General features: G+C 70.8%; 51 protein-coding genes and 1 tRNA gene (1 of these 52 cut by a window edge). 27 read left to right on the top strand and 25 right to left on the bottom strand.

Translation table 11 applies throughout. The features are described from left to right. Positions 1–1,383: the 3' portion of an NADP-dependent malic enzyme gene (locus ACFFGE_RS12805; RefSeq protein WP_376836824.1), read on the top strand. 999 nt of this gene lie to the left of the window's left edge; 1,383 of the gene's 2,382 nt are visible here — the last part of the coding sequence; its start codon lies beyond the left edge, outside the window; it ends in the stop codon at positions 1,381–1,383. 4 nt (positions 1,384–1,387) lie between these two features. Here the strand turns inward: ACFFGE_RS12805 and ACFFGE_RS12800 are convergent, their stop codons facing one another. The 5 genes from ACFFGE_RS12800 to ACFFGE_RS12780 form a co-directional block, all read right to left on the bottom strand. Continuing rightward, on the bottom strand, positions 1,388–3,088 hold the full coding sequence (locus tag ACFFGE_RS12800) for an AmpG family muropeptide MFS transporter (RefSeq protein ID WP_376836823.1): 1,701 nt from the start codon (positions 3,086–3,088) through the stop codon (positions 1,388–1,390). Positions 3,089–3,118: 30 nt separating this feature from the next. Further along, positions 3,119–4,672 (bottom strand): response regulator, encoded by a 1,554-nt coding sequence (locus ACFFGE_RS12795; RefSeq protein ID WP_376836822.1) that lies wholly within the window; start codon positions 4,670–4,672, stop codon positions 3,119–3,121. A gap of 63 nt (positions 4,673–4,735) precedes the next feature. Next, the gene (locus ACFFGE_RS12790) at positions 4,736–5,017 is read right to left on the bottom strand and encodes a DUF427 domain-containing protein (protein ID WP_376836821.1); all 282 of its coding nucleotides are present in this window, start codon (positions 5,015–5,017) and stop codon (positions 4,736–4,738) included. A 20-nt stretch (positions 5,018–5,037) separates the two neighbouring features. Beyond that, positions 5,038–5,805: an ABC transporter permease gene (locus tag ACFFGE_RS12785; RefSeq protein ID WP_376836819.1), complete on the bottom strand. Its 768-nt coding sequence runs from the start codon at positions 5,803–5,805 to the stop codon at positions 5,038–5,040. Then, the gene (locus tag ACFFGE_RS12780) at positions 5,805–6,740 is read right to left on the bottom strand and encodes an ABC transporter ATP-binding protein (RefSeq protein WP_376836818.1); all 936 of its coding nucleotides are present in this window, start codon (positions 6,738–6,740) and stop codon (positions 5,805–5,807) included. Before ACFFGE_RS12780 ends, ACFFGE_RS12785 begins: the two co-directional genes overlap by 1 nt. A gap of 105 nt (positions 6,741–6,845) precedes the next feature. Here ACFFGE_RS12780 and ACFFGE_RS12775 point away from each other — a divergent pair, with 105 nt between their 5' ends. Beyond that, on the top strand, positions 6,846–7,742 hold the full coding sequence (locus tag ACFFGE_RS12775; protein ID WP_376836817.1) for a DUF1206 domain-containing protein: 897 nt from the start codon (positions 6,846–6,848) through the stop codon (positions 7,740–7,742). A 59-nt stretch (positions 7,743–7,801) separates the two neighbouring features. Further along, on the top strand, positions 7,802–9,106 hold the full coding sequence (locus tag ACFFGE_RS12770) for a PQQ-dependent sugar dehydrogenase (protein WP_376836816.1): 1,305 nt from the start codon (positions 7,802–7,804) through the stop codon (positions 9,104–9,106). Positions 9,107–9,163: 57 nt separating this feature from the next. On the opposite strand, the gene ACFFGE_RS12765 is transcribed toward ACFFGE_RS12770, so the two are convergent. From ACFFGE_RS12765 to argH, 4 genes are all read right to left on the bottom strand, one after another. Beyond that, positions 9,164–9,679, bottom strand: coding sequence for a hypothetical protein (locus tag ACFFGE_RS12765; protein WP_376836815.1), 516 nt, complete (start codon positions 9,677–9,679; stop codon positions 9,164–9,166). 93 nt (positions 9,680–9,772) lie between these two features. After that, the gene (gene lysA, locus ACFFGE_RS12760; protein WP_376836814.1) at positions 9,773–11,050 is read right to left on the bottom strand and encodes a diaminopimelate decarboxylase; all 1,278 of its coding nucleotides are present in this window, start codon (positions 11,048–11,050) and stop codon (positions 9,773–9,775) included. A 3-nt stretch (positions 11,051–11,053) separates the two neighbouring features. Then, positions 11,054–11,248, bottom strand: a complete 195-nt coding sequence (locus ACFFGE_RS12755; RefSeq protein WP_376836813.1) for a hypothetical protein — start codon at positions 11,246–11,248, stop codon at positions 11,054–11,056. Then, the gene (argH, locus tag ACFFGE_RS12750; protein WP_376836812.1) at positions 11,245–12,681 is read right to left on the bottom strand and encodes an argininosuccinate lyase; all 1,437 of its coding nucleotides are present in this window, start codon (positions 12,679–12,681) and stop codon (positions 11,245–11,247) included. The genes ACFFGE_RS12755 and argH overlap by 4 nt, the downstream gene beginning before the upstream one ends. Here argH and ACFFGE_RS12745 point away from each other — a divergent pair. Beyond that, a complete protein-coding gene (locus ACFFGE_RS12745) occupies positions 12,680–13,315 on the top strand; it encodes a TlpA family protein disulfide reductase (RefSeq protein WP_376836810.1) in 636 nt (211 codons plus the stop codon). The two genes, argH and ACFFGE_RS12745, sit on opposite strands and share 2 nt — an antisense overlap. Positions 13,316–13,319: 4 nt before the next feature. On the opposite strand, the gene ACFFGE_RS12740 is transcribed toward ACFFGE_RS12745, so the two are convergent. Together ACFFGE_RS12740 and ACFFGE_RS12735 are read right to left on the bottom strand one after the other, a co-directional pair. Continuing rightward, positions 13,320–13,634 (bottom strand): hypothetical protein, encoded by a 315-nt coding sequence (locus ACFFGE_RS12740; protein ID WP_376836809.1) that lies wholly within the window; start codon positions 13,632–13,634, stop codon positions 13,320–13,322. Positions 13,635–13,715: 81 nt separating this feature from the next. Next, positions 13,716–13,792, bottom strand: a tRNA-Met gene (locus ACFFGE_RS12735). 137 nt (positions 13,793–13,929) lie between these two features. Here ACFFGE_RS12735 and ACFFGE_RS12730 point away from each other — a divergent pair. Beyond that, complete coding sequence (locus ACFFGE_RS12730; protein WP_376836807.1) at positions 13,930–15,156, top strand: PQQ-dependent sugar dehydrogenase; 1,227 nt, start codon at positions 13,930–13,932, stop codon at positions 15,154–15,156. Here ACFFGE_RS12730 and ACFFGE_RS12725 read toward each other — a convergent pair whose 3' ends face one another. From ACFFGE_RS12725 to ACFFGE_RS12715, 3 genes are all read right to left on the bottom strand, one after another. Next, positions 15,157–15,957, bottom strand: a complete 801-nt coding sequence (locus ACFFGE_RS12725) for a TIGR02186 family protein (protein ID WP_376836806.1) — start codon at positions 15,955–15,957, stop codon at positions 15,157–15,159. Further along, positions 15,954–16,877: a sulfite exporter TauE/SafE family protein gene (locus tag ACFFGE_RS12720; protein WP_376836805.1), complete on the bottom strand. Its 924-nt coding sequence runs from the start codon at positions 16,875–16,877 to the stop codon at positions 15,954–15,956. Before ACFFGE_RS12720 ends, ACFFGE_RS12725 begins: the two co-directional genes overlap by 4 nt. 111 nt (positions 16,878–16,988) lie before the next feature. Continuing rightward, on the bottom strand, positions 16,989–19,628 hold the full coding sequence (locus tag ACFFGE_RS12715; protein ID WP_376836804.1) for an SEL1-like repeat protein: 2,640 nt from the start codon (positions 19,626–19,628) through the stop codon (positions 16,989–16,991). Between the two features lie 217 nt (positions 19,629–19,845). Between ACFFGE_RS12715 and ACFFGE_RS12710 the strand changes: the two genes are divergently transcribed. The 8 genes from ACFFGE_RS12710 (at position 19,846) to ACFFGE_RS12675 (ending at position 26,405) form a co-directional block, all read left to right on the top strand. Then, positions 19,846–20,046 carry a hypothetical protein gene (locus tag ACFFGE_RS12710; RefSeq protein ID WP_376836803.1) on the top strand — a complete coding sequence of 67 codons (201 nt, stop codon included), beginning with the start codon at positions 19,846–19,848 and terminating at the stop codon, positions 20,044–20,046. A gap of 60 nt (positions 20,047–20,106) precedes the next feature. Then, a complete protein-coding gene (locus tag ACFFGE_RS12705) occupies positions 20,107–20,610 on the top strand; it encodes a pyridoxamine 5'-phosphate oxidase family protein (RefSeq protein WP_376836802.1) in 504 nt (167 codons plus the stop codon). A gap of 58 nt (positions 20,611–20,668) precedes the next feature. Continuing rightward, positions 20,669–21,541 carry a 16S rRNA (cytidine(1402)-2'-O)-methyltransferase gene (gene rsmI / locus ACFFGE_RS12700; RefSeq protein ID WP_376836852.1) on the top strand — a complete coding sequence of 291 codons (873 nt, stop codon included), beginning with the start codon at positions 20,669–20,671 and terminating at the stop codon, positions 21,539–21,541. Next, positions 21,538–21,927 carry a YraN family protein gene (locus ACFFGE_RS12695; protein WP_376836800.1) on the top strand — a complete coding sequence of 130 codons (390 nt, stop codon included), beginning with the start codon at positions 21,538–21,540 and terminating at the stop codon, positions 21,925–21,927. Before rsmI ends, ACFFGE_RS12695 begins: the two co-directional genes overlap by 4 nt. A 16-nt stretch (positions 21,928–21,943) precedes the next feature. Then, positions 21,944–22,756: a transglutaminase family protein gene (locus ACFFGE_RS12690; RefSeq protein WP_376836799.1), complete on the top strand. Its 813-nt coding sequence runs from the start codon at positions 21,944–21,946 to the stop codon at positions 22,754–22,756. A gap of 63 nt (positions 22,757–22,819) precedes the next feature. Next, positions 22,820–23,770 carry a glutathione synthase gene (gene gshB / locus ACFFGE_RS12685; protein WP_376836798.1) on the top strand — a complete coding sequence of 317 codons (951 nt, stop codon included), beginning with the start codon at positions 22,820–22,822 and terminating at the stop codon, positions 23,768–23,770. 58 nt (positions 23,771–23,828) lie between these two features. After that, entirely contained in the window at positions 23,829–25,400 is a 1,572-nt protein-coding gene (locus tag ACFFGE_RS12680) for a YifB family Mg chelatase-like AAA ATPase (RefSeq protein WP_376836797.1), read from the top strand. Positions 25,401–25,955: 555 nt separating this feature from the next. Continuing rightward, positions 25,956–26,405: a hypothetical protein gene (locus tag ACFFGE_RS12675; RefSeq protein WP_376836796.1), complete on the top strand. Its 450-nt coding sequence runs from the start codon at positions 25,956–25,958 to the stop codon at positions 26,403–26,405. Position 26,406: 1 nt separating this feature from the next. On the opposite strand, the gene ACFFGE_RS12670 is transcribed toward ACFFGE_RS12675, so the two are convergent. Together ACFFGE_RS12670 and putP are read right to left on the bottom strand one after the other, a co-directional pair. Beyond that, entirely contained in the window at positions 26,407–26,805 is a 399-nt protein-coding gene (locus tag ACFFGE_RS12670) for a hypothetical protein (RefSeq protein WP_376836793.1), read from the bottom strand. A gap of 45 nt (positions 26,806–26,850) precedes the next feature. Beyond that, the gene (putP, locus tag ACFFGE_RS12665; protein ID WP_376836791.1) at positions 26,851–28,389 is read right to left on the bottom strand and encodes a sodium/proline symporter PutP; all 1,539 of its coding nucleotides are present in this window, start codon (positions 28,387–28,389) and stop codon (positions 26,851–26,853) included. 48 nt (positions 28,390–28,437) lie between these two features. Here putP and ACFFGE_RS12660 point away from each other — a divergent pair, with 48 nt between their 5' ends. Both ACFFGE_RS12660 and scpA read left to right on the top strand, forming a co-directional pair. Beyond that, on the top strand, positions 28,438–29,829 hold the full coding sequence (locus ACFFGE_RS12660) for a methylmalonyl-CoA mutase family protein (RefSeq protein WP_376836789.1): 1,392 nt from the start codon (positions 28,438–28,440) through the stop codon (positions 29,827–29,829). Next, positions 29,826–31,970 carry a methylmalonyl-CoA mutase gene (gene scpA / locus ACFFGE_RS12655; RefSeq protein ID WP_376836788.1) on the top strand — a complete coding sequence of 715 codons (2,145 nt, stop codon included), beginning with the start codon at positions 29,826–29,828 and terminating at the stop codon, positions 31,968–31,970. The genes ACFFGE_RS12660 and scpA overlap by 4 nt, the downstream gene beginning before the upstream one ends. A 122-nt stretch (positions 31,971–32,092) precedes the next feature. Here the strand turns inward: scpA and ACFFGE_RS12650 are convergent, their stop codons facing one another. The 7 genes from ACFFGE_RS12650 to ACFFGE_RS12620 all read right to left on the bottom strand — a co-directional run bounded on the left by ACFFGE_RS12650 (position 32,093) and on the right by ACFFGE_RS12620 (position 40,555). Beyond that, positions 32,093–32,506: a DUF6491 family protein gene (locus ACFFGE_RS12650; RefSeq protein WP_376836787.1), complete on the bottom strand. Its 414-nt coding sequence runs from the start codon at positions 32,504–32,506 to the stop codon at positions 32,093–32,095. A 28-nt stretch (positions 32,507–32,534) separates the two neighbouring features. Next, the gene (gene mnmC2 / locus ACFFGE_RS12645; protein WP_376836786.1) at positions 32,535–34,340 is read right to left on the bottom strand and encodes a tRNA (5-methylaminomethyl-2-thiouridine)(34)-methyltransferase MnmC2; all 1,806 of its coding nucleotides are present in this window, start codon (positions 34,338–34,340) and stop codon (positions 32,535–32,537) included. Between the two features lie 100 nt (positions 34,341–34,440). Next, on the bottom strand, positions 34,441–34,701 hold the full coding sequence (locus ACFFGE_RS12640; protein ID WP_376836785.1) for a hypothetical protein: 261 nt from the start codon (positions 34,699–34,701) through the stop codon (positions 34,441–34,443). A gap of 119 nt (positions 34,702–34,820) precedes the next feature. Beyond that, positions 34,821–35,108: a hypothetical protein gene (locus tag ACFFGE_RS12635; protein ID WP_376836784.1), complete on the bottom strand. Its 288-nt coding sequence runs from the start codon at positions 35,106–35,108 to the stop codon at positions 34,821–34,823. A gap of 146 nt (positions 35,109–35,254) precedes the next feature. Beyond that, on the bottom strand, positions 35,255–36,127 hold the full coding sequence (gene motA / locus ACFFGE_RS12630; RefSeq protein ID WP_376836782.1) for a flagellar motor stator protein MotA: 873 nt from the start codon (positions 36,125–36,127) through the stop codon (positions 35,255–35,257). Positions 36,128–36,213: 86 nt separating this feature from the next. After that, a complete protein-coding gene (locus ACFFGE_RS12625; protein ID WP_376836780.1) occupies positions 36,214–39,396 on the bottom strand; it encodes an efflux RND transporter permease subunit in 3,183 nt (1,060 codons plus the stop codon). Positions 39,397–39,412: 16 nt separating this feature from the next. Further along, entirely contained in the window at positions 39,413–40,555 is a 1,143-nt protein-coding gene (locus tag ACFFGE_RS12620) for an efflux RND transporter periplasmic adaptor subunit (RefSeq protein WP_376836778.1), read from the bottom strand. Between the two features lie 164 nt (positions 40,556–40,719). Here ACFFGE_RS12620 and lepA point away from each other — a divergent pair, with 164 nt between their 5' ends. From lepA to ACFFGE_RS12595, 5 genes are all read left to right on the top strand, one after another. Then, complete coding sequence (gene lepA / locus ACFFGE_RS12615) at positions 40,720–42,528, top strand: translation elongation factor 4 (RefSeq protein WP_376836776.1); 1,809 nt, start codon at positions 40,720–40,722, stop codon at positions 42,526–42,528. Positions 42,529–42,565: 37 nt separating this feature from the next. Continuing rightward, positions 42,566–45,754: an N-6 DNA methylase gene (locus ACFFGE_RS12610; protein WP_376836774.1), complete on the top strand. Its 3,189-nt coding sequence runs from the start codon at positions 42,566–42,568 to the stop codon at positions 45,752–45,754. Next, positions 45,751–46,089 (top strand): type II toxin-antitoxin system PemK/MazF family toxin, encoded by a 339-nt coding sequence (locus ACFFGE_RS12605; RefSeq protein WP_376836773.1) that lies wholly within the window; start codon positions 45,751–45,753, stop codon positions 46,087–46,089. The genes ACFFGE_RS12610 and ACFFGE_RS12605 overlap by 4 nt, the downstream gene beginning before the upstream one ends. Positions 46,090–46,221: 132 nt before the next feature. Further along, positions 46,222–46,815 (top strand): hypothetical protein, encoded by a 594-nt coding sequence (locus ACFFGE_RS12600; protein ID WP_376836772.1) that lies wholly within the window; start codon positions 46,222–46,224, stop codon positions 46,813–46,815. A gap of 84 nt (positions 46,816–46,899) precedes the next feature. Continuing rightward, complete coding sequence (locus tag ACFFGE_RS12595) at positions 46,900–48,063, top strand: aminotransferase class V-fold PLP-dependent enzyme (RefSeq protein WP_376836771.1); 1,164 nt, start codon at positions 46,900–46,902, stop codon at positions 48,061–48,063. A 3-nt stretch (positions 48,064–48,066) separates the two neighbouring features. On the opposite strand, the gene ACFFGE_RS12590 is transcribed toward ACFFGE_RS12595, so the two are convergent. Continuing rightward, the gene (locus ACFFGE_RS12590) at positions 48,067–48,915 is read right to left on the bottom strand and encodes a hypothetical protein (RefSeq protein ID WP_376836770.1); all 849 of its coding nucleotides are present in this window, start codon (positions 48,913–48,915) and stop codon (positions 48,067–48,069) included. 96 nt (positions 48,916–49,011) lie between these two features. Further along, on the bottom strand, positions 49,012–49,998 hold the full coding sequence (locus ACFFGE_RS12585; protein WP_376836769.1) for a 2-hydroxyacid dehydrogenase: 987 nt from the start codon (positions 49,996–49,998) through the stop codon (positions 49,012–49,014). Positions 49,999–50,077: 79 nt separating this feature from the next. Between ACFFGE_RS12585 and ACFFGE_RS12580 the strand changes: the two genes are divergently transcribed. From ACFFGE_RS12580 to ACFFGE_RS12550, 7 genes are all read left to right on the top strand, one after another. Continuing rightward, positions 50,078–50,608: an SH3 domain-containing protein gene (locus ACFFGE_RS12580; RefSeq protein ID WP_376836768.1), complete on the top strand. Its 531-nt coding sequence runs from the start codon at positions 50,078–50,080 to the stop codon at positions 50,606–50,608. A gap of 78 nt (positions 50,609–50,686) precedes the next feature. Then, positions 50,687–51,232, top strand: a complete 546-nt coding sequence (gene fabA, locus ACFFGE_RS12575; RefSeq protein WP_376836766.1) for a 3-hydroxyacyl-[acyl-carrier-protein] dehydratase FabA — start codon at positions 50,687–50,689, stop codon at positions 51,230–51,232. A gap of 67 nt (positions 51,233–51,299) precedes the next feature. Next, a complete protein-coding gene (fabB, locus tag ACFFGE_RS12570; RefSeq protein WP_376836765.1) occupies positions 51,300–52,529 on the top strand; it encodes a beta-ketoacyl-ACP synthase I in 1,230 nt (409 codons plus the stop codon). 32 nt (positions 52,530–52,561) lie between these two features. Next, positions 52,562–53,173 carry a DUF3800 domain-containing protein gene (locus ACFFGE_RS12565; protein ID WP_376836764.1) on the top strand — a complete coding sequence of 204 codons (612 nt, stop codon included), beginning with the start codon at positions 52,562–52,564 and terminating at the stop codon, positions 53,171–53,173. Positions 53,174–53,433: 260 nt separating this feature from the next. Further along, positions 53,434–54,684: a cation:proton antiporter gene (locus tag ACFFGE_RS12560; RefSeq protein ID WP_376836763.1), complete on the top strand. Its 1,251-nt coding sequence runs from the start codon at positions 53,434–53,436 to the stop codon at positions 54,682–54,684. Between the two features lie 59 nt (positions 54,685–54,743). Beyond that, positions 54,744–55,541, top strand: a complete 798-nt coding sequence (locus ACFFGE_RS12555) for an enoyl-ACP reductase FabI (RefSeq protein WP_376836851.1) — start codon at positions 54,744–54,746, stop codon at positions 55,539–55,541. A gap of 85 nt (positions 55,542–55,626) precedes the next feature. Beyond that, the gene (locus ACFFGE_RS12550) at positions 55,627–55,989 is read left to right on the top strand and encodes a hypothetical protein (protein ID WP_376836762.1); all 363 of its coding nucleotides are present in this window, start codon (positions 55,627–55,629) and stop codon (positions 55,987–55,989) included. Positions 55,990–56,053 lie beyond the last annotated feature (64 nt).

Genomic DNA, 56,053 nt, shown 5'->3' with positions numbered 1-56,053 from the left:
CGGGGCGCGCTGGACGTGCGGGCCCGGCGGGTGAACCACGAGATGAAGATCGCCGCCGCCCGGGCGCTCGCGGCCCTGGCGCGGGAGGACGTGCCGGACGAGGTGGCCATGGCCTATCGCGGCCGGCGGCTGAAGTTCGGTCCGGACTACATCATCCCCACGCCGTTCGATCCCCGACTGATCTGGTACGTGCCGCCGTTCGTGGCGCAGGCGGCCATGGACACGGGGGTGGCGCGAAAGCCGATCGAGGACATGGACGCCTATCGGACCGAGCTGCGCCAGCGGCTGGATCCGTCCGCGGCCCTGATGCAGAAGATCGCCTCGGCCGTGCGCGCGGCGCCCAACAAGAGGGTCGTGTTCGCCGAGGGCGAAGAGCCGGCGGTGATCCGCGCGGCCTGGGCCTTCAAGCAGTCCGAACTGGGCACGCCGATCCTCGTCGGGCGCGAGGATCTGATCCGTCAGAACGCGATGGAAGCCGGCCTGCGGTTCGACGAACTGGGCATCGAGATCGTCAACGCCCGCGTCTCCGAACACAATGCGCTGTACACGGACAGTCTGTACGAGCGGCTGCAGCGGCGCGGCTATCTGCGGCGCGACGTGCAGCGGATGATCAACCAGGACCGAAACTACTTCGCCGCCGCCATGGTCAGCCACGGCCATGCGGACGCGGTGGTCACCGGCGTGACGCGGAACTTCAACATGGTGCTGAAGGAGGTCCGCCGCGTCCTGGACGTGAAGGAGCGGCTGATCGGCCTGTCGATCCTGCTCGCCAAGGGCCGCACCCTGTTCGTCGCCGACACCTCGATCCACGAACTGCCGGACGCGGAGGAACTGGCCGAGATCGCCATCCAGGCGGCCGCCACGGTGCGCAAGCTGGGCCGCAATCCGCGCGTGGCCTTCCTCAGCTATTCGACCTTCGGCAACCCGCCCGGCGACCGGGGGGAGAAGGTGCGCGAGGCCATCCGCATCCTGGACGCCAAGGGGGTGGACTTCGAATACGAGGGCGAGATGCCGCCCGAGATCGCGCTCGATCCGGACGCGCGGTCGAACTATCCGTTCATGCGCCTGTCCAAGGACGCCAACGTCCTGGTCATGCCGGCGATCCACTCCGCCTCGATCTCGACCCGCCTGGTCCAGGCGCTGGGCGGCGCGACCGTGATCGGGCCCTTGCTGGTGGGGCTGGAGAAGTCGGTCCAGATCGTCAGCCTGGGGGCGTCGGTGTCGGAGATCATCACCGCCGCGACCTTCGCCGCCTATGAGGAGGGCGTCGCCGACGAGGACCCGCCCGAACCGATCCGGGCCGCCGCGCAGCGGGAGCCGGACGCGACGCCGCAGCCCGCCCCGGCGCCGCGCCCCCGCACCTCGGTCCCGCCGACGTCCTGAAGCCTCAGCTCTCGGTTTTTGGTTGTTCCGCCTGCTGACGCCGGGCGACCGTGAAGGCCAGCCCGACCGCGATGACGCCGATGGTCACCGAATAGGTGAAGAAGGTCACATAGCCGGCTCCGAGCGAGACGGGCGTGACGCCCGCGATCTCGGCCCCCTTGGCGAGCGATCCCTCCGGCAGGCCGGCGAACAGGGGCCTGAAGACGGAGGTCGGCCCGCCCGCCTCGGCCATGCGCGCCGAGCCTTCCACGATGCGGCCGGACTGGGAGGCCAGGATCTTGCCGAAGATGGCGTAGAGCGAGCTGAACAGGGCGTATTGGGTCGCGGTGAAGCCCGACGCCGTCAAGCTGGACATGTAGACGATCAGGGCCGTGCCCGCGACGCCGGTGGCGAAGTTGTCGATCGTGATCGCCGCGTACAACGCGGGCATGCTGGGCCCCTGCGTCGCCAGCCAGATGAAGATCAGATTGGACAGCGGGCTGGCGAAGACACCGATCACCATGGTGCGGACGATGCCGAGGCGGCTCACCAGCCACGCGCCGGCCGCGATGCCCGCCATGGAGGCGACGACGCCATAGACTTTCCGCACCTCGGCGATCTGGGTCAGGGTGAAGCCGAGGTCCTGGTAGAACGGGTTCATGATGTTCAGGACGAAGTCGGACAGCCGATACATGCAGATCAGCGCCAGGATCAGCAGCCCGAAGCGACCGCCGAAGCGGCGGAAGAAGTCGCCCAGAGGCTCGCCGTAGGCGCGCCGCAGATACGCCCCCGGCCGGGTCGGGGCGCCCGGCAGGGGCACGCAGGCCAGGGCGATCAGCCCCAGTCCCGCGAGCACGGCCGGGAACTGGATGAAGATGCCGGTCTCGCGCGCTTCCCACACGGCCTTGAAGGCTTCGGCCTGGGCTGGCGTCTGGCCGAACCAGCCGGCCAGGACGTTCAAAAAGGTCGCGTTGGCGGCCAGCCCCGAGCCGGCCAGCAGGGCCCCGCCGAGGATCAGCAGGCCTCGGCCCGCCCACTCGACAACCTCGAGCGCCGGCTTGGCTTCCATACCCTCGGTGAAGCGCGTAGGCGGGCGATTGTAGGCTTCGCGGGGAGCCAGCACCGTCGCGCCCAGGGCGATCAGCATACAGGCCGCCATCACCGCGTAGGACAGGTTCCAGCCGTAGGCGTCCGCCAGCACCAGCGGCAGCGCGCCCGCCACGATCATGGCGATGCGGAAGCCCCACTGATAGGCCGCCGCCATGGTGCCGTAGAAGGTCTCGTCCACGACCTCGATGCGCCAGGCGTCGATGGCGATGTCCTGGGTCGCGCCGCAGAAGCCGACGAGCACGGCGATCAGCGCCACTTGACCGAGGTTGAGCGACGGATCGGACCCGGCGATCGCCCATAGGCCGATCACGATCAGGCCCTGCATCAGCAACATCCACGAGCGCCGCTGACCCAGTAGTCGATACAACAGAGGCAGCTTGAGGCGATCCACCACCGGGGCCCAGACGAACTTGAGCGCGTAGGACAGGGTCGCCAGGGCGAAGACGCTGATGGTGGAAAGGTCCAGCTCCGCCTCGCGGAGCCACGCTGACAGGGTGTCGAAGATCAGGAAGAACGGCAGGCCCGCCGAAGCCCCCAGGAGCAGCATCACGAACACCCGTCGGTCGCGCAGCGACTTGACGAATTCCCAGGTGGTGAGCCGCTTGCTCTCACTCATGAAGGCGTCCCTCTCGACGCCCCCCGGCGTCTATCCGGCGACGACCTTGGCGCGGTTGTCGCCGAAGGTCCAGCGGGCCAGCGCGGCGCGGAGCGCCTCCAACTCCAGCGGCTTGGCCAGGTGGTCGTCCATCCCGGCCTCCAGACAGGCGCGGCGGTCCTCCGGGAAGGCGTTGGCGGTGACGGCGATGATCGGCGTGCGGTCGCCCCGGGCCCGGAGCGCGCGCGCCGCCGTCGGCCCGTCCATGCCCGGCATGCGCATGTCCATCAGCACGAGGTCGTAGCGGGCCTGGGCCAGGGCGGCCAACACCTCCTGGCCCGACCCGGCGGTCTCGACCACGCAGCCCTCGCGGCGAAGCAGCGTCTTGGCCAGAAGCGCCCCGACAGGATTGTCCTCGGCCAGCAGGACCCGAAGGCCGTGGAAGCGGACCGGCGTGATGCGGTCGTCGTCGGCGGGCGGCGGCGGGGGCGGTCCCGGGCGGCGCATCGTGCTCGCCCCCGCGCCGGCGGCGGCCAGAACCCGCTCCGTCAGCGACGCCGGCCGCAGCGGCTTGATCAGATAGCCGTGGTAGCCCATCGCCCGGTAGCGCGGGATCAGGTCGCGGGCCTCCGGCGCCAGCAGCACGATCGCCTGACCGCCCGCCGGACGCGGCAGGGGCGGGGCGCTCGGTCCGGCGGCGTGATCGACCAGCCAGACGTGCGGCGCCGGCGAGACGCGGGCGCCGGCGGCCTTGGCCTGGCTCTCGGCGGTCAGGCGCAGGATGGGGTTGTCGGAGCAAACGGCGATCTCGAGCGCCTTCAGCGGCTTGCCGGCGACGTGGGCGACCCCCGCCGGCTGGAAGGCCGCTTCGAAGCTGAAACGCGATCCGCCCCGGTCGCCGCCCTTGCGGACGGGCCGGTCGCCGACCGAGACCGAGCCGCCCATCGCCTCGGCGAGGCGGCGCACGACCGCCAGCCCAAGCCCCGCCCCGTCGTGGCGCACGGCGTCGCCGCCGACGGCGTGGCCGAACTCCTCGAAGATGCGGGTCCGCGCGTGGACGGGCACGCCCGGTCCGGTGTCGTCGACGCGGAAGGCCAGCCGCGCGCCCTCATCGGCGTCGCCGACGCGCTCGACGTGAATCCAGACGCCGCCGCGGTCGGTGAACTTCACCGCATTGCCGGCGAGATTGAACAGCACCTGCCGCAGGCGGCCCTCGTCGGCCAGGATCGGGGGCACGTCCGGCGCCACGGTCCAGGCGATCTCCAGGCCCTTGTCGAAGGCGCGCGGGGCCAACAGCTCGGCGACCCCCTGCACCAGGGTGGGGACGTCGACGCGGCTGAGATCGAACTCCAGCCGGCCGGCGTCCAGCCGGGCGTAGTCCAAGAGGTCGTTGACCAGGCCGAGCAGATGTTCGGCCGAGCCCTTGGCGGCGTCCAGATAGGCGCGCTGGGCCCCGTCCAGCCGGGTGCGCGACAACAGGCCGAGCATGCCGATGACGCCGTTCAGGGGCGTGCGCATCTCGTGGGACATGAGCCGCAGGAACTGGTCCGGCGCGCCCTCCGCCGTGTGGTTCTCATCTGGTCCGCGATCGTCGCCCCGCGCCATGCCGCACTCCGTCGTTCGAAAGGAGGCTAGCGGCGAAGCGTTAAGGCGGGCTCAAGCGCCGGATCAGCCGACCTTCACCCCGCGCCAGAAGGCGATCCGGTCCCTGATCTCGGCCGCCGCGTCCTTGGGGTCCGGATAGTACCAGGCCGCGTCCGGGTTCTCCGCGCCGTCGACGACCAGGGTGTGGTAGCCGGCCGTGCCCTTCCACGAGCAGACGGAGGTCGTCGCGCTGTCCTTCAGGTAGTCCGCGTTCACCGAGGCGCGCGGAAAATAGTGGTTGCCCTCGACCACCACCGTGTCATCCGACTGGGCGATGACCGCCCCGTTCCAGGTGGCCGTGACCATGGCGGGCTTCCTTCTGCGGTTCAGGTCTTGAGACGATAGCCGGTCCGGAAGATCCAGGCGACGACCGCCAGGCAGGTCAGGAAGAAGCCAAGTGTCGCAACCAGGCTGATCCCCACCGCCACGTCGCCCTCGCCGAAGAACGACCAGCGGAAGCCGGAGATCAGATAGACCACCGGATTGAACAGGCTGACCGTCCGCCAGGCGGGCGGCAGCATGTCGATCGAATAGAAGGCGCCGCCCAGGAACGTCAGCGGCGTGACGATCAGCATGGGAATGAAGTTCAGCTGCTCGAAGCTCTGCGCCCAGATGCCGATGATGAAGCCGAACAGGCTGAAGGTGGCCGAGATCAGCACGAGGAACCCGATCATCCAGACCGGGTGCAGGATCTGGAGCGGCACGAACAGCGCCGCCGTGGCCAGGATGATCAGCCCCAGGATCAGCGACTTGGTCGCCGCCGCCCCGACGTAGCCCAGCACCGTCTCCAGCGGCGAGATCGGCGCCGACAGCAGCTCGTAGATCGTCCCGGTGAACTTGGGGAAGTAGATTCCGAACGAGGCGTTGAAGATCGAATTGGTGAACAGGCTGAGCATGATCAGCCCGGGCACCAGGAAGGCGCCGTAAGGCACGTCGGACACCTCGGTCATGCGGCCGCCGATCGCCGCGCCGAACACGACGAAGTAGAGCGAGGTGGTGATCACGGGAGTGATGATCGACTGCCAGACAGTGCGCAGCGCGCGCGCCATCTCGAAGCGATAGATGGCCCAGACGCCATGACCGTTGAACGCCATCACGCCGCCTCCCGCCCGTCGTGGACCAGGCCCACGAAGATGTCCTCGAGCGAACTCTGCCGCGTCGACAGGTCCTTGAAGCCGATGCCGAGGTCGCTCATCCGCCGCAGCAGCGACGGCACGCCGGTGCGCTCGGCATGGGTGTCGAAGACGTACTCCAGCTCCTGGCCCTCGGCCTTGAGCTCCAGCGCCCAGTCCGACAGCTCCGGCGGCAGGACCGCCAGCGGCTCCTGCAGCTGCAGCGTCAGGGTCTTCTTGCCGAGCCGCATCATCAGAGTGCTCTTCGCCTCGACCACCACCAGCTGACCCTTGAGGATGACGCCCACCCGATCGGCCATCTCCTCGGCCTCCTCGATGTAGTGGGTGGTCAGGATGATGGTGACGCCCTGATCGCGCAGACGGCGCACGAGCGCCCACATGTCGCGACGCAGCTCCACGTCCACGCCGGCGGTCGGTTCGTCCAGGAACAGGATGTCGGGCTCATGGCTGAGAGCCTTGGCGATCATCACCCGGCGTTTCATGCCGCCGGACAGGGTCATGATCTTGGCGTCCTTCTTGTCCCACAGGCTGAGGTCCCTGAGCACCCGCTCCACATGGCCCGGGTTCGGCGCCTTGCCGAACAGGCCCCGGCTGAAGCTGACGGTCGACCAGACGCTCTCGAAGGCGTCGGTGGTCAGCTCTTGGGGCACCAGGCCGATGAGTTGGCGGGCCTTCCGGTAATCCTTCTGAATGTCGTTGCCGGCGACGCGCACCTCGCCGCTCGTCGGCGTGACGATGCCGCAGACGATGGAGATCAGCGTCGTCTTGCCCGCGCCGTTGGGCCCCAGCAGGGCGAAGATCTCGCCCTTGCCGATCGTCAGATCGACGCTCTTGAGAGCCTGAAGTCCGGATCTGTAAGTCTTGGTGAGGCCCTCGACCTCGATCACCGGCGGCATGCGTGGTTCGACCTTCCCCTGCGTCGCGGGGCCGCAGATAGGGCGCGCTAGCCTCATCCTCAAGGGCGAGCGGAGCCTTTCGCCCGGCGGCGGGTTCATGCGCCCATGACCGCCGTAGCGCCGGACCGCATCGCCGCCGAGCTTGGACGCGCAGCCCGCCGGCTGGCCCGGCGGCTGCGCCAGCCGCACATGTCCCTGCCGACAGGTTGGCTGGAGCTGGCCGCGCGGGTCGGCTACGGCGCGCGCGGCTTCGTCTACCTGACCGTCGGGCTGATCACCGTCCTGGCGGCCGCCGACGTGCTCGGCGAGGCCGCGGGCACGAGCGAGGCCGTCGCCGCCGTGGCGCGCCAGCCGTTCGGCCGGCTGTGGCTGATCCTGCTGGGCGCCGGCCTTTGGGCCTTCGTGCTGTGGCGCGGGCTGCAGGCGGCGCTGGACGCGGACCGGCAAGGACATTCGGCCAAGGCCCTGGCGACGCGCGCGGGCCAGGCGCTGAGCGGTGTCTTCTACGCCCTGATCGCCTCGACCGTGTTCGAGCTGCTGGATGAGATCGAATCGTCCCCGACGGCGCAGTCCACGGCGGAGAACCAGGAGAAGGCCGCGATGCTGCTGTCGCTGCCGTTCGGGGACCTGCTGCTGTGGGGCGTGGGCTTCGCCATCCTCGCCATCGGCGTGGGCAATGTGGTCCGGGCGGTCATGGACGACTTCACCGACGGACTGGGGTGTTCCGAGCGTCTGCGGCGGCGGCTCTCGATGCTGGCGCGGGCGGGATACGCGGCGCGCGGCCTGGCCTATCTGCCGCTGACCGCCTTCACCTTCCTGGCCGCCCACAGGAGTTCGAGCGCGGAGGTGACCAGCTTCGGCGACGCCTTGCAGGCGCTGGAGAGCATGCCGGCGGGCTCCTGGCTGCTCGCCGCGACGGGCGCGGGCCTGATGGCGTTCGGCGCCTTCGCCTTCGTGGAGGCGCGCTTTCGCCGCATCCGGGAGCCGCGTCTGCCCGGATGAGGCGTCTTGCGTCGGTCGGGTCCGCGGGTCCACCCTGCGTCCCGTTCTGGGAGCCCGCCATGAAGCGCCTCGTCGTCCTGGTCGCCTCCGCCGTCCTCACCGCCTGCTCGTCCGGGCCGCTCGTGCCCGAGACCCAGCGGTTCGGCCCGTCGCCGACCCTGCCCGAGCCGAGCAGCCGGCTCTTGCCTCTGGTCAACATCGCGCCGGTCGCTCGCTGGAGCGCGAGCCGGGCCCCGATGCCCGCGTCCGGCCTGCGGGTGCAGCCGTTCGCCGAGGGGCTGGATCATCCCCGGTGGCTCCATGTCCTGCCGAACGGCGATGTCCTGGTCGCCGAGACAAACGCGCCGCCGAAGCCGGCGAACCTTGGCGGGGGGCTGCGCGGATGGATCACGCGCCTGGTGATGGCCCGGGCCGGCGCGGGCGTTCCGAGCGCCAACCGCATCACCCTGCTCCGCGACGCCGACGGCGACGGCGTGGCGGAGATCAAGACCGCCTTCATCGAGAACCTGTTTTCTCCGTTCGGCATGGCCCTGGTCGGCGATCGGCTTTACGTCGCCAATGCGGACGCGGTGGTCAGCTTTCCCTATCGCGAGGGCCAGACCCGCATCGACGCGCCCCCCGTGAAGGTCGCCGACCTGCCCGCGGGCCGCAATCATCACTGGACCAAGAGCCTCGTCGCCAGCCCGGACGGGCGGCGGCTTTATGTGGGCGTCGGGTCAAACTCCAACATCGCCGAGCACGGCATGGCGGAGGAAGTGAATCGGGCCGCGATTCTGGAGATCGATCCCGCGACGGGCGCGACGCAGGTCTACGCTTCGGGCCTGCGCAATCCGGTCGGGCTGGACTGGAACCCCGTGACCGGCGAGCTCTGGACCGCCGTCAACGAGCGCGACGAGCTCGGCAACGACCTCGTGCCCGACTACATGACGTCGGTCCGGCGCGGCGCCTTCTACGGCTGGCCGTGGAGCTACTGGGGCCAGACCGTCGACGCCCGTGTCAGGCCCCGGAACCCGGAGATGGTCGCCCGGGCCGTCGCGCCGGACTACGCGTTGGGGGCGCACACGGCCTCGCTCGGCCTCGCCTTCGCCACCGGCGCGGCGCTCGGTTCGGATTACGCCGAGGGAGTCTTCGTCGGTCAGCACGGCTCGTGGAATCGGGAGCCGCCCAGCGGCTACAAGGTGATCTTCGTGCCGTTCGAGAACGGTCGTCCGGCGGGGCTGCCGCGCGATGTGCTGACCGGCTTTCTGAGTGCGGACGGCGAGGCGCAGGGTCGCCCGGTCGGCGTCGCCATCGACCGTCGCGGCGGGCTGCTTGTCGCGGACGACGTCGGCAACGTCGTCTGGCGGGTCTCCCGCGCGGACTGACGAAGCGCGAACGCCCTCCCGCGGGCGGGAGGGCGTCCTGGCGTTCGGCCGGTGCGATCAGGCGTCGGGAACCTGCACCACGATCGGGGCGGGATCAGCGGCGGGCGGCGACACGCTCACGCGCGGCGCGGGCTCGTAGGGGCGCGGGCCCACCGGCTCCGGCGCGGGCTCCGGCTCGGCCGGCGCCTGGGGCGAGGGGGCCGGACTCGGCGCCGGGGCGGCGCGTCGCGCGGGCGGAGCGGCGGGGGCGGCCGCCGGGATCGGCGCCGGCGGCTCGAACGTCGGCAGCGGCGTCTCGGTCTCCGCGGCGGTCGGAGCGAGCGGCGCTTCGATCATGGGCGCCGAGGCCGGTTCGCTGGCGACCTCCGCGCCGCCCATCGGCTGGGGCTCGTCGGCGGTGACCGCCAGGGCGGTCAGGCCGCCGAGCGTGATCAGCGACACGGGCGCCAGCACCATCCAGGTCCGAACGCCCTTCTTCTTGCGGTTGCGGCGCGCATAGACCGGCGTATAGGCCTCGCCGCCGGCGTTGAGCTCGTCCCGGCGAATGTCTTCGTTCTGATCGTGTATCGACATCTTGGCCTCCTTCAGGCTGGCCAAGGTAACGGCGTCAGGCGAACGGAGTTGCCGTCGCCCCGAAAGCATACCGACTTCGCCGCAACTGTGGCTTTATTGAAGCCAGTCCGGGATCTGATCGCGGGCGAGCATCTGGTCGTAGGTGGGGCGCTGACGGACGACGGACCAGCGCGCTCCGTCGGTCAGAACCTCCGGGGCCAGCAGGCGGCTGTTGTACTCGTTGGCCATGCTCGCGCCGTAGGCGCCCGCGCCGGTGAAGGCCATGAGAGCCCCGGCCTCCACGGGCGGCAGGGGCCGGTCGCGGGCGAAGGTGTCGCCGGTCTCGCAGACCGGCCCGACCACATCGTGAGCGATCGGCGCCGCCGACGTCAGGTGGACCGGCTTCAGATCATGGAAGGCGTCGTACAGCGCGGGCCGCATCAGATCGTTCATGCCCGCGTCCAGAACCAGGAACCTGCGCCCGTCCGGCCGGACGTTCACATGAACCACCCGGGTGAGGAGGACGCCGGCGTTGGCCGCCAGCAGCCGGCCGGGCTCGAAGGTGGCCTGCACCTCCAGGCCTCGAAGCACCTCCGCCGCCATCGCCGCATAGTCGGCGGGGGAGGCGGTCGGGGCGCCGCCGGCGTAGGGGACGCCCAGGCCGCCGCCCAGGTCCAGACGGGTGACCTCCAGCCCTCGGGTCCGCAGGGTCAGGGTCATGTCGCGCAGGACGCCGAACGCGGCCCTCAGCGGCGCGAGATCGGTGATCTGGCTGCCGATGTGGCAGGCGAGCCCCACGGGCGTCACGGCCCCTGACGCGGCGGCCTCGGCATAGAGCGCCAGCGCCTCCTCGGGCGCCACGCCGAACTTGTCGGTCGCGCCGCCGGTGGTGATCTTCGCGTGGCCGCCCGCGCCCACCTTGGGGTTCACGCGGATGGCGACATCGACGCCGCGCCCCAGGTCGCGCGCGACGGCGATCAGCCGCTCCAGCTCGGGCCGGCTCTCGACGTTGATCTGGCGCACGCCCGCTCCGACGGCGAAGGCCAGTTCGGAGTCCGCCTTGCCGACGCCGGAGAAGACGATCCGATCGGCGGGCGTCCCGGCCGCGAGGGCGCGCCGTATCTCCCCCTCGGACACGGTGTCGGCGCCGGCGCCGAGCCGCGCGAGCGTCGCCAGCACCGCCAGGTTGCCGTTGGCCTTGACCGCGAAGGCGATCAGCGGATCGCGCAGGGCGTCCGGATGCGCGCCGATCGCCTCGGCCAACACCCGATAGTGCCGTCGCAGGGTGGCGGTGGAATAGACGTAGGCCGGCGTGCCGACCTCGGCCGCGATCGTCTCAAGAGAGACGTCCTCCGCATGCAGGACGCCGTCGCGATAGTCGAAGTGGTCCAAGGCCTATCGCGGGTCCCGGCCGGCCGAGGTTCCGCCGAAGGGGTTCGAAGGCCCGCCGTCGATCGGCTGCTGGCTGGAAGGCCGGTTGACGGTCGCGGGCTCGACCGGGCCAGGCTCGGCCAGCTCGCCCATCCGGCCGCAGCCGGCCAGCGCGCCCGCGGCGGCCAGGATCAAAAGAGCGCCCTTCTTTGCGGTCATGACAGACGCGACCTCCATTCCGCGATGCGCGCGCGAACCCCGTCCGGCGCGGTCCCCCCAAAGCTCAGGCGACTGGCGCAAGAGGCCTCAGGCGACAGCACCTTGTAAACCGCTTCGGTGACGCGGGGCTCCAGCGCCGTCAGCTCAGCCAGCGGCAGTTGCCCCAAATCCACGCCCAGCGCCTCCGCGCGCTTCACCGCCGCGCCGGTGACATGGTGGGCCTGGCGGAACGGCAGGTTCAGCTCCCGCACCAGCCAGTCGGCGAGATCCGTGGCGGTCGAATAGCCCGATCCCGCCGCCTGACGCATCCGCTCCAGGTTCGGGCGAAGCGCCGCGACCATCGCCATCATGGCGGTCAGGGCCAGGTCCAGGGCGTCGAACGCCTCGAACACCGGCGGCTTGTCCTCCTGCATGTCCTTGGAATAGGCCAGCGGCAGGCCCTTCATGACCGTCGTCAGGGCGATCAGCGAGCCGGTGATGCGTCCGGTCTTGGCCCGCACCAGCTCGGCCGCGTCGGGGTTCCGCTTCTGCGGCATGATCGAGGAGCCGGTGGTCAGCTCGTCGGGCAGGGTGACGAAGCCGAACTGGGGCGTCATCCAGATCACGATCTCCTCGGCCAGGCGCGACAGGTGCCCGGCGCAGATCGAGGCGGCCGACAGGCTCTCCAGCGCGAAGTCCCGGTCCGACACCGCGTCGAGCGAGTTGGCCATCGGCCGGTCGAAGCCGAGCTCTGCCGCCGTCGCGTGGCGGTCGATGGGGAAGGGCGAGCCGGCCAGGGCGGCGGCGCCCAGCGGGCTCTCATTCATGCGGGCGCGGGCGTCGGCGAAGCGGCCGTGATCGCGGCCGAACATCTCCACATAGGCCATCAGGTGATGGCCCAGCGTCACCGGCTGGGCGGGCTGGAGATGGGTGAAGCCCGGCATCAGGTCGCCCGCGTGCGCCTCGGCCCTGTCCAACAGGATGCGCTGCAGGGCGTGCAGCTGTGCGAGCGTGCGGTCGCAGGCGTCGCGCACCCACAGGCGGAAGTCGGTGGCCACCTGGTCGTTGCGGCTGCGCGCCGTGTGCAGTCGACCGGACGGCGCGCCGATCAGCTCGCTGAGCCGGGCCTCCACATTCATGTGGATGTCCTCGAACTCGTCGCGGAAGGGGAACGTCCCGTCGCGGATCTCCGCCTCGATCCGGTCTAGCCCGTCGAGGATGGCCGCGCCGTCGTCCGCCGAGACGATCCCCTGCGCCATCAGCATGCGGCAATGGGCGCGCGAGCCCTTCAGGTCCTGTTCCCAAAGCCTGTGATCGACGCCGATCGAGACGTTGATGGCCTGCATGACCTCGGCGGGCTTGGCGGAGAAGCGCCCGCCCCATAAGGTCTGGCCTTCGCCGGAGCCGCGCGTGGGGACGCCGGCGGCGGACGGGGCGTCGGAAGAAGAGGTCATGGCGGTCTCGAAGAGGATCGGCTGGATGGTCGCAGGCGTCGGCGCGCTAGTGCTGGTCGGCGGCGGCGCGCTCGCGACCCTATACGCCACCGGCGCCGGGCCTTTCAAAGCCGAAGGTGAGCCGGCGACGGCGGCCCAGAGCGAGCTGGCGCGCTTCGCCGAGGGGCCGCTGCAACGCCTGAACGCCCCCATGGAGCCCGTGCCCGCGCCGGACCACGTCTTCTACGACCGCGAGGGGGCGGAGACGCGCCTGGCCGACTTCCGGGGGAAGGTGGTGGTGGTGAACCTGTGGGCGATGTGGTGCGCGCCGTGCCGCACGGAGATGCCGACGCTCCAGCGGCTCGCCCAGGCCTACGCCGACAACGACCAGCTTGTGGTCCTGCCGATCAACGTCGACACCGGCGAGACGGCGATCGCGGACGCGCGAAGCTTCATCGACGTGCACGAACCCTTGCCGATGTATTCGGATCCGGAGTTCCAGCTGCCGTTCCAGTTCCTGGATCCCGGCAAGATGCCCCAGACGATCCTGATCGACCGTCAGGGGCGTGTCCGCGCCGCCCTGTCGGGAGAGGCGGACTGGGCGAGCCCCGAAGCCCGCGCCCTGGTGGACGCGCTGCTGGCGGAGCCCGCCTGAGGCGTCAGTACGCCCGCTCGGTCTCGGCCTCGGCCTCGGCCCGGGCGTCGATCTCGGCGCGCGTCTCGGCGGCCGACTCGGCCATGGCGTCGGTCGCCTGGTCGATCTCGCGGGCGGCGCTCTGGGCGCCCGCCTCGATGGCCGCGCCGACCTGGGCCGCCTCTTCTCCGAGGGCCGCGGCGGCCTCCTCGGCGCCGGACTCGATCTCCTGACCGGCCTCGGCGGCTTCGGCCTCGGTGCGTTCCTCCTCGGCCTCGGTGCAAGCGACGGCGCCCAGCGACAGCAGCGTCGCGGCGGCGATGGCGGTGATGCGGTTCATCGATCAGTCCCTCCGGTGCGTATCAACCTTCGCCGTAACGCCGACGGGCGGGGAGGGTTGCGCGAGAAGGACGTGCCGACGTGGTGGCTGGGGGCGGGCTCGAACCGCCGACCTGTGGGTTATGAATCCACCGCTCTAACCAGCTGAGCTACCCAGCCCCGGCCGGGCGGTCGTCGAAGGACCCCGGCGTCGAGAGGCGAGCGCTATATACGCGGGCGGGCGCGTCGGCAAGTCGCGGAACGGCGACGCTCGGCCTACGTTAGAACGACCGCATCATCGACTAGGGGATCCCCTCATGCGCCATGCCTGGTTCGCCGCCGCCGCCGTCGCGGCCTTCGCCACCGCCTGCTCGGCCCAGGAGCCCGCAGCCCCCGCGCCCGAGGGCGCGCCGGTCGAAACGCGCGCGCCGAACGCGCCGGATCAGCAACCGGCCTTCGAGGGCCAGACGCGGGCGCCGGGGGTGCGCACCTCGGTCGCGCTGGCGCATCAGGTGGTGATCGACGGTCTGGAGCATCCCTGGGGCCTGGCGCAGCTGCCGGACGGCCGCTGGCTGGTGACCGAGCGTCCCGGGCGTCTGCGCATCATCGGCGCGGACGGGACGCTCAGCGCGCCGGTGCAGGGCCTGCCCGAGGTCTTCGCCCAGCGGCAGGGCGGCCTGCTCGATATCGTCGTCGGCCCGACCTACGCCGAGGACGGCCTGGTCTACTGGAGCTATTCCGAGCCCCGTGGCGAGACCGGCAACGGCACGGCGGTGGCGCGCGGTCGCCTGTCGGCGGACGGAACCCGCATGGAGGACGTGCAGGTGATCTTCCGCGCCGTGCCGCCCTACGGCAACGGCATGCACTACGGCTCGTCGCTGACCTTCGACCCGCAGGGCCGGCTCTACATCACCGTGGGCGAGCGGTCCGACCGCCAGACCCGGCCCCAGGCCCAGCAGCTGGACAGCCATTACGGCAAGACCATTCGCATCAACGCCGACGGCTCCGTCCCGGCCGACAACCCGTTCGTGAACCGCGACGGCGCCCTGCCCGAGATCTTCAGCTGGGGCCACCGCAACGCCCAGGGCGCCGCCACCGACCCGGCCGGGCGGGTCTGGACGATCGAGCACGGCGCGCGGGGCGGCGACGAACTGAACCTGGAGATCGCGGGCGCCAACTACGGCTGGGGCGATGTGACCTACGGCATCGAATACAACGGCCAGATCATCGGCGAGGGAATCACCCAGCGCGAGGGCGTCACCCAGCCGGTCTACTACTGGGATCCGGTGATCGCGCCCGGCGGCATGACCTTCTATGACGCCGATCTGGTGCCTGAATGGCGCGGGAACGCCTTCGTGGCGGGTCTCGCGGGCGAGCACCTCGCGCGGCTGGTGATCGAGGGCGACCGGGTGGTCGGGGAGGAGCGCCTGCTGACCGACCTGGGCGAGCGGGTGCGCGACGTGACCGTGGGCGCGGACGGCGCGCTCTACGTCGTCACCGACGAGGATGACGGCAAGGTGGTCCGGCTGGGTCCGGCGGGCTGATCACCGCCGCCGGAACAGGCGCGAGGCCAGCCAGCCCGCGCCGGCGGCGAACAGCACGCTGACGAGGCCGTACAGCCAGGGGCGGCGCGTGGCGAAGTTGTAGACGTCGCGCTCCAGCCCCACCTTCTCGACCGTCATGGTCAGGTTGGACACCGACACCGGCGCACCGTCCTGAAACAGCCAGACCTGGGCGGCGTACTGGCCGGTGGGCGCGGAGGCCGGGAGCGTCACGTCGGCGCGAAAGAGGCCCTGATCGACGAAGCGGACCCCGCCCGGATCGCTTTCGTACAGCCCCTCGGTCGTCTTCAGCCGAATGACGGCGCGTCGCCACTCCAGATAGTCGTCGCCCAGGCGGCTGACGACCACGTCGCGCACCCCGTAGCGCGTGACGGTGCGGCTCTCCTCCGGCGCGTCGATGCGCAGGTGATCCAGGCCGATCGCCAGCCGGCGCAGCTGGCCGAAGTCGGCGATGTCCGCCAGCGGCCGCGTGGAGGCGGTGGCGTAGAAGCTCGGCGCCCCTTCGAAGAGCACGGGCCGGCTGTTCAGCCAGAGGCCGGCCACCTGCCGCTTCCGCACCAGACGCACGGGGGCGTCGGGCCCGCGGATGACCACCACCACGTCGGCCGGTGTGTCGGTGGGGTTGAAGACTGCTCCGAACAGCACCACCGAGGCGCCCGTGAAGCCGGCGTCCACCCGGATGCGCGCGTCGGTCAGGCTGGCGGACACGCTGGGCTGCTCCAGCGTCAGCACGGTCTCGGAAGGCGGCGGGGGCGCGGGCGGCAGCGCGGGGACCGGGATCACGACGCCACCCCGGGCGCGACGGCGAACACCTCGCTGGGCCGCACGAACAGCTCCAGCCCCATCTGCAGGCCCACCAGGAGGACGATGAGCCCCAGCGCGGCGCGCAGCTCCTCGGCCCGGAAGCGGGTGGACAGCCGGGCCCCATACTGGGCCCCGATCACGCCGCCCACCAGCAGCAGCGTCGCCAGGACGATGTCCACGGTCTGGTTGCGGCCGGCCTGGAGCACGGTGGTGATGGCGGTGGTGATGATGATCTGAAACAGGCTGGTGCCGACGACCACCTGGGCCCGCATGCGCAGGACATAGAGCATGGCCGGCACCAGGATGAAGCCGCCGCCCACCCCCATGATCGCCGACAGGATCCCGGCGAACACCCCGAGGGCGAACGGCGGAATGGCGCTGATGTAGAGGCCGGACTTCGGAAAGCGCATGCGCAGGGGCAGGCCGTAGAGCCACAGGGGACGTCGGCGCGGCTGGGGCCGGGGCGTGATCCCGCGCCTGCGGTTCAGGATCTGGGTCAGGCTCTCCTTCAGCATCAGGGCGCCGATGGATCCGAGGAAGATCAGGTAGGCGACCGAGACGACCAGGTCCGCCTGGCCGAGCAGGCGCAGGTAGCGGAAGATCTCCACGCCGACGACGGCCCCGGCGGCGCCGCCGGCCGCCATGACGATCCCCATGCGGTAATCGACGGCCTTCTGCAGCGAGTAGCTGATCACGCCCGAGGTGGAGGAGGCCACCACGTGGCTGGCCTGGCTGGCCACCGCGACGGCGGGCGGGACGCCGAGGAACACCAGCACCGGGGCCATGAGGAAGCCGCCGCCGATGCCGAACAGGCCGGACACGAAGCCGACCACGGCGCCGAGCAGGACCAGCAGCGGCGCATTCACCGAAACCTCGGCGATCGGCAGATAGATATCCAAAGGACGCGCCTTCGGCTGGAGAAACTGAACGCGCCGAACGGCGACGGGGGCGGTCTAGCGCCGACCGGTCGAGGACGCCACCGGCCTCGCGCCGCGCGGGCGCGAGGCGGATCAGACGGCGGCGTCGTCCGCCAGCGGCGGGGTCTGGAATCCGGCGGCCTCGGCGCGGGCGCGACGCCGCGCGGCGTCGGCCAGCCGCGGGGCCAGTCGTTCGGCCGCGGCCTGCGCCTCCGCGTCGCCGGCGCGCGCGGCGATCAGGTACCAGCGATAGGCCGCCGCCGGATCCGCGGCGACGCCATCGGCGCCGTCCTCATAGAGCTTGGCGAGATTGTATTGGCTGTCGGTCAGACCCGCCTCGGCCGCCCGGGTGAACCAGCGCGCGGCCTCGGCCTGGTCGCGCGGCCCGCCCGTCCCGTCGAACAGGAAGAGCGCAAGGTTGTGCATGGCCCGCGGCTCGCCGCCGCGCGCGGCCCGCTCGGTCCAGGCCCGGGCCCGGGACGGGTCGACGTCGACGCCGGCCTCTCCCGTCTCGAACAGTCGGGCGAGGTGGAACTGGGCCTTCGGGCTGCCGGCCTCGGCGGCCGAGGTCAGGGTCTGGACCGCGTCCTCGTCGCCGGTCTCGAGCGCGGCGGCGGCCTCCTCGTAGAGCGCCTCGGCCTCGGCGGACGTGCTCGAGGGCGCGGGGTTGAGGGCCAGCGCCAGCGGCTGGCCGTCCTCGGCCGGCTCGGCGCCCGGGACGCCGACGTCCTCGATCAGACGATTGTAGCCCCAGACGATCCCGCCGGTGACGGCGACAGCGGTGACCGAGGCGAGCAGCGTCTTGCGGACCGTGGAGCCGTCGCCCTTGGCCTGTTTGTCGAGGCGTTCCTGAAGCTTGGACTTGCCGCCGCGCTTCAGGCCGAAACCCTGGCGGGGAGCGGCCGACGGTTCCGAGGCCGACATGGCGGCGCGGGCGGCGTCCAGCGCCTGCCGGGCGCCGGCCCCGCGCCTGAGCGACCGCGCGTCCACGAATTCGGTTTCGCCGTCGAAGTCGTCCGAGGTCGCCTGGGCGGTCGCCTCCAGCGCATCGGCGACGTCGGCGCCGCCAAATCCCGTGAAGGGAGCCTGGGAGTCGAGGCGCGCGCCGAACACGACCGGTTCCGGTCGCGCCTCCGCGGCGATCGGCCGGCCGAAGCCGCCGACCTGGGGCGTGTCCGGCGCCGGCGGCTCCTGATACGGATCGGTGGAAGGCGCCGCCTCATGGATCGCCGGGGGCTCCGGGAAGGTGTCGACCACCGGGTCCGCCCAGCCGTCGTCGGCGAAGCCTTCCGGGAAGGCCGCGGCGCGCCAGTCCGAGATCGGCTGCGCCGCCGGGGCGGGGTGTGGCGGCGGCTCGGGCGCGAGGGACGGGGCCTCCGAGCGCTGGGCCATCGCCTCCCGCGCCTCGGCCAGCAGCTGAGCCGTCCGTTCCTCGGACAGGCGCATGCGCTCCGCGAGCTCGCCCGACGCCCGGTCGTAGCGCTGCTCCATCTTTTCGGACGAGCGTGAAAGGCGTTCGCCGATCTCCTCCAGCGCCTGGGCCGAGCGGCGCTCCGACTGGGCGATGCGCTCGGCCAGCTGGTCCGAGATGCGGGTGATCTCGCCGCCGAGCTTCTCGATGGCCAGCGCATGCCGGTCGTCGGCGGCGTTGATCCTCTGCTCCAGGCGCGCGGACAGATCCTGGCCCAGCGTCCGCACCTGTTCGGCGCCCGCGCGTTCGACCCGCTCCATCCGGCCGTTGAGGTTGCGGGCGATGTTCAGGACCTCGCGGCCCATGGCCTCCACCGCGCCGGCGCTGCGCGCCTCGGCGGCCTTGGCCTGTTCGCCGATGGCCTGGACCGCCCGCTCGATGCGCTCCAGCCGCCCCTCGTGCTGGGCGGTCTCGAGCCGGCGCAGCATCTCCTCGCGGCTGTCGGCCACCTGACGCGACAGGGTCTCGGCCAGCTTCTCGAAGCGGGCGGCCTCGCGCGCGCCCGCTGGCTCGGTCCGACTCTCGGCGGCGCGCAGCCGTTGATCCAGCTGGCCGAAGGAGGTCTCCAGCGCACGCAGCGCGTCCGACGTCCGGGCCTGCGCCTGATCCAGCCGGGCGCCGAGCTGCGCCAGCTGTTCGCCGCCGAAGCCCTGGGGCGCCTTGGCCTGGGCGTCCTCGACCCGAGCGCGCAGCTCGTTGAAGCCGGTCCGCTGGCGCTCCTCGATGTCGTAGAGCCGCGAGGCGAGCGCGCCCATCGACGCCTCCACCTTCTTGAAGGTGTCGGCGGTCTGGGGCTGCACCTCCTGCTCGATACGGCGCAGGCGCCGGTGACCCTCGCGCAGCTCCTCGCCGATGTCGTCCATGCGCCGCCCGGTCGCCGCCAGCTGGGCGTCCTGGCCGTCCATGCGGCGCACGAGGCCGGAAACGGCCTGGTCCACCCCCTGGATCGCGACGGTGGCGCGACGCTCCGAGGCCTCCAGACGGGCGGCGATCGCCTCGACCGACGCGGCCACCCGCTGAAGTGTGTCGTCCGATCCGGCGTAGGCGTCGTCCAGCCGGCGCGCGCGGCTGCGGCGCTCATAGACGTCCGCCAGGTGCGGGCGGCGGGCCAGGGGGACCACGCCGTCCTCCTCGTCCTCATCGAGGATCATGGTGTTCAGCCACTCGCCCAGCGTCATGCCGGAGCGGCGGGCGAGATCCTTGGCGATCTCACGCGCCTTGGGGTCGATCCCCTTCACGCTCCACGGCGCGGCTGCGCTCACTGATTCGCCTCCCGACCTCTTCCTGAGACGCTAACGGCCCAGATCAGGGGTGTAAACGCGGGGTTAACCCCAATATGTGGTGGGGTCGGTCCGAAGCTGTGGACAGACGGCCCCAGGTCGCCTTTCCTCGCGCCGGCGGGGTTAACGAAGCGTAAATGCTTAACGGGCCCTTACCGGCGCCGTTGCCGGTCGCCCCGGACCCGGCCATCATCGCCGCATGGCCCTGGCGCCCACCATCGTTCTCTTTCTGGCGTCTCTCGCGCTGACCCTTTTCGCCGGGTGGCGGGGCGCCCGGCCGCCGGACCTGCGCCGGGGCGTGCGGATGGTGCCGTGGCGACTCGTGATGGTGCTCTCGGCGGCGGTGACGTTCTTCGCCCTGGTGCATCTCGCCGCACTTGGCGGCCTGCCGACCCGCTGACCGGAACCGGCAGGGCGCCGCACGCGCTTGGATCACGTTCCGACCGTTGAGGAGAGCGTGATGTCCGACACCCTGACCCCCCAGGACGCCGAGCGCGAGTTCTGGAAGCACCTGAAGGAGTCCAACACCGGCATGCTGGGCCTGGATCAGCCGGGCTACCACAGCCAGCCGATGACCGCCTTCCGCGAGGCCGAGACCGGCACGATCTGGTTCTTCACCCGCGACGACACCGATCTGGCGCGCGACGCCGCCATTCCCGACCAGTCGGCGATGTTCACCTACGGCTCCAAGGATCAGGAGGTCTGGGCCTGCATCCGCGGAACGCTGTCGGTGCACGGCCGCGACCGGGAGATCATCGACCGCTACTGGAACCCGGTGCTGGCCGCCTGGTACCCGGAGGGCAAGGACGACCCCCGCCTGACCATCCTGCGCTTCGACGGCGACGACGGCCGCATCTGGGTCTCCAAAGCGGGCCCCGTGAAGTTCGGCTTCGAGGTGCTGAAGGCCAACCTGACCAAGTCGGAGCCCGACGTGGGCGGGGTCGCCGACGTACGGCTGAGCTGACGGGGCCGATTCGGGTTGGGGAGTTGAGGTGGGCGGCGACGCCTGTCACCCTCCGGCCATGCCCGCGCCCCTCTCCACTTCTCCCACGGCGCCGCCGCCGCGCCCGGTGACGGCGGGGCTGTATCTGGTGGCGACGCCGATCGGCAATCTGCGCGACATCACGCTGAGGGCGCTCGACGTGCTGTCGGCCGCGGATCTGGTGCTGGCTGAGGATACCCGCGTCACCGGCAAGCTGCTGTCCGCCTACGGACTGAAGGCGAGGCTGGAGCGCGCCGACGACCACGCCGGCGCCCGGGCGGCCGAGCGGGCGGTGGCGGAGATCGGCGAGGGGCGGGTCGTGGCGCTGGTTTCAGACGCCGGGACGCCTCTGGTGTCGGATCCCGGCTATGTCGTCGCGCGCGCCGTGATCGAGGCAGGGCTTCCCGTTCATCCCATCCCCGGGCCCTCAAGTCTGCTGGCGGCGCTGAGCGTCGCCGGCCTGCCGTCCGACCGTGTGCTGTTCGCGGGTTTCGCGCCGGCCAGGTCCGGCGCGCGTCGCACCTTTCTGGAGAGCTTCGCCGGCGGTCGCGAGACGCTGGTGCTGTTCGAGACCGGGCCCCGTCTTCGGGAGTCCCTCACGGACATGGCGGAGGTGCTGGGCCCCCGCCCGGCGGCGGTCGCGCGGGAGCTGACCAAGCTCTACGAAACCTGCGTGCGCGGCACGCTGGCCGAGCTCGCGGTCCATCCCGCACTGGACGGCCCCAAGGGCGAGATCGTCGTCGTCATCGGGCCGGGCGAGGCGCGGGCCGCCAGCGCGGATGACTTGGACCGCGCGCTGGTCGAGGCGCTGGTCCGCCTGCCGCCCGGCGAGGCCGCCGCCGAGGTGGCGCGCCAGCTGGATCAGCCCCGGAAGGCGCTGTACCGCCGGGCGCTGGAGCTGAAGGCCCGGTGACGCGGCCGGAGCCCCCGCCCGGGCGCCGGACGCGAGGCGGCCGGTCCAGGCGCGAGGGCCGCGCGGCCGAATGGCTGGCCGCCGCCTTCCTGATGGCCAAGGGCTACCGCATCCTCGGTTTCCGCCTGAAGGCGCCGTTCGGCGAGATCGATCTCCTCGCGGCCAAGGGACCTGTGCTGGCGGTGGTGGAGGTCAAGCGGCGCGCCACCCTCGAGGCGGCGCTGACCGCCGTCTCGCCGGAACAGCAAGCGCGCCTCCGTGCGGCGGGGCAGGCCCTGGCCCGGGGCCGACCGTCGCTGTCCGGCCTGGAGCTTCGTCTGGATATGGTGGCGCTGGCTCCCCGTCGGTTTCCGCGCCATGTTCGCGGTCTGACGTCGAGGGAGTGACCATGCGGGGCGGCGCATGACACGCGAGGAGGCCGAGTTCATCCTGGGGGCCGCCGGCGAGGTGGAGGACGAGCGGTTCCCCCTGCTGGAGGCGGCGATCGCCTGCGCCATCCACGACTCGCCCTTTCGCGACGCCGAGCCTGTCCGGGTCGTCGCCGCGGAGGGCGTGCGCCGCCTGCGCGACCGTCTGCGCAACGAACGGTCGGACGACGCCCTGACCGAGACGCTGGCGTCTGACCTCCGTCTGAACGGCGACCTGCTGCGCTTCGACGACCCGGCCAACACCGACGTGATCGACGTGATCGAGCGACGCCGGGGCCTCTCGGCGGCGCTGGCGGTGTTCTACATCCACATCGGGCGCGAGGCGGGCCTGGTGGTCCAGGGCGTGGACTTTCCCGGCCACTTCCTGGTGCGGGTCCAGACCGGCGAGGGGCCGGTGGCCATCGATCCCTTCAGCGAGGGGCGGGTGGTCATGCCCTCCGAGCTGACCCGGCGGGCGCTCCGCGCCGGGCTGACCCCGCACGTGGCGGACCGGCTCGACGTCCTTATGGCTCCCGTGAGCGACCGTCAGACGCTGATCCGAATGCAGAACATCCTCTTCATCCGCGCCATTCAGGCCGGGGAGTTCGAGGCGGCGGAAAGATCCGCGGTCCGGCGCGCCTTGCTGGAACCCCACGATCATCGGCCATGGCTGGACGTCGCCCAGGCCCGCGAGCGGCAAGGCGCGCTCGCCGGGGCTCTGGCGGCGCTCGACCGGGCGCGCGGACTGAACGCCGCGGAGGGGGTGGTCCACACCGCCCACGACCGACTGCGGATGCGCCTGAACTGACGGGCCGCCCTTGCGCCGTGCGACCGCGGTCGCCATTCAACCGGGCGAACGGAGACAGAGCTCATGCTGAAGATCGCGGTCCAGATGGACCCCATCGAGGCGGTCAACGTCGAGTCCGACACCACCTTCATGCTGATGCTGGAGGCGCAAGCGCGGGGCCATCCGCTGTGGGTCTATGACTTCCGCACGCTGGCGCTGGAGGACGGGCGGCTGTCCTGCCGCGCCCGGCCCGTGACCCTGACGCCGGTGCAGGGGTCGCACGTCAGCTTCGGCGACGAGGCGAGGCTGGACCTGGGCGCCGACGTCGACGTGATCCTGATGCGCCAGGATCCGCCCTTCGACATGGCCTATGTCACCGCGACCTATCTGCTGGAGACGGTCCACCCGCGCACCCTGGTGGTGAACGATCCGTCCGAGGTGCGCTCGGCGCCCGAGAAGCTGTTCGCCACCCGCTTCGAGGGGCTGCAGCCGCCGACCCTGATCTCGTCGGACCCCGTCGCGCTCGAGGACTTCCACGCCCGTCACGGCGACGTGGTGCTGAAGCCCCTGCACGGGGCGGCGGGCTCGGGCGTCGTCAGGCTGAAGGCGGGCGATCCGAACCTCGGCGCCCTGATCGAGATCCACGCGGCCGCTTCGCGCGATCCCCTGGTGATCCAGAAGTTCCTGCCGGCGGTGGAGGCGGGCGACAAGCGCATCATCCTGATCGACGGCGAACCGGTGGGGGCGATCAACCGGGTGCCGATGAAGGGGGCGGTGCGATCGAACCTGCGCGTCGGCGGGGTGGCCGAACCGGTGGATCTGACCGCGCGCGACCGCGAGATCTGCGCCGCCATCGGGCCGGAGCTGAAGCGACGGGGTCTGATCTTCGTCGGCATCGACGTCATCGGCGACTGGCTGACCGAGATCAACGTCACAAGCCCCACCGGCGCCCAGCAGCTGAAGCGGTTCAGCGGGATCGATGCGGCGGCGGCGCTCTGGGACAATCTGGAAGCCCGGCACGTTCCGAGCGCGTAACGCCGCTCTTGCAACGCCGATGTGTTCATGCTTCGTTCCAGTCGGAGCGGAGGGCGACATGCTGGCCAGCATCGCGACGGTGGCGTTCGAAGGCGTGGAGGCGCGCCGGGTCGAGGTGCAGGTCCAGCAGATCGGCGCCGGGGGCGAGGGCCAGTTCGGCATCGTCGGCCTGCCGGACAAGGCGGTGGCCGAGAGCCGCGAACGGGTGCGCGGCGCCTTCGCCGGCATCGGCCTGGCCCTGCCGCCGAGGCGGATCATCGCCAACCTCCAGCCCGCCGACCTGCCCAAGGAAGGCAGCCACTTCGACCTGCCGATCGCCCTGGCGCTGCTCGCCTCGATGGGCGTCATCGGACCCGACGCCCTGGACGGCTGGGCCGCGATCGGGGAGCTGGGGCTGGACGGGCGCATCGCGCCGGTGGGCGGCGCCCTGCCCGCCGCCGTGGCGGCCGGCGCCATGGGGCTGGGCCTGATCTGCCCGGAGGCGAACGGACCCGAGGCCGCCTGGGCCGGCGAGGCCCGCGTGCTGGCGCCGCGCTCCCTGATCGGACTGATCAACCACTTCAAGGGGAGCCAGGTGCTGGCAGCGCCCCAGCCGGGGCCGATGCGCGACGGGTCCGCCGTCCCGGACCTGCGCGAGGTGAAGGGCCAGGAGAGCGCCAAGCGGGCGCTGGAGATCGCCGCCGCAGGCGGGCACAACCTGCTCTTCATCGGGCCGCCGGGATCGGGAAAGTCGATGCTGGCCCAGCGGCTGCCGGGGCTCCTGCCGCCCCTGACGCCGGGCGAGCTGCTCGAGACCTCGATGATCTGGTCGGTGGCGGGGCTCATCGAGCGCGGCGCCCTGACCCGGGACCGGCCGTTCCGCGCGCCTCACCATTCCGCCTCCATGGCCGCGCTGACCGGCGGCGGTCATCGGGCCAAGCCCGGCGAGGCGTCGCTGGCCCACAACGGCGTGCTGTTCCTGGACGAGTTGCCGGAGTACGCGCCGCAGGCGCTGGACTCCCTGCGTCAGCCGCTGGAGACGGGCGAGGTGGTGGTGGCCCGCGCCAACGCCCACGTCCGTTATCCCGCCCGCTTCCAGCTGGTGGCGGCGATGAACCCCTGCCGCTGCGGGCTGGGCGGGGCCGGGCGCGGCGCCTGTGGCAAGGCTCCGCGCTGCCAGCGGGACTATCAGAACCGCATCTCCGGCCCCCTGTTCGACCGCATCGACCTGACCGTGGAGACCCCGCCCGTGACCACCGCCGACATGGCCCTGCCGCCGCCGGCGGAGGGCACGGCCGAGGCGGCGGCGCGGGTGGCGGTCGCGCGCGCCATGCAGGCCGAGCGCGGCGTCGCCCATGGCCTGGGCGAGGCGGACAGCCTGAACGCCCGCCTGACTGGTGACGCCCAGGAAAAGATCACCGCGCCGGACGAGGCGGGTCGCGCCCTGCTGATGAAGGCGGGAGAAAGCGGGGCCCTGACCGCGCGCGGCTGGGTCCGCACCCTGCGGCTGGCGCGCACCATCGCCGATCTGGACGGGTCCACCGGGGTGCTGCGACGGCATGTGGCGGAAGCCCTCGTTCATCGACGCACAACGCTGGGCGCCCAGGACGCGTTCGAGCGACAGGCGACGGCGCCCGCGCCGAGCTGGTGAGGCGCAGGGCCGTCGCCGGTCGGGCCTGACCCGGCCCGCGCCCCATTGGCGTCCGATTCCACGGGCATCGGGGAGCTCTGGAGTTCGAGTGCGCCTATGACCGACACCCCCCCTTTCCAGCGACGCCCGATCGTCTGGGGAAAACCCGCCCCCACCACCTTCGTGGCCGGGCCGCTGCCCCCGGTCGCCGCGCCCCCATCGCCCAGGACGCCTCAGCCGGCGGGCCCGATCCCGACACCGCCGCGCGCCTCGTCGACCCCCGCGCGTCCGGCGGCGCCGCCGCGGGGCGGCGTTCTCACCGGATCCCTGATCCCTCAGGCGGCCCGTCCGACTTCGGGGCCGGGGCCGGCCGTTCCGTCGCCGACAAAAGCCGCGCCGCCGCGACCCGCCCCATCGCCAACTGCCCCGTCGCCCGAGCCCCGCCCGCTGCCGCCGATCATCCCGGACGCCGCCGCGGAGGCTCCTGCGCGCCCGCCGCCCGCCCGAACCGTCCCCGAGCCGCTCGCGCCCCCGGTCGTCCCCGCGCCCTCGGCCGCTGCCGCGCGCTCGCGCGGGTTGTGGCGTCGACCCGCCATCGCGGCGACCGCCGTCGTGGCGCTGGCCGGGCTCGGGTTCGGGGTGTGGCGAGTGGCGCAGGGCGATGGAGCGCCCGCGCCCGCGCCGACGACTGTGGCGGCCGACGGCGCGCCGGCCGCGCCGACCACCTCCGAAGCTCCGCGAGCCATGATCATCGGATCCCCGGCGGCGGTCGCCGAGCCGCCGTCCGCCGACGCGCCGGAGGATCGGTCGGCGTCGACGGCTCCGGTGATCGAACCCGAGCCGCGGCAGGCGGCGGCCACGCCCGCGCCGCCCCCGGTGGTCGTTCCGGAAGCGCCGGCCGAGGAGGTCGAGCCGGCGCCGTTGATCGTGCTCGCCCCGCCCGCCGGGCCCCCGCCGACCCCGGCGGAGGCGCCGCCTTCGGATCCGGACGCGCCCATCGCGACGCGGCCGACGCCGCTCGGCTGACCTATTCGGCCGCGCGGTAGGGCAGGTAGCCGCGTTCGACCAGCCGGCGCAGGCCCTCATAGGCCTCGGTCAGCTCGTCGTAGGCCAGGCGAAGCTCCTGCAGCCGGCGCGCCTCGTCCGGGCGGATCGTATGTCCGGTCTCGGTCATGCGCAGCGCCTCGCCCACCCAGCGTGCGCGGGCGGTGGCGGCGGCGACGGCCAGCTTCTGGAAGGACTCGGGATCGGCGTGTCGCACGCCCAGGCCCATGACCTGGGGGATGACCTCCCGGTTCGACAGGAAGGCGGTGTAGTCGATCTGCTCAAGCTGGCCGCGAAGGCGGCGCTGCTCGTGCGGATCCAGGTCCGTGGGCTCGAAATGGTCGCGGCTGCGACGATAGCTGGACGTCACGCTGGTCGACATCACGCAACCCCGTTGAAGGTCGGCGATGAGGTTGCGCTTCGCCGGTTAACGGGCCCTTGCTTCGGCCAGGCGGGCGCGCACGGCGTCGAAGGTGGCCACGACCCGCTCAGGCGGCGCCCGGTCGATCAGGCTGACGCCGACGATGGCCAGAAGGCTGAACAGGAAGCCCGGAACCATCTCATAGACCACCGAGCTCAGGGGCGCGCCGTCTGGCCCGATCGGAGCGTAGATCCAGATCAGCACGGTCGCGGCCCCGACCAGGACGCCGGCGAGCGCGCCGTTCCGCGTCATGCGGCGCCAGGTCAGCGCCAGAAGCACCAGGGGGCCGAACGCGGCGCCGAAGCCGGCCCAGGCGTTGGCGACCAGGCCCAGCACATTGCTCTCGGGGTCCCAGGCGAGGACGACGGCGACCAGCGCGACCAGCAGCACCGCCAGTCGACCGACCGCGACGAGCTCCTTCTGGCTCGCGCCCTTGCGGATGAACAGGGCGTAGGCGTCCTCCACCAACGAACTGGAGGAGACCAGCAGCTGGGACGAGATGGTGCTCATGATCGCCGCGAGGATCGCCGCGAGAAGGAAGCCGGTGACCAGCGGATCGAACAGCACGTCCGACAGCAGGATGAAGATCGTCTCGGGGTCCGACACCTCAAGCCCGTTGGCGGCGGCGTAGGCCACGCCGGTCAGGCCCACGGCCATGGCGCCCACCAGCGTCACGCCCATCCAGCCCATGCCGATCGCCGTCGCCGTCGGTATGTCGCGCACCGAGCGGATGGCCATGAACCGCACCAGAATATGCGGCTGGCCGAAGTAGCCCAGCCCCCAGGCGAGCAACGAGATCAGCCCCATGAAGGAGGCGTCCCGGAACAGGTTCAGCATCTCCGGGTCCTTGGCGATCAGCGCCGCCTCGACCCCCGCCGCACCGCCCGAGCTGTTGATCGCCGCGAAGGGAATAATGATGAGGGCCAGGAACATGATCGCGCCCTGGACGAAATCCGTCAGGCTGACCGCCAGGAAGCCCCCGAACACCACATAGGCGAGCACGGCCCCCGCCGTGACCCACAGGCCCCAGACGTAGTCGACGCCGAAGGCGCTGTCGAAGAGCTTGCCGCCCGCCACCAGCCCGGCGGAGGTGTAGAGGGTGAAGAACACCACGATGACCAGCGCCGACAGCACCCGCAGCAGGCGCGAGCGGTCGTCGAACCGCTTCTCCAGAAAGTCCGGGATGGTGATGGCGTCGTCGGCCATCTCGGTGTGCAGCCGCAGGCGCGGGGCGACGACGAGGTAGTTGGCGAGCGCCCCGAAGAACAGCCCGACCGCGATCCAGCCGGCCGACAGGCCCGAGGCGAAGGCCGCGCCGGGCAGCCCCAGCATGATCCAGCCGCTCATGTCCGAGGCGCCGGCCGACAGCGCCGTGACCGCCGGGCCGATCTTGCGCCCGCCCAGCATGTAGCCCGACACGTCGCCGGTGGAGGCGCGCCAGGCGTAGACGCCGATGCCCAGCATCAGGGCGAAATAGATCGAGATGGAGATGAGAACGCCGGTGTCCATGCCCTTGGGGTAGCAAGCCAGACCGCGCCGGACCACCCCGCTCCGGGTTGGCCCCTCCGCGACGATGGGCCATAGGAGGCGCCGATGACGGAGGAAGCGATGGGCGCGTTCAGAACGCCGACGCGACAGGATTGGGAAGCCGCCGCCGGGAAGGCGCTGAAGGACCGGCCGCTGGAGAGCCTGACCCGGGCCGACCGCGACGGGCTGGCGGTGCGGCCGCTCTATGCCGAAGGCGATGGGGTCGAGCCCGTCTTCGCGCCGCGCGCTTTCGACGCCGACGGACGCGCCTGGGACCTGCGCACGCTGATCGAGACCGACAGTCCATCCGAGGCCAACGCGATCGTCCTGGCCGACCTGAACGGGGGCGCGGCCTCGGTGGTGCTGAGAGGCGAGATCCTGGCCGACCCTGACCCTCTGGGGGTGGCGCTGACGGACGTGGCGATGGAGCTGGCGCCGGTCGGGCTGGACGCCGGCATCGACGGGCCGGAGGCGGCCAACGCCCTGGCGGTCGCGGCCAAGGGCGCGCCGCGCGCGAAGCTGATGTTCCACATGGACCCGCTGTCCGCCTCCGCCGAGGCGGGCGGCGCGCCCCGCCCGATCGCGGAGCACCTGACGCTGGCGGCCAACACCGCGGCGCGGCATGCGGGCGCCTATCCGGAGGCGACGTTCTTCCTGGCTTCAGGCCGCGTCGTACACGAAGCGGGCGGCACGGCGGCGCAGGAGCTGGGCTTCGCCGTCGCGTCGGCGCTGGCGTTCTTGAAGGCGGGCGTCGAGGCGGGGCTGAGCCTGGAGCGGGCCGCGCGAGGGACCTGGCTGGGCGTGTCGGTCGACGCGGAATACTTCGACGCCCTGGCCAAGGTGCGGGCGCTGCGGCTGATCTGGGGGGGACTGACGGCGCCGCTGGGGCTGGACGTTCCGGCGAAGATCGAGGCGCGCTCGTCGCGCCGGATGCTGAGCCGCCGGGATCCCTGGCCGAACCTGCTGCGGCTGACGGCGGCGGGCTTCGCCGGGGCCGTGGGCGGGGCCGAGGCCGTGGTGCTGGACGGCTTCACCCGCGCGGGCGGCCTGCCCGACGCCTTCGCCCGGCGACAGGCGCGGAACACCCAGCTGGTGCTGATGGAGGAGGCGCATCTGGGCCGCGTGGACGATCCCGCGGCCGGCGCCTGGTTCCTCGACGCCCGCACCCGTGATCTCGCCCGGGCCGGCTGGGCCGAGTTCCAGCGGATCGAGGGCGAGGGCGGCCTGATCGCCAGCCTGACGTCGGGCGCCTTCCAGGCCAGGGTCGCCGAGGCCCGCGCCGCGCTTCAGGCCGACTACGCCGAAGGGCGCGCCCACCTGGTCGGGGTGACGAAGTTCGTGGACGCCGAACCGCGCGCCGCGACCGCGACGCCCGTCCCCGCCCGGGCCGCTTCGCTCGGCCAGATCGAGGCGTTGACGCCGCTCGCCCTGGTCGCCGATCTGGAGGCCGCCCGATGAGGTTCCCCGACTACGCCGCCCTGCCGCTGAATGCGGGCTCGATCGCGGCCGGGCCCGCTCGCCCGCCCTGGTCCACGCCGGAGGGGGTCGAGGTCGCCTCGGCCTATGGTCCGGACGCGCTAGAGGGGCTGGATTTCATCCACGGCCTGCCCGGCATCGCCCCCTACCTGCGCGGCCCCTATCCGACCATGTACGCGGGCGCGCCCTGGACGATCCGCCAGTACGCGGGCTTCTCCACGGCGGAGGAGTCCAACGCCTTCTATCGGCGAAACCTCGCCGCCGGTCAGAAGGGGCTCTCGATCGCCTTCGATCTGGCCACGCACCGGGGCTACGATTCCGACCACCCTCGCGTCGCCGGCGACGTGGGCATGGCGGGGGTGGCCATCGACTCCATCTACGACATGCGCACCCTGTTCGACGACATTCCGCTCGACCAGATGAGCGTGTCCATGACCATGAACGGGGCGGTGCTGCCGGTGCTCGCCCTCTATGTCGTCGCGGCCGAGGAGCAGGGCGTGCCGCACGCGGCCCTGACCGGGACCATCCAGAACGACATCCTCAAGGAGTTCATGGTCAGGAACACCTACATCTATCCGCCGGCGCCCTCGATGCGGATCATCGCCGACATCTTCGCCTGGACCGCGAAGGAGACGCCGCGCTTCAACTCTATCTCGATCAGCGGCTACCACATGCAGGAGGCCGGGGCCTCGGCGGACCTGGAGCTGGCCTACACCCTGTCCGACGGCATCGAATACATCCGCGCGGGGGCGGCGTCGGGGCTGGACGTGGACGCCTTCGCGCCGCGCCTGTCGTTCTTCTGGGCCATCGGCATGAACTACTTCATGGAGGTGGCCAAGCTGCGCGCCGGCCGCCTGCTGTGGGCCGAGGCGGTGGCGCGGGAGTTCGCGCCGAAGGACCCCCGGTCCCTGTCGTTGCGCGCGCACTGCCAGACCTCCGGCTGGTCGCTGGCGGCGCAGGACGTGTTCAACAACGTGAGCCGCACCATGGTCGAGGCCATGGCGGCGGCGGGCGGCCAGACACAGAGCCTGCACACCAACTCGCTTGACGAGGCGCTGGCCCTGCCGACGGACTTCTCGGCCCGGATCGCCCGCAACACCCAACTGCTGCTGCAGTTTGAGACCGGGCTGACCCGCGTCATCGACCCTTGGGGCGGCAGCTTCTACGTCGAGCGTCTGACCCACGAGTTGGCCGAGCGGGCCCGCGCGCACATGGCCGAGGTCCAGGCCTTGGGCGGCATGGCCAGGGCCATCGAGGCGGGCGTGCCCAAGCTGAGGATCGAGGAGGCGGCCGCCAGGACCCAGGCGCGCATCGACACTGGCCAGCAGACGGTGGTGGGGGTGAACCGCTACCTGTCGGATCAGGTCGACGACATCCCGGTCCTGAAGGTCGACAACGCCGAGGTGCGGGCGCGCCAGATCGAGAAGCTGAAGCGGCTCCGCGCCGAACGGGACGAGACGGCGACGCAAGCCGCGCTGCATGCCCTGACCGAGGGCGCGCGGGGGACCGCCAATCTGCTTGAGCTGTCGGTCCGGGCGGCGCGGGCCAAGGCGACGGTGGGGGAGATCTCGGACGCGCTCGAGGCGGCGTTCGGGAGGCATGTGGCCGAGGTCAAGACCGTCTCGGGCGTCTATGGCCGCGAGGCGGGCGCGGACGCCCGTGTCAGCCGCGCGCGCGAGATGGTGGCGGCCTTCGTCGAGAATGACGGCGGCCCGCCCAGGATCCTGATCGCCAAGCTCGGCCAGGACGGGCATGACCGGGGCCAGAAGGTGGTGGCGACCGCCTATGGCGACCTCGGCATGGACGCGGTCGCCGGGCCGCTGTTCCAGACGCCGGAGGAGGCCGCGCGCCAGGCGGTGGCGGAAGGCGCCCATGTGGTCGGCGCCTCGTCTCTGGCGGCCGGGCACCTGACGCTCGCGCCGCAGCTGATCGCGGAGTTGAAGAAGCTGGGTCGCGAGGACATCATGGTGGTGGTCGGCGGCGTGATCCCGCCCGCCGACATCCAGCCGCTGCTCGACGCTGGCGTCGCCGCCGTCTATCCGCCGGGGTCGGTCGTGGCCGAGACGGCCATCGACCTCATCGAGAAGCTGAACCGGCGCCTGGGCTACGCCCAGAAGGGCTAGACCGAAATCGGTTCAGTTGGACGCAGTCCAACTGGGTTCAGATTTCGGTCCAGTTTTGAGTGAGAGCCTGATTCACGACGCAAGCGGAATCGCGAAGCGATTCCGCTTAAGCCGATCAGGCTCTAGGGTCGCGCCCGGTCAGGGAGGGCCGCCACCTGTTCGGGCGTGAGTCGTTCCGCGACCCGAACGTAGCAAGGGCCGGAGAAGGTCGGAGAGGGGCGCCGGATCACCACCTGGGCGTCGTCGCTCTGGCACAGGCGATCCGAGCCGCCGAACCGGGGCCTGACCTCGATGGCGATGGCGCTGCCCAGGTCCGGGCAGGAGCCGATGGCGTCCAGTTCGAACACCGCGTCGCGCGCCACCTTGACATACAGAGTGCGGTCCTGATCGCTGCGGAAGTTCCGGATCTGTTGCGGACAGAAGCAGGTGGTCATCGGCGGACCGTCGGCCATGGCCTGCGGCGACGGTCCTCCGGTTGGCGCGCAGGCGCCCAGGAGCCCGGACGCCGTCAGAACGCTGAGGGTGAGCGTACGCATGGGAAGGCCTTTCGCTGCGAGGGCTGACTTATGGCCTTTTCGTGGCTGAACCTGAGATGAACGTTTCGCTCCGTCGGTTCGGCCGCTCGGGATCCACGAGCGCGGCGAACCCGGACGGCAGGGGCGAGGGGGCCCCGATGATGCGGGCCGCGAGGTGCTCGCCGAGCAGGGGCGCCGCGGTGAATCCCCGCGACCCCAGACCTCCCAGCACGAAGACCCCGGCCCGGCCCGGAACCGCTCCCGCGAGCGGCAGGCGGTCCGAGGTCGTGGCGCGAACGGCGGCGCGGCGCCCGGCGGGCCACTCCGGGATATGCAGCGCCAGACCGGGCAGACGGGCGCGCAAGGTCGCCAGGTTGCGGGCGCTGGCCGCGTCCGAGACCGTCGGCTCCGCGACGCCGCGGTCATGGGTGGCGCCCCAGAGCAGGCCGCCGCCGGTGGGAACCGCATAGCCGCCCCACGCGACCGCGACGGGCGCCGAAACGCCCTCGACCCAGTCCGCCTGTCCCGCCACCGGCGACAGCCCCAGCTGGGGAAGGAGGTCGGCGACGCCCCACCCGGCGGTCATGACCACCGCGTCGGTGAGGATGGGCGACGCGTCGGCGCAGACCACACGCCAGCCTTCGTCGTGCGGCTCCAGCCCGACCACCGCGCGGCGCGCGACCTCCACGTCTCGCAGCCAGGCCTGGCGGATCGCCGAGGGCCGCACCGCCATGGCCCCTTCCATCCAGAGCCCGCTCGCGTCGAGCGCCTCTTCGACACGGCGCGACGTCTCGCGGGCGTCGAGGGGCCGCATCGCGCCGTCCCAGTGGGCCTGGGCCGCCACCCTGACGAACCGGGCGGCGTCGCGGTCGATGGAGGCCAGTTGCAGCACGCCTTCGCGGATCACCGCGTCGGGGATCGCGCGATAGAGGCGGCCGGCGCGCTCGAGCGCCTGGGCGTAGAGACCGGCGATGCGCGCATCGCCCGCGTCGAGCCGGGGGGTGACGAGGGCCGCCGGGAAGCCGGACGCGCCGGAACCCGGGGCCTGCGCGTCGATGATCAGCGGGGTGCGGCCCGCGTCGCTCAGGGCCCTGGCGACGGACTGGCCGGCGATCCCCGCGCCGATCACCACGATCCGCTCCGGGGGCCTGGACAGCGGGCCCGGCGGGGCGACCGCCTCGAGCCGCTCGCGCTTGCGGCCGTGTCCCGGGCGCTTGTCGACCTGGAAGCCCCGCGCCTGAAGGCCGCGACGGACGGCGCCGGCGACGGTGAAGGTGCCCAGCCGGGCGCCGGGCGCGGATCGCGCCGCCACCGCGTCGAGCACGGCGTCCGACCACATGGCGGGATTGGCGGAGGGGGCGAAGCCGTCGAGGAACCAGGCGTCGGCCGGTCCCGACCATTGCCGCAGCGCCCAGGCGGCGTCGCCGACGGCCAGATCTAGGGTCACGCGAAGGTCCGGCATATCCACGCGATGAAAGCCTGGCGTGGACGCCGGCCAGGCGTCCAGCAGGCGCCGCGTCGATGCGGCGATCTCGGGCCATGCCGCGAGCGCCCGGGCCGCGGCGTGGCGCGACAGGGGGTGCGCCTCGACCGAGAAGACGTGCAACCGCCCCCCTGCGGGGCCGGCTCGCGACCACAGATCAAGGAGGGCGGCGATGTTCAGGCCGGTGCCGAAGCCGAGCTCGGCCACGACGAACCGGTCGCGGCCCGCCCAGGCCTGCGGCAGGCCGCATCCCGCCAGGAAGACGGCCCGACTCTCCGCCAGTCCGTCCTCGCGCGAGAAGTAGACGTCGCCGAAACGGCGCGAGACCGGCGCGCCCTCGGGCGTCCAGTCCAGATCGGCGGGGTCGCTCATGGCCGCCTCTTGCCCTCGATCCCGCGCACGAAAAAGGGGGCCGTCCGAAGACGACCCCCTTCCGCTGCGATCCCGAAGGACCGCGGATCGCGAAAAGCGATTACTCGGCGGCCGGAGCGGCCGGCGCCATGGCGCCTTCAGCGGCCGGAGCGGCTTCCGGAGCCATCGCGCCTTCGGCGGCGGCGGCGGCTTCGCCGGCGGCGGCGGCGGCGTCGGTGGCGGCGTCTTCGGCGGTGGCGGCGGCGTCAGCGGCCGTGTCGGCGGCGGCTTCGGCTTCGGCGGCCGGGGCTTCTTCGGCGGCCGGCTGGCAGGCGGCGACGGCCAGGGCGGCCGAGGCGGCGATCAGAGCGACGATGCGCATGGGTGTATCCTTCAGAAGGGTGAGCGAGGTCATGAATCCCCGCACCCCTCTGATAACGGAACCGTGAGCCCCTCGGCAAGCGAAAAGCTCACGGCTTCGTGATTACGCCCGCGCTGAAATCACTGCGGCGCCGACGGAGTCGCGCCCATGCCGTCGGGATTGGTTCCGCCGTCGGTGGCCGGCGGCGTGTCGATCGGCGGTGTTCCCGCGTTCGGATCGTTGGGGTTCGTCGTGTCGGCGGGCGGCGCCGTCATCGGGTCGGTCGCGGCGGGCGGGGCGGCATAGCTGTCAGCCGCGCTGTCCTCCGCCGTCATGGCGCTTTCGTTCTGGGCCGAGTCGTCGGCCGGCTGGCAGGCGGCCAGAGCCAGGGCGGCGACCGAGGCCAGGGTGATGGCGGTCAGTTTCATGGGGCGTCCTCCGTTACGCCGCGCGGCCCGATGCCGGGCGCCGCGTCTACGGCGCGCACGCGGTCGTGATGGGACGTGAACCCCGGTCGCACCGGAGTGTTCCGCCGCCCGTGATCGACCGTGATCCGCGGCGCGAGAAGCCCGTACTATCCGGCGTCGGTCGGGGCGTTCTGCAGCGCTTCCTCCATCTCGGCGAAGCTGGGCTGGGCGGTGGAAGGGATGTCGCCCCGGCCGATCTCGACCGAGATCTGCGCCGCGTTGCCGTGCAGGTGGGCCACCAGCACCGACTGGATGATCTTGTAGTAGGCGGCGTCGCCGTCGATGATCTCCTTCAGGCGCGCCGCCAGAGGCCCGACCAGCCCATAGGCCAGGAACACCCCGAGGAAGGTGCCGACCAGCGCGCCGCCGATCATGCCGCCCAGCACTTCGGGCGGCTCGGTGATCGCGGCCATGGTTTTGATGACCCCCAGCACCGCCGCGACGATGCCCAGCGCCGGCAGGGCGTCGGCCATGTTCTGCAGCGCGTGCGCCGGCGCCAGCGCCTCGTGGTGGTGCTTCTCCAGCTGCTTCTCCATGGCGTCCTCGATCTGGTGCGGATCCTCGAGGTTCATGGTCATCATGCGCAGGGTGTCGCAGATGAAGTCCGTGGCGAAGTGGTCCTTCAACACCTTGGGATACTTCTGGAAGATGGTGCTCTCGCCCGGCTTCTCGATGTGGCTTTCCAGGGCGATCACGCCCTTGGACTTCATCGTCTTGGTGAGCTGGAACAGCAGGGACAGCAGGTCCTTGTAGTCCTGCTTCTTCCACTTCGGGCCGGCGAAGACCTTGCCGAAGCCCGCCGCGACGCCCTTCAGCGTGGACGGCGCGTTGGAGATCAGCAGCGCGGCGATGGCGGCGCCGCCGATCATCATCATCTCGTAGGGCAGCGAGTGCAGGATGACGCCCATCTTGCCGCCGGCGATGGTGTAGCCGCCGAACACCATGGCGAACAGCACGACGATGCCGATGATCTGGAACATGCTTGGTCCGGGTTCCCGAATGAGAGACCCGGACCATCACCGTTAATGCTTAAGGCCCCGTTGCGAGAGCGGCGCTCCGCGACCGCTCATTCGGCGGGCTTGGGGGTCTCCGCCGCGTGCTGGCCGTGGGTGAAGCGCGCCAGGCGCTTTTCGATGCGCGTCTTCAGGCCGTCGATCAGGCTGAAGGCCGCCGGCACGAACACCAGCGACAGCGCGGTCGAGGTGATCAGGCCGCCGATCACGGCGACGGCCATCGGACTGCGGAACTCGGTGCCCTCCCCCAGCGCCACGGCGATCGGCAGCATGCCCAGACCCATGGCCATGGTCGTCATGATGATGGGCCGAGCCCGCTTGTGGGCGGCGTCCATGATCGCCTCGCGCCGGCTCATGCCGCGCTGCATGGCGATGATCGCGTAATCGACCAGCAGGATCGAGTTCTTCGCCGCAATACCGGTCAGCATGATGATGCCGATCAGCGCCGGCATGGACAGCGCCTTGCCCGTCACCAGCAGCAGGAAGAACGCCCCGCCGAACGACACGGGCAGGGCCGCCAGGATGGTGATGGGGTGGAAGAAGCTTTTGAACAGCAGGACCAGCACGATGTACATCAGCAGGATGCCGGTCACGATGGCGAACATGAAACCCGACGCCGTCTCCTGAAGGTTCTCCAGCTCGCCCGAGACCGCCTGACGCACGCCGTCAGGCAGGTTCCGCATCGTCGGCAGGTCGTTCACGCGCTGGGACGCCTGGCCCAGGGTGATGCCGTTCAGCTCGGCGGTCAGGCGCGCCACACGCTGGCGGTCCAGGCGATCGATCTGGTTGGGACCGGCGCCGAAGCTGATGTCGGCGACGGAGCTCAGCGGCACGGTGGCGCCCGACGCGGTCGGCACCTGCAGGTTCTCCAGATAGGCCAGATCCTCGCGCGCGCTCTCGCGCAGCATGACCCGGATGGGGATCTGGCGATCGCCGAGGTTGAACTTGGGCAGCAGCTGATCGGCGTCGCCGAGGGTGGCGACACGGGCCACCGAGCTGATGTCGGCGTTCGAGACGCCTTGCAGCGCGCCCACGTCGGGCTTGGGCGTGATCAGGATTTCGGGCCGCACGAGCGCGGCCGACGAGATGACGTTGGCCAGGCCCGGCACGCCGCGCATCTCGCGCTCCAGCGCCGCGGCGGTCTCCTGCAGCTGATCGGGATCGTCGCCGACCAGGGCGATGGAGACCAGGCCGCCGCCGCCGCCTTCCTGACCGAACTGGACGCGGGCGCCGGGGATAGCGCGCAACAGCGGGCCCATCTCCTGCTCGAAGGCCTGCTGGCGGATGGAGCGCTCGCTCTTCTTGACCAGATTGACCGTGATCGAGGCGCGGCGCACCTCGCCGGCGCTCGAGCCGCCGCCGGGCCCGAAGCTGGTCGTGGCCGAGCCGATCGAGGCGTAGACCGACCGGACCTCCGGGCGTTCCAGCAGCTCGGCGTTGACCCGCTGAACCACCGCATCGGTCTCCGCCAGGGTCGAGCCGGGCGGCAGCTGCACGGTGATGTTGGAGCGGGAGACGTCCTCGGCCGGGATGAACTCGAACGGCAGCATGGCCGCCAGCACCAGCGAGCCGACGAAGAACAGCGAACCCCCGAACATGACCCAGACGCGGTGGTCGCGGACCCGGCCCATCGCGCGCTGGCGCAGCGACCGGCGGGGCTTCGGCGCGCCGGGATCGCGGCCCGCGTCGCCCAGCGACCAGGCCAGGATCCTCAGATAACGCGTCATCCACGCGGGATCGGCGTGCTCCTTGCCCTGGTCGGCCTTGAGCATGTAGGCGCCCATCAGGGGGGTGAGGGTGCGGGCCACGACCAGCGAGAAGAACACGCTGACGCAGGCGGCGATGGCGAAGCTCTTGAAGAACTGGCCGACCACGCCGGGCATGAAGCCGGTGGGCGCGAACACGGCGATCAGGGTGGCCGTCGTGGCGATGACCGCCAGGCCGATCTCGTCGGCCGCCTCGATGGCGGCGGGATAGGGGGCCTTCCCGTCACGTATGTGCCGGACGATGTTCTCTATCTCGACGATCGCGTCATCGACGAGGATGCCGATGGTCAGCGACAGCGCCAGCAGCGTCACGACGTTCAGCGACTGGCCCGTCAGGTCCATGATCAGGAAGGTCGGGATCAGGGACAGCGGCATGGCGACCGCCGCGATGAAGGTCGCGCGCCAGTCCCTGAGGAAGATGAAAACCACGGCCACGGCCAGGCCGGCGCCGAGCAGCAGCGCCTCGACCGAGGCGTGGAAGTTGTTGATCACGTCCTGGGTGGTGTTGGTGACCTCCTCGATGGTGAGGTCGTCCCTCTCCGCGTCCAGCCGGGCGATCTCCTCTTTGGTGGTCTCATAGACGTCGAGCTCGGACGAGCCCCGGGAACGGCTGATGGAGAAACCCACCACCTCCTGGCCGTTGAAACGGGCGCGGCCGCGCGGCTCTGACCATTCGTCGGTGACCTCGCCCAGGTCGCCAAGGCGCACTGAGCGGCCGCCGACGGGAATGAGGGTCTCGCGCAGCGCCTCGACCGAAGGGGCCGAGCCCAGGGTGCGGATCGCCTGCTCCTCGCCCCCGATCTCCCCCCGGCCGCCGGGCAGGTTGATATTCTGAGCGCGCAGCTGGTTGGAGACGGCCGCGGCGCTGACGCCCTGGGCGGCCAGCTTCTCCGGGTCGAGCTTGATGCGGATCTCGCGGTTCACCCCGCCGTCGCGGCTGACCTGGCTGACGCCCTCCACGGACAGCATGCGCTTGGCGACGGTGTTGTCGACGAACCAGCTGAGCTCTTCCGGGCTCATGCCCGGCGCGCGCACCACATAGGTGGCGATCGGGAACTGGGTGAACTCGATCCGCTGGACGATCGGCTCCTGCACGTCGGCGGGCAGGTTCTGGCGGATGCCGGCGATGGCGTTTCTGACGTCGTTGGTCGCCTTCTCCAGGTCCACGCCGAGTTCAAAGGTGATCGAGGTCGTGGAGGCCGAGTCGTTGATGACCGAGGTGATCTCGTCGACGTCGCCGAGGCCCGCGACCGCGTCCTCGACCAGCCGCGTGACCTGCGTCTCCAGTTCGGTCGGGGCCGCGCCCGACTGAACCACCGTCACCGCCACCACGGGCAGATCGACGTTGGGGAAGTTGTTCACCGGCAGCCGGCCGTAGCTGATCAGGCCCGCGATCGTCAGGACCACGAACAGCAGCACGATCGGGATCGGGTTGCGGATCGACCAGGAGGAGATGTTGTTGAAGTTCATGGCCGGGTCCCGGGGCTCAGCCCTGATCCGCCGTCGCGGCCTGGCGCGCGGCGGCCGTCGCGGCGTCGCGGGTCACCGGCGCGACGATACGGACACGATCGCCCTCGCCCAGGAAGCCGGCGCCCTGCACCACCACCCGCTGGCCGGCGGTCAGGCCGGAGTTGATCGCCAGGAGGTCGCCCTGGCGCACGCCGGGCTGCACGGCGGTGAACGAGACGACGTCGCCCCGGCCGATGACATAAACGCCCGCCTGGCCCTCGCGGTACACGATCGCCGAGGAGGGGATCACCAGCGACGGCTGAGCGCCGACGTTGATCTCCGCCCGGGCGAACATGCCGGGGCGCAGGCCGGAGGCGGCGGGCACGGAGATGCGCGCCACGCCGAGGCGGGTCTGGGGATCGACCTGGGGCGTGACGATGCGGACCGTGCCGGTGGTCGAGCCCGTCTGGTCGGAGGTCACGGTCGCCGGCTGGCCGGCCCGCACGAGGCGAAGCTCCGCCTCCGGCACCTGGGCGTCCAGCTCGACGCGGCCGTCGCGCACCAGGCGGAACAGCTCCGTCCCCGCCTGCACGATCTGGCCCCGAGTGACGCTGCGGGCCGACACCAGGCCCGCGACCGGGGCGCGCACCCGCGTCTGCTCCAGTCGCGTACGGGTCGCCGACAGCTGGGCGCGGGCCTGATCCAGCGTCGCCCGGGCCGACCGTTCCTCCGACACCGCCTGGTCCAGCGACGCCTGGGACAGGAAGCCCCGTTCGCGCAGCTCCCGCGCCCGGCCCAGCTCGGCGGTCTCCCGTGCGAGATTGGCCTCGGCCTGCGCCACTGACGCCTGCTGCGAGCGGACGTCGGCCTGCAGGAGGTCGTCGTTCAGCTGGACCAGCACCTGGCCCTGCCGCACGTACTGGCCTTCCTCGACATAGACCTGGGTCGCCGTCAGGCCGCCGGTCTCGGCGCCCACGCGAACGTCCTCCCACGGCGAGATCGTGCCGGACGCCGTCACCGTGCGCGGCAGCTCGAGCGCCGCGACCGTGGCGGCGGTGACGGTCTGGTTGGCCACCGGGGCCGCATCGGCCTTCTCGGCCCCACCCTCGCCGCAGGCCGCGAGCAGAAGCGTCAGAGCGGAGGCGGTCGCGAGGGCGCTCGCCCTTGTCCAGTCGATCACGCGGAAATCCCCATGGGAGGCGTTCGGGAGGTCGGGGCTCCTATATACTGAACGGAGTGGGTCAGGAACGGGGCCAAGGCCGCATTACCGGCTTGTAATGCGCCGGCGGCCTTGTCGCGCTCGTCACATTGGCGGCGCGGGCCGGGCGTGGTAGCGGGCGCCGCATGACGACTCCCCCCATCTCGCGCATCCGGAATTTCTCGGTGGTCGCTCACATCGACCACGGCAAATCGACGCTGTCGGACCGGCTGATTCAGTTCACCGGCGGGCTGACGGCGCGGGAAATGCGGGAACAGGTTCTTGATTCGATGGAGATCGAACAGGAGCGGGGCATCACCATCAAGGCGCAGACGGTGCGCCTGAACTACAAGGCCAAGGACGGCGAGACCTATGTCCTGAACCTGATGGACACGCCCGGCCACGTGGACTTCGCCTATGAGGTCAGCCGGTCGCTGGCGGCGTGCGAGGGCTCGATCCTGGTGGTGGACGCCTCGCAGGGCGTCGAGGCCCAGACCCTCGCCAACGTCTACCAGGCCATCGACAACAACCACGAGATCGTGCCGGTCCTGAACAAGATCGACCTGCCGGCCGCCGAGCCCGAACGGGTCAAGGCCCAGATCGAGGAGGTCATCGGCATCGACGCCTCGGACGCGGTCGAGTGCTCGGCCAAGACCGGCCTCGGCATCGAGGAGGTGCTGGAGGCGATCGTCACCCGCCTGCCCCCGCCCAGGGGCGACGTCGACAAGCCGCTGAAGGCCATGCTGGTCGACGCCTGGTACGACCCCTACCTGGGCGTCGTCCTCTTGGTGCGGGTCTTCGACGGCGTGCTGAAGGCCGGGCAGCGGGTCAAGTTCATGCAGAACGGCACGACCCACCTGGTCGACCGGGTCGGCGTCTTCCTGCCCAAGAACACCCCGGTCGAAAGCCTGGGGCCCGGCGAGGTCGGCTTCATCACCGCCCAGATCAAGGAGGTGGCCCACGCCGCCGTCGGCGACACCATCACCGACGAGAAGCGGCCCACGGCCGAGCCGCTGAAGGGGTTCAAGGAGGTCCAGTCGGTGGTCTTCTGCGGCCTGTTCCCGACCGACGCCGCCGACTTCGAGGACCTGCGCGCCGCGATCGCGCGCCTGCGCCTGAACGACGCCAGCTTCAACTACGAGATGGAGTCCTCGGCCGCGCTCGGCTTCGGCTTCCGCTGCGGGTTCCTGGGCCTGCTGCACCTGGAGATCATCCAGGAGCGGCTGAGCCGAGAGTTCAACCTGGACCTGATCGCGACCGCCCCGTCGGTGGTCTACAGGATGAAGCTCCGGGACGGCTCCGAGATCGAGTTGCACAACCCCGCCGACATGCCCGACCCGATGCAGATCCTCGAGATCGCCGAGCCGTGGATCAAGGCGACGATCTTCACCCCCGACGAATACCTGGGCGGGGTCATCAAGCTGTGCCAGGACCGCCGCGGCGAGCAGAAGGAGCTCAGCTACGTCGGCAGCCGGGCGATGGTCGTCTACGACCTGCCGCTGAACGAGGTGGTGTTCGACTTCTACGACCGGCTGAAGTCGATCTCGAAGGGCTACGCCAGCTTCGACTACGAGCTGTCGGACTACCGCCCCGGCGACCTGGTCAAGATGTCGATCCTGGTCAACGGCGAGCCGGTCGACGCCCTGTCGATGCTGGTGCACCGCTCACGCGCCGAGACGCGCGGCCGGGGCATGGTCGAGAAGATGAAGGACCTGATCCCCCAGCACCTGTTCCAGATTCCGATCCAGGCCGCCATCGGCGGCAAGATCATCGCCCGCGAGACCGTCCGCGCCCTGAGGAAGGACGTCACCGCCAAATGCTACGGCGGCGACGCCACCCGCAAGAAGAAGCTTCTGGAGAAGCAGAAGGAAGGCAAGAAGCGGATGCGCCAGTTCGGCAAGGTCGAGATCCCGCAGGAGGCGTTCATCGCGGCCCTGAAGATGGATGGGGATTGAGGTGGCGCGCGCCGCGAACGCGCCTTAGGATTCGCCCATGATCGCCCCGGAGGTCCTGGAGAAGACGGTCGCCGAGCTGGCGGGGCGTCCCAAGCACGAGAAGGTGCGGACCCTCGTCCACCGGCTGCTGACGGACGCGCTCGGCGCGGATTCGACCCAGATCGACTTCGAGCGGCAGGTGCCCGAGGTGGCGGGCCGGATCGACGCCCTGCTGGGGCGAACCATCATCGAGATCAAGTCCGACCTTAGGCGAGAGCTGGCCGACGCCAAGCACCAGCTGTCGCGCTATCTGCCGCAACGCGAGGCCGAGACTGGCCAGCGATACGTCGGCCTGACCACGGATGGCGCCGAGTTCATCGCCTTCGAGACTGACGGCGAGGGCCTGCGCGAACTGACCCGCCACGAGACCAAGAAGGACAAGCCACGCAACCTGATCGCCTGGCTGGAAGGTGTGGTGGCGGTTCAGGACCGCCTGCCGGCCGACGCCCTGAACATCATCAACGAGCTGGGCCGTGAAAGCACGGCGTTCGCGCGGGTTTCAGCCCGTCTGGCCGAGGTTTGGGACAAGGTGCGCCTGAACCCCGAGGCGGCGCTGAAGCGCCAGCTGTGGGCGCGGCACATGGGCAGCGTCTATGGCGACGAGACCAAGCTGGTCGAAGACGACGCCCTGTGGCTGCAGCACACCTACCTGGTGACCGTGGCCAAGGCGATCGCGGCGGGCGCGATGGGGTTCGACGGCCAGTCGCCCCGCGAGCTTTTGGACGGGTCCCGCTTCGATCAGGCCGGGGTGCGCGGCGCGGTCGAGGACGACTTCTTCGGGTGGCTGCTGCTGGCGCCTGAGGGCGAACGGATCGTCGAACAGCTGGTCGAACACGCCGCCCGTTTCGATCTGGGCGACATCCAGGTCGATCTGCTGAAGGTCCTGTATGAGAGCCTGATCGACCCGGCGCAGCGGCATGATCTGGGCGAATACTACACCCCCGACTGGCTGGCCGCGAAGGTTGTGAGGAACACCGTACGCCACGCGGCGACCGAGCGTGTGCTGGACCCCTCCTGCGGGTCCGGCACATTCCTGTTCCAGACCCTGCGGCTGAAGCGGGCGGCGCTGGAAAAGAAGGGCGTGCCGGTCGAGCAGATGGCCGTCACCCTGTCCGAGCAGGTCTATGGCTTCGACGTCCATCCGGTCGCGGTGATCTTTGCGCGGGTGACCTATCTGCTGGGGCTGGGACCGGCCCTGACCCAGCGGCATGGAGAGTTCGCCGTGCCGGTGTTCCTGGGCGACGCCCTGCAATGGAACGTCCAGCGCGATCATCTGGAACAGGACCTGATCGTGGAGGTGCCGCCCGATCCCTCCATGCCGCTGATGGGGCGGTCCAGCCTGCGGTTTCCGCTGAGCCTGTGCGAACGCACCGCCGACTTCGACCGCATCGCCGCCCTGATGGACCAGTCGGGCGAACAGGGCCGCACGGTCGAGGCGTTCTCCGCGCTGGCGGCGCGGCAAGGCGCGCGGGCGGACGAGCTGAAGACGCTGGAACGGACCTATGCCGACTTCAAGCGGCTGAGGGAACACGGGCGGGACCACATCTGGACGTTTGTGGCGCGCAACCTGAGCCGGCCTATTGCGGTGTCGCAGGGGGCCAAGATGGACGTCATCGTCGGCAATCCGCCGTGGCTGTCCTATCGCTACATGTCCAAGCCGATGCAGAAGCGGTTCCGCCAGTCGAGCAAGGACCTGGGCGTCTGGGTCTCGGGCAAGGACGAAAGCAAGCTGGTCACCCAGACCGATCTGTCGGGCCTGTTCTTCGCGCGGACCACGGAGCTGTATCTGAGGCCGCCCTTGGACGGCCAGCCAGGCGGGCGGATCGCCATGGTCCTGCCGCTCGCGGCCATGACGCGGGGCCAGTTCAAGGGGTTCCGGTCGGGCAGCTGGACGGGCGCCCACGTCGCCTTCGACCAGGCCTGGGTTCTGGACAATCAGGACATCCAGCCCCTGTTTCGGGTGCCGACCTGCGTTCTGTTCGCCACCCGCAGCGTCATGCCCAAGCCCATTCCGACAAGGGCGACGACCTTCGTCGGTCGCCTGCCCAATGGGCGCAAGGACGCCAGCGAGGCCGAGGCGGCGCGCTATATCACCGTCTACGCCACCGAGGCGCCCACGGTTGTCAGCTTCAAGACGGGGTCGCCTTATCGGGAAAGGTTCCGTCAGGGCGCGACCCTGGTGCCGCGCATGCTGTGCCTGGTCGAGCGCGTGGCTGGCGGACGGCTGGGCGTGTCTTCGGCCGCGCCCATCGTGCGGAGCAAGCGGTCCAGACTCGAGAAGAAGCCCTGGCGTGATCTTCCCGGTCTGGAAGGGCCGGTGGAGCTTGAGTTCCTGCGGCCGATCCTGCTCGGCGACTCGATTGCGCCCTTCCGCGTGCTCACGGCCAGCGAGGGTGTGATCCCAATGCTGCCGGGTGGGGACATGTTGGGCGCGGACGCAGCGGCAAACCGGGGATTTGTCCATCTCAGCCGATGGATGGAGAACGGGCAAAGACTATGGGGCGCTTCAAGTGCCGGTGCGATGTCTCTCGTCGAGCGGTGGAACTTCCAACGAGGTCTGTCCAACCAAGCCAATCCCGGTTTGATCCGGGTAGCTTTCAGTGCCTCTGGCACACTCCCGGCAGCCGCAATTGTGCGAGACCCGTCAGCGATCATCGAACACAAGCTCTATTGGGCCACCGTCGAGACCCTAAGCGAAGCCGCTTATCTGACCGCCATCCTGAACAGCGACGCCGCGCGGATGCGGATCGCCCATATGCAGTCGCGGGGCGAACAGGGAGCGCGGGATTTCGACAAGCTGTTCTTCACCCTGCCCATCCCCCGCTTCGACGAGCGGGACGCGCTGCATCAGGACCTGGCGCGGGCCGGGGCGCGCGCCGAGAGCCTGGCCGCGCGGGTTGTGGTCGATCCGGACCAGCCGTTCACCCGCGCACGCGGCCTGATCCGTCGCGCCCTGACCGACGACGGCGTCTCCGGCGAGATCGACGATCTGGTGAACCGCCTGCTGGGCCCGGACGACACGGCCTCGCGCGCGCCGCGTCTGGCGCGCCGAAACCCGGCCGAGCGCGACCGCATGATGGCGGAAGCCGAGGCCTGGATCGCACGGCACCGCGATGACCCGGCCGAAATCCGCCTGGCCGAGGAGGCGGAATACATCCAGTCCGTCAGCGGCGGGCTTGATCCGTGACCCCGGCGCGGGGCGAGATCTGGGTCGTCGCCGAGAAAGGCCCCTATACCAACAAGCCCCGCCCCGCCCTTCTGATCCAGGCCGAGGGGCTGGACGATCACGCCAGCCTCCAGTTCTGTCTGATCACAAGCGATCCGGAGGCGCGACAGGACGTGTTCTTTAGGTTGCCCGTCGAACCGACCGAGGCCAATGGGCTGGAGGCGGCCAGCACCATCCAGATCGACAAGGTCGTGACCATCCGCCGCGACCGGGTGCAGACCCGATGCGGGGTCCTGGAAGAGACCCTGTTGGGCGAGGTCAACGCGGCCCTCATCGCGTTTCAGGGACTCGGCTAACTCGGTGTCAGGGGCGGAAACAACGAAGGGCTGAGCCTTTTCGCCTTCATCGTCCGACGCGCCGTCGTGGGGGTCAGCGACGCGCCCCGGGGCTTTCGACTGCCAGCCCTCAGCGCCGTCGGACCATGGGGCATGACCCAGGCTTTCACAGGTCCCGCCCCGCCGCCGCCCGCGGCGGATCGGCCGGCGCATTATCGGCTGTCGACGGCGACCTGGGAGCTGATCGTCACGGAGTATCGGGAGGGGGCGACGGCGCCCTTCCTGGCGCGCAAGTGGCGGGTCTCGGTGCACGCGATCCGCAGGCGTGTGACCCGGCACGGGGCGACCAAGCGCGACTGGGGCGACGCCCAGGCGATCCGCCAGGCGCTGGCGCGCGAGGCGGAGCTGGAGGAGGCGCGGAGGAACGCCCCCGAGGCGGTGGCCGCACGGCTGTTCGCGGGCCTGACGCTGGACGCGGACGAGGGCGATCCGGCGGCCCTGGCGCGGATGGCGATCCTGGCGTCGGGGCGGGCGATGCGCGGGCGGCTGTGGGCCGAGGCCAAGGCTCTGGCGGGGCTGGCCGAGAGCTATGCGCGGCTGGTGAAGGGCGCGCCGCCCGCGCCGTCCGGGATGCCGGAGGAGGAGCTGGAGGCGCTGAAGACCTCGATCCTGAAGCGTATGGACGTCATGGCCGACCGGATGGCGATCGAGGCGGCGGAGGCGGCGGAGGCGGCGGGCGGGGCCTGAGCCGGGGGCGATTCCCCTGACGGGCCCGAGGCCTTAAGACGACGGGGTCCGCCGCGCCGCCGCGTGGCGTGGGAGGTCGTCGTCTTGAGCTTCAAGTCCCTGTTCTCGCGCGCGCTGGCGCTGAACCCGGAGCGGCTGCACTTCGCCGCGCACAGCCATCACCTGTGGCCGGACGCCAGCTTCGAGGGGCAGACGAAGGCGTGGGAGGACGCCAACCGGCACGCGGACCGCAAGTGGGACCTGCTGTTCGACGAGGTGCTGCCGCAGGCGCAGGGGCATGTGGCCGGGGAGCTGTCCCTGCCGGATCCGAACACGGTGGTGTTCGCGGGCAATACCCACGACTTCCTGGTGCGGATCGTCTCCGGCCTGGCGCGGCGGCCGGTGCGGATCCTGACCACCGACGGGGAGTTCCACGCCTTCCGCCGCCAGGCCGAACGCTGGGAGGAGGCGGGGGAGGCGGTGGTGACCCGCGTGCCGGCCGCGCCGATCGCGACGCTGGACGAGCGGTTCCTGGCGCAGGCGCGCACGGGCGGGTTCGACCTGATCGTGGTCAGCCAGGTGTTCTTCCGCTCGGGCTGGCGCTTCGACGGGATCGAGGCGCTGGCGGCGCTGGCGCGGCCGGAGGGGCCGTGGGTGGTCGTGGACGGCTATCACGGCTTCATGGCCGTGCCGACGGACCTGTCGGCCGTGGCGGACCGGATCTTCTATGTGACCGGGGGCTACAAATACGCCATGACCGGCGAGGGGGCCGGGATGCTGCACGCGCCGGACGGCTACTGCGAGCGGCCGGTGATCACCGGCTGGTTCGCCGAGTTCGGCAACCTGCAGGGGCCGCCGGGCGGGGTCCGGTATCGGCGCGACGCGGGCCGGTTCTGGGGCGCGACCTATGACTTCACAGCCCTCTACCGGTTCAATCATGTGCGGCGGATGCTGGCGGCCGAGGGGCTGACCACGGCGGCGATCGCGGACCATGCGCGGGGGCTGCAGGCGCGGTTCCAGGACCTGATCCGGTCGGGCGGCGCGGGTCGGCTGGGCGAGGCGGAGATCGTCAACCCGGTCAGCGGCGACGAGCCCCGCGCGCGGTTCCTGGCGCTGCGCCACCCGGACGCGCAGGCGTGGCGGGCGAGGCTGCTGGAGGCGAACGTGGTCACCGACGTGCGCGAGGACATCATCCGCTTCGGCTTCGGCCTGTACCAGGACGAGGACGACGTGGCGCGGCTGGCCTCCGTCTGCGCCAAGGCGCTCTGAGCCTCAGAAGAAGGTCGTGTCGTCCTGCCGCTCGGCCTTGGGCGGGGGCGGGGGCGTGCGGTCGGCGGGCGGCGGGGCCACGCCCTCGGGCGGCGCGCTGGGCTCGGCCGGGATCTCGGGCAGCGGGTCCTGAAGCGGGCCGACCTCTGGATAGGGCGGGGGCGGCGAGCCCGGCTCCACCGGCGGGGGCGCGGGGACGCCCACGGCGTCGGGCGCGTCCAGGTCGTCGCGGATGAAGGCCCAGGAGCGGGCGTCGGAACAGGCGCAGGCCTTCAGATAGCCCTCGCGGTCGCGCCACAGCACGATCGGATAGCCGTTCGGCACGCCGGCCTCCTGAAGCAGGGCGCCGAGGCGGTCGACGAAGTCGCGGCTGGCCTCGACCACCGCCGAGCGCGCCAGGTTGCCGTCGGCCGAGGGCACGCCCGCCGCGGTCCAGTTGCGGATCGGCGTCGCGGTCCAGCGGGCGTAGAGGTCCCAGTCGCGGGTCAGCCAGAGCTCGGCCACGGTGGCGCGCTCGGCGGGGGTGGACTGGGCCAGGCCCTCGCGGTCGGCGCGGGCGAAGACGATGACGCGCGGCTCCGCGCCCCCGGCGCGCAGCTTGGCGAACTCCTCGGCCTCGTAGCGCTGTCCGGCCGCGCTCTCGCGGTAGGTGACGACATAGACCGGCTGGCCGCCGCCGCCGGCGGAGACCCAGGACGCCTCGTCCAGCAGCCGCTGGATCTCGGCCTGGCCGCGCGAGATCGTCACCGGCTGGAACCGGGCGTAGAAGTTCCAGTAGGCCCAGTAGCCGCCGATGGCGAGGACCAGGCCGATCAGGGCGGCGAGGGCCGACCAGACGAGGAAACGACGCAAGGTTCGGTCTCCAGCTTCAGCGTTCAGACAGGTTAACGCCTAGCATCGAATTCCGTCGCCTCTAAGCCGCGACCGCTCCCGGGCGGACGGTTCGCCTCAGAGCATGGCGGGAATGACGCGGTCCGGGGGCCGGTGGCCGTTCTGGAAGGTCATGACGTTCAGGATCACCCGGTCGCCCATGTCCTGGCGCGCCTCCTGGGTCGCGGAGCCCAGGTGCGGCAGCAGCACCACATTGGGGCGGCCGACCAGGCCGGGATGAACCTCGGGCTCGTGCTCGAAGACGTCCAGCCCGACGCCCGCCAGGCGGTTCCGGTCGACGGCCTCGGCGAGGGCCGCCTCGTCGATCAGCTCGCCGCGCGCGGTGTTGATCAGGATGACGTGCGGCTGAAGCCGCGCCAGCCGTTCGGCCGACATCAGGTGGTGGGTCTCCTTCGTCGCCGGGCAGTTGAGGGAGACGATGTCCATGCGCGACAGCATCTGGTCCAGGTCGTCCCAGTAGGTCGCCGACAGCTCCTCCTCGACGGCGGCCGAGACGCGCTTTCGATTGTGATAGTGGACCTGAAGGCCGAAGGCGCGGGCGCGGCGGGCGAGCGCCTGGCCGATGCGGCCCATGCCGACGATCCCCAGCCGCTTGCCCCAGAGCTTGCGCCCGCACATCCAGGTCGGCGTCCAGCCGGCGAAGCGGCCCTCGGCCATGACCGCCGCGCCCTCCACGATCCGGCGGCTGACCGCCAGGATCAGGCTCATGGCCAGGTCGGCGGTGTCCTCGGTCAGGACGCCCGGCGTGTTGGTGACGATCAGACCGCGCCCGACCGCCGCCTCCACGTCGATGTGGTCCACGCCCGCGCCGAAGTTGGCGATCATCCTGAGCTGCTCGCCCGCCAGTCCGATCAGCTCCGCGTCGATCCGGTCGGTGATGGTCGGGACCAGCACGTCCGCGCGCCGGACGGCCTCGATCAGGGCGGTCCGGTCGAGGGGGGCGTCGGTGAGGTTCAGCTCGGCGTCGAACAGCTCGCGCATGCGCGTCTCGACCGCGTCCGGCAGGCGGCGGGTTAAGACGACCTTAAGCTTACGCGCCGACATCTGGGGGCGTTCCTCCGGCCCGCGCTCGCGGCGGGTTCCAGGGGTGTCTAGCAAAGCCGCCGCCGCCCGCCAAAGCCAGATGCGCCGCGTCCTCGTCCTTCCCGTCGTGATCCTGACCGGCCTCGCCCTGTCGGCGACCGCGACCCTGCCCGACGGGCGGCCCACGCCGACCGGCCTGCCGGTGCCGCGCTGGCTGAGCCTGAAGTCCGACGAGGTCCGGGCCCGCGCCGGGCCGGGGCTGGATTACCGCATCCTGTGGGAGTATCGCGCCGCCCGCCTGCCGGTGCAGGTGGTCGCCGAGACCCGGGAATGGCGCAAGATCTGCGATCCGGAGGGCGCGGTCGCCTGGGTCCACCGCAGCGTGGTGTCCAGCCGCCGGACGGCCTTCAATCCCGCCGGAGCGCCCGCGCCGGTCCACGCCCGGCCCGACGACGCCTCGCGACTGGCCGCGCGCCTGTCGCCGCGGTCGCTCATCGCGGTGGACGACTGCGAGGACGGCTGGTGCCGCGTGCGGGACGGTCGGCTGAGGGGCTGGATCGAGGCCCGGCGGGTCTGGGGCGCGGCGGAAACGGCCCGTTGCGACGCGCTTTCGCGACCCGGGGTCCGGTGAGGCCTTCCGCCGTCCGACGTTGAGCCGGGCACGGTGGTCGTATAGGCACGGCCCCCAAGGATCACTGGAGGCGAAAGCTTGACCACCTCTCCCTATCCCGGCGCGTTCGATCGCGAGGCGCTTCTGGCGTCCGGCCGCGGCGAGCTGTTCGGGCCCGGCAACGCCCAGCTGCCGGCCCCGCCGATGCTGATGTTCGACCGCATCACCTCCATCACCATGGACGGCGGCGAGCACGGCAAGGGCTATGTCGAGGCCGAACTCGACATCCATCCGGACCTCTGGTTCTTCCAGTGCCACTTCATCAACGACCCGGTGATGCCGGGCTGCCTGGGCCTGGACGCCATGTGGCAGCTGGTCGGCTTCTTCCTGGGCTGGACCGGCGCGCCGGGACGCGGCCGGGCGCTGGGGGTCGGCGAGGTGAAGTTCACCGGCCAGGTCACGCCGGACATCCGGAAGGTGGTCTACAAGGTCCATCTGAAGCGGGTCATCAACCGGCGTCTGGTCATGGGCATCGCCGACGGCGTGCTCGAGGCGGACGGTCAGGTGATCTACACCTGCCAGGACATGCGCGTGGGTCTGTTCCAGGCCCAGACGTCCGACGCGGCCGAGCCGGTCGGCGGCTGACGGTCACCTTGAGGGGCGGCGTCAGACCGCCCATGTCACATAAAGTTCCTAGGGAAGGTTTTCGCGAATGCGACGTGTCGTCGTCACGGGTCTGGGCATCGTCTCCTCCATCGGCACCGGCCAGGACGAGGTCACGGCCTCCCTGCGCGCGGCGAAGTCCGGCGTGGTCGCGGCGCCGGATCACATCGCTCACGGCTTTCGCAGCCAGGTCTGGGCGCCGCCCTCGCTGGGGGTGACGGCCGAGGACTGGGCGCCGCTGGTCGACCGCCGCGCGGCGCGGTTCCTCGCCAACGGCACGGCCTGGGGCCACATCGCCTTCGAGGAGGCGCTGAAGGATTCCGGCATGACGCCGGACGAGATCAAGCACGACCGCATCGGCCTGATCGTCGGCGAGGGCGGCCCCTCGACCCAGGTCATCCTCCAGGCCGCCCAGACCACGATCGAGAAGGGCTCGCCCAAGCGCATCGGGCCCTTCGCGGTGCCTAAGGCGATGGCGTCGGGGCCTTCGGCGGTGCTGTCGACCTGGTTCCAGATGCGCGGCGTGAACTATTCCATCAGCTCGGCCTGCGCGACCAGCGCCCACTGCATCGGGGCGGGCGCCGAACAGATCCAGTGGGGCAAGCAGGACGTGGTCTTCGCCGGCGGCGTCGAGGACATCGACTGGTCCATGTCGAACATGTTCGACGCCATGGGCGCCATGTCGTCGAACTTCAACGACCGGCCCTCGGTCGCCTCACGCGCCTATGACAAGGACCGCGACGGCTTCGTCATCGCCGGCGGCGCGGGCATCGTGGTGCTGGAGGAGTACGAGCGGGCCAAGGCGCGGGGCGCCAGAATCTACGCCGAGGTCGTGGGCTATGGCGCGAACGCCGACGGCCACGACATGGTGGCCCCCTCGGGCGAGGGCGCCGAACGCTGCATGAAGATCGCCATCGAACAGGCCGGCGGGCGCAGGATCGACTATCTGAACCCCCACGGCACCTCGACCCCGGTCGGCGATTCCAAGGAGATGGGCGCGGTCAGGAACGTCTTCGGAAACGACATCCCGCTGATCTCCTCGACCAAGTCGCTGACGGGCCACAGCCTGGGCGCGGCCGGGGCGCAGGAGGCGATCTATTCGCTGTTGATGCTGCACCACGGCTTCGCCGCCGAGAGCGCCCACATCGAAAACCTCGACCCGGAGTTCGAGGGCATGCCCATCCTGCGCCAGCGCCACGACGGCGAACTGACGACGGTGATGTCGAACAGCTTCGGCTTCGGCGGGACGAACGGGACGGTGATCTTCTCCAAGGTGTAGAAACCTTGACGGGTCTGGGTCACTCATCCTCTGTGGAATTGCCCTTCTCGGACTATCTGATCTTTGCCGACGAGAGCGGCGATCACGGCTTGGCGTCTTTCGAGGCGTCCTACCCGGTGTTCGTCCTCGTTCTTGTTCTGGTGAAGAAGGACGCCTACGTCGGCTCGCTCGTGCCCGCGATACAGGCGCTCAAGCTGGACTACTTCGGGCACGACCAAGTCATCCTGCACGAACGGGATATCCGCAGGCAATCTCCGCCATTCGGCTTTCTGAGGACGAACGCCGAGCTGAGATCAGGCTTCCTCGACCGCATCAACGCGGTCGTGGACGCGGCGGAGTTCGAAATCATCAGCGCCGTCATCCACAAGGACCGCCTCGCGCAGAGGTATGCCTCTCCATGGAACCCCTACGACATCGCTATCTTGTTTTGCATGGAGCGAACGATGGAGCGGCTGATGGAACTCGGACGGGCTGGCCGACTTCAGCACGTCGTATTTGAACGCCGGGGAGGTCCTGAGGACGCCAATCTCGAACTCACCTTTCGAAGGATCGCCTCAAACGTCGGTAGCTGGGGATTGAAACGCGTAGATTTCTCCGGGTGTCAGTGGGAGCCGGAACCGCGCCTTCGACGTTCTGAAGCCTGAGCTCATACTAATGAAAGCGTTCCCATAAGCAGAAGGGCCCCCGAGATCGCCCAGGAGCCCAGCGCCGACCGAGAAAAGCCCAGTCCACTTGAATAGAATATAGCCGGAGCGGCCGTGAATGTCAACATGTTCTATTTCTGTTCCGATTGACTCGAATCGTGATCGGAGTCCGTCCGATCAAGCAAGCGTAGAAGTGAAACAGTCTGACTAACCCACTGGAAATCGACCCCTACATCCTGCTGCTGCTCGGTCTCGGCGCCGTGGTCCTGCTGGTGTCCTGGGCGCCCAAGGGGCTGAAGCAGCTGCCGCTGTCGCTGGCGATGATCTGCGTCGGCCTGGGCTTCGGCGTCTTCGCGCTGGACGTCATCGGCTTCGATCCCGATCCCCGCACCTGGGATACGATCACCGAGCGGCTGACGGAGCTGGTCGTCATCATCTCGCTGATGGGCGCGGGACTGAAGCTGGACCGGCCCGTCAGCCTGAAGGGCTGGGGCCCGACGTGGCGGCTGCTGGCCGTCGCCATGCCCCTGACCATCGCCGCGACCGCCTGGCTGGGTGTCATTGGGCTGGGCTTCAGCCTGGCCATGGCGCTGCTGCTCGGCGCGGCCATGGCGCCGACCGATCCGGTGCTGGCCTCCGACGTCCAGACCGGCCCCCCCCGGTCCGGCGAGGACAATGAGGTCCGCTTCAACCTGACGGCCGAGGCCGGGTTGAACGACGCCCTGGCCTTTCCGTTCGTGAACCTGGCCATCCTCGTCTCGATGGCCGGCGCGACGACCTGGGCCGGCCAGGGCTTGGGACAATGGCTGGCGATCGACGTGGCGTGGAAGCTGGTCGCCGGCGGCGTCATGGGATGGCTGGTCGGCAGGGCCATGGGCTGGCTGATCTTCCGCGCGCACGAACGCGGCATCTCGCGCCATGCCGACGGTCTGGTGGCGATCGGCGCCACCTTCATCGCCTATGCCGCGACCGAGATCGTGCACGGCTACGGCTTCCTCGCCGTCTTCGTCTGCGCCCTGACGATCCGCGCCTCCGAGCGCGATGACGACTTCCACGAGGAGATGCACGACTTCGCCGAGCAGATCGAACGCCTGCTGATGATGCTGCTGCTGGTGCTGTTCGGCGGCGCGCTCGCCAACGGCCTGCTGGACGCCCTGACCTGGACCGACGTCGGCGTCGGCCTGGCCATCCTGTTCATCGTGCGTCCTGTCGCGGGCTACCTGTCCTTGATCGGCTCTCCCCTGCCCCGCCGGGACAGGGTGCTCTTGGCCTATCTGGGCATCCGGGGCCTGGGGTCGGTCTACTACCTGGCCTACGGCATCAATCACGGCGACTTCGGCGATTCCGAGCGGCTGTGGGCCATCACCGGCTTCATCATCCTGACGTCGATCGTCGTCCACGGGATCACCTCGACCCCGCTCATGGCCCTGATCGACCGGCTGGGGCGAGGCTCTTTGCAGGGCGAGGCCGCCCCTGCTAACCCACCGCCCAAGGACGAACAGCTGGGCTGATCCGCGTCAGGACGCCCGCGCACACGGAGACGACGATGGCTGGCGAAAGCGCCTGGAACATGCCCAAGGGCGAGCTCATGAAGGGCAAGAAGGGCCTGATCATGGGGGTGGCCAACGCCAACTCCATCGCCTGGGGGATCGCGTCCCAGCTGGCGGCGCAGGGGGCGGAGCTGGCCTTCACCTACCTGGGCGAGGGGCTGGAGCGGCGGGTACGGCCGCTGGCCGAGAGCGTCGACGCCAAGCTGATCGTCCAGGCCGACGTCACCGACGACGCCTCCATGGACGCCGCCTTCGCCGAGATCGAGAAGACCTTCGGCACGCTGGACTTCGTGGTCCACTCGGTCGCCTTCGCCAACAAGAACGAGCTGCAGGGCAGCTTCGTCGACAACACCACCCGCGACAGTTTCCTGCTGGCCATGAACATCTCGGTGTTCAGCTTCGTGGACGTGTCCAGGCGGGCGTCGAAGCTGATGCCGAACGGCGGCTCGATCGTCACCATGACCTATCTGGGCGCGGAGCGGGCCATCCCGAACTACAACACCATGGGCGTGGCCAAGGCCGGGCTGGAGGCCGCGACCCGCTATGTGGCGCGCGACCTGGGGCCGAAGGGCATCCGCGTCAACGCCATCTCGGCCGGCGCCATGCGCACCCTGTCGCTGGCCGGCATCTCCGGCGGCCGGGGCATGCTGGCGCAAGGGCGCGCCATGTCGGCGATGAAGGAGGACACCAGCATGGAAGGCGTCGCCGGCTGCGCCCTGTGGCTGTGCTCGGACCTGGGCCTGTCCACGACCGGCGAGGTGGTTCACGTCGACGCCGGCTTCCACATGATGGGCCTGGCGGGGGACGAAGAGGGCTGAGGCGCCGAAGCGCCCTCACGCGGCCGTGACTCGTCCGGAGCGGGCGAGACCGGCATGCTCCCAGGGTCGACGGGAGCACGCGCGCATGACCGACGTGACCACGGTGGGCGAGATCGTCGTCAAGGGACGGCGACGCGTCCGGGAAGGCGACCCCTTCCCCTCGCGACCGGTCTATGAGCCCTATCAGCCCGATGTCAGCGGCATCGATCCGGTTCCCGAGGAACAGCCGCCCGACCCCTGCGCCGATCCGGAGACCGCGCTGGACTGGAACGCGGATGCGGCCGGGGCACAATCGATTTCGCCGTTCTTGTCCAAGGCTGCGGAACTCGGCGACGTCAATCCACAGACGGGGCAAGTGTCATTGAGCAATCGCGAACTCGGAAGGGCTCTTGGTCGAGGACCAGGCTCGACAGTATTTGGGAACGCCGTTAGGCTCAGGCCCCATTGATGTGAGGCGTTCGATCTGATTCAGGCTCCTGAGGAGTCTGGATATGAGCGACCTGTATTGGCTG

Origin of the sequence: Brevundimonas balnearis (assembly GCF_042434805.1) — a bacterium.
Taxonomy (GTDB): Bacteria; Pseudomonadota; Alphaproteobacteria; order Caulobacterales; family Caulobacteraceae; genus Brevundimonas; species Brevundimonas balnearis.
Note: the sequence above shows the minus strand (reverse complement) of the source record. Positions and strands in the feature narration are given on the sequence as shown.

What these genes read in the sequence shown, in the direction of transcription:
- ACFFGE_RS12800 (WP_376836823.1), bottom strand. Translation starts at nt 3,088, where the DNA reads ATGAGTGAGAGCAAGCGGCTCACCACCTGGGAATTCGTCAAGTCGCTG.
- ACFFGE_RS12795 (WP_376836822.1), bottom strand. Translation starts at nt 4,672, where the DNA reads ATGGCGCGGGGCGACGATCGCGGACCAGATGAGAACCACACGGCGGAG.
- ACFFGE_RS12790 (WP_376836821.1), bottom strand. Translation starts at nt 5,017, where the DNA reads ATGGTCACGGCCACCTGGAACGGGGCGGTCATCGCCCAGTCGGATGAC.
- ACFFGE_RS12785 (WP_376836819.1), bottom strand. Translation starts at nt 5,805, where the DNA reads ATGGCGTTCAACGGTCATGGCGTCTGGGCCATCTATCGCTTCGAGATG.
- ACFFGE_RS12780 (WP_376836818.1), bottom strand. Translation starts at nt 6,740, where the DNA reads ATGCCGCCGGTGATCGAGGTCGAGGGCCTCACCAAGACTTACAGATCC.
- ACFFGE_RS12775 (WP_376836817.1), top strand. Translation starts at nt 6,846, where the DNA reads ATGACCGCCGTAGCGCCGGACCGCATCGCCGCCGAGCTTGGACGCGCA.
- ACFFGE_RS12770 (WP_376836816.1), top strand. Translation starts at nt 7,802, where the DNA reads ATGAAGCGCCTCGTCGTCCTGGTCGCCTCCGCCGTCCTCACCGCCTGC.
- ACFFGE_RS12765 (WP_376836815.1), bottom strand. Translation starts at nt 9,679, where the DNA reads ATGTCGATACACGATCAGAACGAAGACATTCGCCGGGACGAGCTCAAC.
- ACFFGE_RS12755 (WP_376836813.1), bottom strand. Translation starts at nt 11,248, where the DNA reads ATGACCGCAAAGAAGGGCGCTCTTTTGATCCTGGCCGCCGCGGGCGCG.
- ACFFGE_RS12745 (WP_376836810.1), top strand. Translation starts at nt 12,680, where the DNA reads ATGGCGGTCTCGAAGAGGATCGGCTGGATGGTCGCAGGCGTCGGCGCG.
- argH (WP_376836812.1), bottom strand. Translation starts at nt 12,681, where the DNA reads ATGACCTCTTCTTCCGACGCCCCGTCCGCCGCCGGCGTCCCCACGCGC.
- ACFFGE_RS12740 (WP_376836809.1), bottom strand. Translation starts at nt 13,634, where the DNA reads ATGAACCGCATCACCGCCATCGCCGCCGCGACGCTGCTGTCGCTGGGC.
- ACFFGE_RS12730 (WP_376836807.1), top strand. Translation starts at nt 13,930, where the DNA reads ATGCGCCATGCCTGGTTCGCCGCCGCCGCCGTCGCGGCCTTCGCCACC.
- ACFFGE_RS12710 (WP_376836803.1), top strand. Translation starts at nt 19,846, where the DNA reads ATGGCCCTGGCGCCCACCATCGTTCTCTTTCTGGCGTCTCTCGCGCTG.
- ACFFGE_RS12705 (WP_376836802.1), top strand. Translation starts at nt 20,107, where the DNA reads ATGTCCGACACCCTGACCCCCCAGGACGCCGAGCGCGAGTTCTGGAAG.
- rsmI (WP_376836852.1), top strand. Translation starts at nt 20,669, where the DNA reads ATGCCCGCGCCCCTCTCCACTTCTCCCACGGCGCCGCCGCCGCGCCCG.
- ACFFGE_RS12690 (WP_376836799.1), top strand. Translation starts at nt 21,944, where the DNA reads ATGACACGCGAGGAGGCCGAGTTCATCCTGGGGGCCGCCGGCGAGGTG.
- gshB (WP_376836798.1), top strand. Translation starts at nt 22,820, where the DNA reads ATGCTGAAGATCGCGGTCCAGATGGACCCCATCGAGGCGGTCAACGTC.
- ACFFGE_RS12680 (WP_376836797.1), top strand. Translation starts at nt 23,829, where the DNA reads ATGCTGGCCAGCATCGCGACGGTGGCGTTCGAAGGCGTGGAGGCGCGC.
- ACFFGE_RS12670 (WP_376836793.1), bottom strand. Translation starts at nt 26,805, where the DNA reads ATGTCGACCAGCGTGACGTCCAGCTATCGTCGCAGCCGCGACCATTTC.
- ACFFGE_RS12660 (WP_376836789.1), top strand. Translation starts at nt 28,438, where the DNA reads ATGACGGAGGAAGCGATGGGCGCGTTCAGAACGCCGACGCGACAGGAT.
- scpA (WP_376836788.1), top strand. Translation starts at nt 29,826, where the DNA reads ATGAGGTTCCCCGACTACGCCGCCCTGCCGCTGAATGCGGGCTCGATC.
- ACFFGE_RS12650 (WP_376836787.1), bottom strand. Translation starts at nt 32,506, where the DNA reads ATGCGTACGCTCACCCTCAGCGTTCTGACGGCGTCCGGGCTCCTGGGC.
- mnmC2 (WP_376836786.1), bottom strand. Translation starts at nt 34,340, where the DNA reads ATGAGCGACCCCGCCGATCTGGACTGGACGCCCGAGGGCGCGCCGGTC.
- ACFFGE_RS12640 (WP_376836785.1), bottom strand. Translation starts at nt 34,701, where the DNA reads ATGCGCATCGTCGCTCTGATCGCCGCCTCGGCCGCCCTGGCCGTCGCC.
- ACFFGE_RS12635 (WP_376836784.1), bottom strand. Translation starts at nt 35,108, where the DNA reads ATGAAACTGACCGCCATCACCCTGGCCTCGGTCGCCGCCCTGGCTCTG.
- motA (WP_376836782.1), bottom strand. Translation starts at nt 36,127, where the DNA reads ATGTTCCAGATCATCGGCATCGTCGTGCTGTTCGCCATGGTGTTCGGC.
- ACFFGE_RS12625 (WP_376836780.1), bottom strand. Translation starts at nt 39,396, where the DNA reads ATGAACTTCAACAACATCTCCTCCTGGTCGATCCGCAACCCGATCCCG.
- lepA (WP_376836776.1), top strand. Translation starts at nt 40,720, where the DNA reads ATGACGACTCCCCCCATCTCGCGCATCCGGAATTTCTCGGTGGTCGCT.
- ACFFGE_RS12610 (WP_376836774.1), top strand. Translation starts at nt 42,566, where the DNA reads ATGATCGCCCCGGAGGTCCTGGAGAAGACGGTCGCCGAGCTGGCGGGG.
- ACFFGE_RS12600 (WP_376836772.1), top strand. Translation starts at nt 46,222, where the DNA reads ATGACCCAGGCTTTCACAGGTCCCGCCCCGCCGCCGCCCGCGGCGGAT.
- ACFFGE_RS12585 (WP_376836769.1), bottom strand. Translation starts at nt 49,998, where the DNA reads ATGTCGGCGCGTAAGCTTAAGGTCGTCTTAACCCGCCGCCTGCCGGAC.
- ACFFGE_RS12580 (WP_376836768.1), top strand. Translation starts at nt 50,078, where the DNA reads ATGCGCCGCGTCCTCGTCCTTCCCGTCGTGATCCTGACCGGCCTCGCC.
- fabB (WP_376836765.1), top strand. Translation starts at nt 51,300, where the DNA reads ATGCGACGTGTCGTCGTCACGGGTCTGGGCATCGTCTCCTCCATCGGC.
- ACFFGE_RS12555 (WP_376836851.1), top strand. Translation starts at nt 54,744, where the DNA reads ATGCCCAAGGGCGAGCTCATGAAGGGCAAGAAGGGCCTGATCATGGGG.
- ACFFGE_RS12550 (WP_376836762.1), top strand. Translation starts at nt 55,627, where the DNA reads ATGACCGACGTGACCACGGTGGGCGAGATCGTCGTCAAGGGACGGCGA.